A 54,621-nucleotide genomic window follows, 5' to 3' on the forward strand; every position below is an offset into this window, starting at 1 on the left:
CCGGATCGCCCAGCGCATCAGCCAGGCCGCCCTTGGCCTTGCGGTCGCGCGCTTTCGAGACGGCCTTCAGTTCGGCGCGCTCGACGGCGTTCAGTGCTGCCACTTCATCGTTTTCCGGCGTGAATTCGCTCGGTTTGCGGCCACGGCGGCCCGGCACCTTGACGGTCGGCAAGAAGTAATTCGAGGTATCGATAGCGGCCAGCGCGTCGGCGTCCGTGGTCTTGCTGACCACTTGCGCGCCGGTGATGATGGTCACGGGCGCCGCTTCTGGCTTGGCGCGCACGACTTTCGAACGGGCTGCCGTCACCACCTTGTTCGTGGCGGCGCTTTCGCTGACCTTGCGCGGCGCAGGCGCCGCCTTGGCGCTTGGCGCCACTTTGACGCTCGGCGTCTTGACGGGCGCCGCTTCCACGGCTTCGGCGGCGTCGGCCACGGGCGCGGCAACCGCCGCTTCCGCTACCGTTTCGGCCGGCGGCACGGCAGCCAGGCGCGAGCGGCTTTTCTTCACCACGGTGACGACGGTCGGCGCCGTCGTGACGGTGGCTTCCGGATTCGCTTGCGCATTATCGATGAAGTAAGATAAAGTCGTTTTGGGTACGGCAAGCGGCGCCGCGGCTGGGCGTGGCGCCTTGGCGGACAACGTTAAAGTTTTTGGCGTATTCTTCATGAGATATCTCTTAATGCGAGACCAGATGGTGTCGGCGCGAAGTGAATGATTCCACCTAAGCCTGCGAAACCGGACTCGATGGAGCGTATTGTTGCGGCTGCCGTCAAGGGCAGCGGCGCCTGTCTATCGTGACGTTCATAGCCCGCGCATCCGGCATGAGGAGCGCGGGGCCGAAGCCGGGTCAGATAAATAAGCGATGTACATTGCGGAATGAAAAAAAGCCCGTACCAGAACGGGCTTGAATCTATTGTTGTTCAGTGAAGACACAGCGGAGAGCAAGATTATGCACGAAGGCCCGTTATCTGAATAATTGATAAGTGGAATAACCGATATCAAAAATATCAATAATGGTGGCCCTGCGCCGCACTGCTCCTATCCCCTGCACACCTGAGCCAGACCTTCAAAAACAGGGTCCAGTCATCAGCGCAAGCCGACATTATACACATTTCCCGTATTTCGCGCTGTGCCGGCTGTAGTGCGAACCCGCTTATCGCAGGTCAAGTTGCCAAAAAAGACAATGCACTTGCCTGTGGCGCGTGCTATGCTCCCCTTTTATAGCCCAACCAATGATGTCGATGACCAGCTCCACGCCAGACCAGCAAGCCACCACTCCTGACACGCCAGTCGATGCAGCCCCAGCGGCGGCACCGGCCGCAGCGACCACGCCGGCGCCTGCCGGCCTGACCGCGCGCGCGCTGCTGAAACAGTTCCAGGAGCAATTCCCGCCATTCCGCGATTGCCTGCCCTTGTCGATCGGTATCGACAAGCAGATCCTCGCGCGCCTGCCGGACCTGGACCGCAAGCTGATGCGCACGGCGCTGGGCATCCACACGGGTTCGCTGCGCTACCTGCGCGTGATGGAAAAAGCCAAGGTACGCTACGACCTCGACGGCACCGCCGGCGCGGAAGTGACGCAAACCCACCGCGACCACGCCACGCAAGTATTGCAGCAACGCTTCAAGAAGGAAGCCGAGCGCAAGAAAGCCGAGCGCGATGCCGCGGCCGCCGAAGAAGCGAACCGTTTGCGCCTGGAAAAACTGAATCAGCTGACCGCGAAATTCTCGCGCAAAGGCTGATCCGGTTTCATGGACACAGCTGCCGCACCGCCACTGCCCCCCTATCAAGGCATTGCACTCGACCACGTCAAGCTGGTACGCACCAGCGATGATGCGCAGGCGGCCATGGCCGCCTTGCTGGCAGCGGACGCCATCGGCTTCGATACGGAATCGAAGCCGACTTTTGTGAAGGGCGAATCCTCCACGGGACCGCACCTGATCCAGCTGGCCACCGACGACATCGCCTACCTGTTCCAGGTGGGCAGCACGCCGGCGCCGGCCCTGGCCGAACTCAAGGCCATCCTCGAATCGACCACCACCCTGAAGGTGGGCTTCGGCCTGTCCGACGACGTCAAGCGCCTGCGCAACAAGCTGGGCATCGCCCCGGCCCAGGTGCTCGACCTGTCCGTCGCCCTGCGCGGCGGCCAGCGCAACGACCTGGGCGCGAAGACGGCCGTGGCCAAGTTCTTCGGCCTGCACCTGCAGAAATCGAAAAAGATTTCCACCACCAACTGGGCCACGTCGCGCCTGACGGAAAAGCAGATCCTGTATGCGGCCGACGATGCACAAGTGGCCCTGCGCGTGTACCGCCGCTGGATCGCCGACGGCGGCAAGGTCGCGCCGCAAAAAGCCCCGCGCGCCAGCACGCCGCCAGCCCCGCCGCCTATCGCCGCCTGAGCCGGTGCGCCTTCCTGCAGCATGAGCAAGAGCAAGTCCATCGGCACCACGCGTGACGCGATCGCCGCCGCCGAACAGGCGCTGGGGCGGCAGCTGCCCGCATCCCATGTGCAATGGTTATTGGAGAACAATGGCCGCACGCTGGGCGCCTTGAGCGTGTTTCCCGTCTACGACGCGGCCCATGCGCGCAAGACGTGGGAATCGATAGCACGCCATTACCGCGAAGGCTGGCAGGAATGGCTGGAGAATGCGGGGACAGGCGACGAGGCCGGCAGCCTGCTGCCCTTCGCCCAGTTCGGCACGGGCGATTACTACTGTTTTGACTATGCGCAAACGGGGCCATCGGGCGAGCCCGTGGTCGTGCTGTGGCCGCACGAAACAGGCGCCACCACCGCGGTGGCGCCCGGCTTTGCCGCATTCCTCGCGCTGCCCGGCCGTCCGGGCTGACACCCGGCGGCCGGCACAGCCCTATTTGACGAGGCGCAAGGTCAAGGGATAGCGGTAAGTGACGCCATTGCTGGCCTTGACGGCCGCGACGATCGAGCACACCAGGTTGGCCAGCGCCACGATCCAGAACAGGAACAGGCCGATCAGCACGAACGACAGGATGAAACAGGCGAAATACCAGATGATCAGGGTGATCTGGAAATTCAGCGCTTCGCGGGCGTTCTCGGCCGAGAATTTATCCGCATCATCTTTCTTGATCAAATAAATGATCAGCGGCGCCACCCAGCTGGTGAACAGGCCGCCAACGTGGGACAGAATGGCGATCGTCGTATCTTGTGTACGACCCACTTCCGGCTGCGTGTTATCCATTATGATTCCCATCATTAGTTATAGATACATCAATATAACAGTAATATTTCTTTTTGGAATGGAACACTTGCTGCCGCAAGGGACTTTTTTTTCGCCGCTATGCCGCCGCCAGCGCCAGCCGCCCCAGGGTGGCGATGGCTTCTTCCAGTTGCGCGTTCCACGGGTGGCCGTAATTGAGGCGGATGCAGTGGCGAAACGCGCGCGTGGCGGAAAAAATGGGGCCGGGCGCGATGCTGATGCCGGCCGCCAGCGCGCTGCGGTGCAAGGCCAGCGCGTCGATACCGGCAGGCATCTCCACCCAGACGAAATACCCGCCCTGCGGCCGCGTGACCCGCGTGCCGGGTGGAAAATGCACGGCGATGGCTTGCAGCATGGTATTTTGCTGCGCCGCCAGGGTCAGGCGCAGCTGGCGCAAATGGCGGTCGTAGCCGCCTGCCGCCAGGTAATCGGCCAGCGCCATCTGCAGCGGGATGGGCGCCGACAGGCTCGTCGTCAGCTTCAGGCGCTCGACCTGGCGCGCGTAGCGGCCCGCCACGGCCCAGCCCAGGCGAAAGCCGGGCGCCAGAGTCTTGGAAAACGAGCTGCAATGCATCACCAGACCCGCGCTGTCATGGCTTTTCGTCAAGCTGGGGCGCTGCTTGCCGAAATACAACTCGCCATACACGTCATCCTCGATCAGCGGCACGCCATGGCGCGCCAGCAGTTCGACCAGCGCGCGCTTCTTTTCCGGCGACATCAGGCTGCCCAGGGGATTCTGGAAATTCGTCATCAGCCAGCACGCCTTGGGCTGGTGGCGCAGCAGCAATTCCTCGAGCGCCGCCAGGTCGACGCCGTCGCGGGGGCTGGTGGCGATCTCCACGGCCTTGAGTTCCAGCCGCTCCAGCGCCTGCAAACACGCATAGAAGCTGGGCGACTCGATCAACACCGTGTCGCCGGGCCGCGTGACGGCTTGCAGGCACAGGTTCAGCGCTTCCAGCGCGCCATTCGTGATGACGATGTCGTCGCTGGAAACGAGCACCCCGTCGAGCTGGTAGCGCAGGGCGATCTGGCGGCGCAGTTCGGCATTGCCCAGCGATAGATCCGTGACCGTACTCCACGGGTCGAGGCGGCGCATGCTGGCCGACACGGCCCGCGCCAGCTTTTCCATCGGGAATAGATGCGGGCTGGGAAACGCCGAGCCGAAGGGCACGATATCGCGCGCGCCCACGGCGCCCAGCACTTCGAACACGAGATCGCTGACATCGACCGTGGTGCTGGCGTCGAGCGGGCGGGAACTGTCCGGCTCGGGGGCCAGCGCGGCGCGCTGCGGCGCCACGTAGTAGCCGGAGCGGGGCCGCGAGACGATCATGCCGCGCGCTTCGAGCAAATAATAGGCCTGGAACACCGTTGACGGGCTCACGCCCCTGCGCGCATGCTGCTGGCGCACGGAAGGCAACTTATCACCAGGCAACAACAGCTGCGTGCTGATCATGGCGGCGACTTCTTCCGCCAATTCCTCATATCGTTTCAACCCTGCTCCTCAAACTGATCCGTAGTTTTATTGCACAACTGATCCTGTCACAGTGACAGCACCCGTTATATGCTAGGGTAACAACATCCGGGCAGCAACACCGGCACGCCATAATCGACCGACGAGACAGGTTACTTTTCCATGCAACTCTCCATGCTACTGCATTCCCCCCTCGTGCTGTTGCTGTCCATTGCCTTGCCCGCCACGGCGCTGGCCGCGCCCGCCAGCATTTCCGCCAGCCACGACAGCCTGGAACAGCGCATCAAGGCGTGCACGGCCTGTCATGCGCAAAAGGAACGCCACGACGCCTTCTTTCCCCGCATCGCGGGCAAGCCGGCCGGCTACCTGTACAACCAGTTGCTGAACTTTCGCGAGGGACGGCGCCAGTATCCGATGATGAACTATATGGTGGAACACTTGCCTGACGATTACCTGCGCGAAATTGCCGACTTTTTTGCGGCACAGCACCCTGCCCCGCCGCCGGCCCAGCCCAGCGGCGCCGGCACGACGGCCCTGGCGCGGGGCAAGCAGCTGGTGCTGCATGGCGATGCCGGCAAGAAAATTCCCGCCTGTATCGCCTGCCACGGCCAGCAGCTGGCCGGCGTGGCGCCCGCCATCCCCGGCTTGCTGGGCTTGCCGCGCGACTATATCAACGCCCAGCTCGGTGCGTGGAAGAACGGCATCCGCCGCGCCCATGCGCCCGACTGCATGGCGCAAGTGGCGCAGCGCCTGTCCGACGCGGACGTGGGCGCCGTCTCGGCCTGGCTGGGCACGCAAGTGGCCAGCGCCGACGCGCGTCCCGCGGAAAACATCGCCCTGCCCTTGCCGCTGCATTGCGGCGGCGTGCCCGGCTCCGGCGCGCAGGTGGCGCCATGAAAAAATGGATACTCGCGGCCGCCATCGTCGCCATCGGCGCAGCCGGCGCCAAATTCCTGCTGTGGCCGGCGGACGACGTGGGACCGCCAGCCACCGCCAGCACCCTGAGCCAGGAACAGCTGGTCGCGCGCGGCGCCTACCTGGCCAAGGCGGGCGACTGCATGGCTTGCCACACGACGCGCGGCGGCGTGCCCTACGCGGGCGGCCGGGCCTTGCAGACGCCGTTCGGCAAGGTGCTCTCGCCCAACATCATGGCCGACAGGGAAACGGGCATCGGCAGCTGGACGGCCGACGATTTCTGGCGCGCCATCCACAACGGCAAGTCGAAGGATGGCCGGCTGCTGTATCCGGCCTTTCCCTACACCAGCTACACCAAGGTGCGGCGCGAGGATAGCGACGCCCTGTACGCCTATTTCCAGAGCCTGCCGCCGCACCGGCAAGCCAACCAGCCGCACGCGCTGCGCTTCCCCTATAACCAGCAGATCGCGCTGGCCGCCTGGCGCGTCCTGTATTTCAAACCGGGCGTGTACCAGCCGCTGACGGGCAAAAGCATGGAATGGAACCGCGGCGCCTACCTGGTGCAGGGCCTGGGCCACTGCAGCGCCTGCCATAGCAGCCGCACGACCCTGGGCGGCAGCGACGACGGCCTGTCGGGCGGCCTGATTCCCGTGCTGGGCTGGTATGCGCCGTCGCTGACGTCGGATGCGGAAGCGGGCCTGGGCGACTGGGACACGGCGCATATCGTGGAATTGCTGCAAACGGGCGTGTCGCCGCGCGCCACCGTCTTCGGCCCCATGGCGGAAGTCGTGCGGCAAAGCCTGCAGCACATGAGCAATGCCGACGTGCAAGCGATGGCCGTCTACCTGAAAAGCCTGCCCGGTCCTGCGCAGCCCGCGCAACGGGCGCCGCGCGACACGTCCGAGCAAGCCCGGCAGCAACTGGCGCTGGGCGCGAAACTGTATGAGGCGCAATGCGCAAGCTGCCACCAGGCCGACGGCAAGGGCGTGCCGCCCGGCTACCCGCCGCTGGCCGGCAACCGCGCGCTGACGACGGAGTCGGCCGTCAACGCCATCCGGCTCGTCCTCAACGGCGGCTTCGCGCCCGGGACAAAAGGCAACCCGCGCCCCTACGGCATGCCGCCGTTCGGCCCCGTAATGGATGACGCGGAAGTGGCGGCCGTGGTCACGTACCTGCGCGCGTCGTGGGGCAATGACGCGCCGGCCGTGTCGGCCCTGGAAGTCAATAAATACCGCAGTGTGCCGCTGGAGTAGCGCGCCTGAAAAACGTCCATGGCGGCGTTGCATCTCCTTGCCCTGAACGTTTTGCAGGCGCGCCGCATGCGAAAATAAAAAAACCGGCCAGCGCCGGTTTTTTCACGTCAAGCAGCCGTTCTCAGCGGAACTTGCTCTTGTGCCCAGTCTTCAGGTCCAGCGCATAACGCACGCCGTTGTCCGTCAGCATGACTTCATCGGGCGGCTCTTCGCCGGCCAGGGCGCCGTCGATCAGGGGCAAGCCTTCGCCCTTGCGCATCAGGTCGTCGCAGCGCTCGTACACGTTGGCGCACCCCGTGGAAGCCATCAGCGATTGCACGATGGCCACTTTCCACGCATCGACACCGCCCGCGTTGAATTCGCAGATCAGGTAGCCTTGCACGCCGCCGAACAGTTGCACCACCAGGCCGGGCAAGCCCTCGTCTTCGCCCTTGATCAGGGTCAACAGCTGGTTTTCGCCCGCCTTCTTGATGACAGATAATTTTTTCTCGATGGCGGCCTTGACGCGGCGCTTGATCAGCGCGTGGTCGACCGGTTCGTCTTCCTTGAAGCTCCAGATGCGCGCGCGGATCTGCGACTTCGAATTGTAGGCGGCGCGGGCGATGAATTGCTTCGATGAGCTTTGCACGATGGCCGTCGAGCCGGGCTTCATTTTTTCCTGCGGCTTGCCTTCGACTTTTTCAATCGCGGACGCGTAAATCCACGATTGGCCCAGCAAGCTCTTTTCCTTGCCCTGTTTGATGGTGATGATCAGCATGTAATTCCAGTAGTGTGACCGGCGCGTACCGGTCGTCGTATATCCAATACCGGCATGATACCTCATGCCATCCTGTCGCATCCTCCTGCATTCCATGCCGCTGCTGGCGCAGTCTGTCGCAGCGCGCTACGCAGGCGCGGCCGGCTGGCATACCATGCAAGTATACCAATTCCAAACAGGGAGCAAGAATGACACCGACACTTTTCCACCCCCGCCGTGCCCGCGCCGCCACCGTCCTGCTGCTGGCCGCCTGCGCGCTGGCCCTCCCGGCCGCGCCGGCGCTGGCCTCGCCGCTCGACTGGATTTCCGGCAACAGTATCCAGGGCAGCGGCAAGCTGCAAAAGCAGACGCGCGAAGTCGGCAATTTCCATGCCGTGGCGCTGAACGTGCCGGGCACGGTCGAATTGCGTATCGGCAACACGGACAGCATCACCATCGAGGCCGACGACAATATCCTGCCGCTGATCGAGACGGCGGTGGAAAACGGCACCTTGCGCATCCGCCCCGCCAAGCGCAACGCCAACTTCCGCCAGAGCAGCCTGAACATCGTCATCCAGGCGCGCCAGGTGGAACGCATCAGCGTGGGCGGCTCGGGCAACATCACGGCCACGGGTTTGCGCGCCGAGAATCTGCGCTTCGACGTGGGCGGTTCCGGCTCCATCCACGCGCGCGACCTCGACAGCCGCCAAGTCTCCATCGCCATCGGCGGCAGCGGCAACTTCAAGGCCAGCGGCAAGACGGAGCAACTGACGGCCTCGATCGGCGGCTCGGGCAATATCCAGGCGGGCAAGCTGGCCGCGCGCGACGTGCAGGTGAGCATCGGCGGCTCGGGCGAGGCGCAGGTGTGGGCCAAGGATGACTTGACCATCAGCATCGGCGGCTCTGGCGAAGTGAGCTACTACGGCGACCCGCGCATCAGCCGCAGCATGCAGCGTTCGAGCAGCATCAAGCGGCTGGGCGCGGCGCCGAATTAAGCCCCCGCAATGACAAAAGCCCGGAGCGATCCGGGCTTTTTGCGTTTCAGACAGGCTATATCAGCGGGCCGGCTTCACCGGTTCGCGGTCGATCAGGACCGTGTTGACGCTGTCCGTCAGCCAGATCTGGCCATCCTGGATCGTGCATTGCAGCTGCATCGTGCGCTGCGCCAGCTTGCTCATGTCTTGCGCCGCTTCCGATGGCAAGTTGATCACGGTCAAGTTCTTCGCCCGTTCCAGCTTGTTCGCGATCTGCTTCCACCAGATGTGGCTGGTTGCGCCATAGCTGTAGACGATGACCTGTTCCGAACGGCCGCACGCCTTCAGGATGCGCTTTTCATCCGGCTGGCCCACTTCGATCCACAGCTGGATGGCGCCCGTCAAGTCTTTCTGCCACAGATCGGGCTCTTCCGTGTCGAACAAGCCCTTGGTAAACGTCAGCGCCTCGTCGGCGTGGATGGCGAACGCCAGCAGGCGCACCATCATGCGCTCGTCCGTTTCGGACGGGTGGCGCGCCAGGGTCAGCGCGTGATCCTGGTAGTAATTGCGGTCCATGTCGGCGATCTGCAGATCGGCTTTGAAAATTGTTGCTTTGAGGGCCATCGTGTTTCTGTCTCGGTAAAGTAAATAGTGAAGTCGGTATCAGCGGAAAACCACGGTCTTGTCGCCATTTTTCAGGATGCGGTGCTCGACGAACCATTTCACGGCGCGCGCCAGCACCACGCACTCGACGTCGCGGCCGATGGCCGTCAGGGTTTCCGCATCCATCGCATGGTCGACGCGCTCGACGTCCTGCTCGATGATCGGGCCTTCATCCAGGTCGCCCGTGACGAAATGGGCCGTCGCGCCGATCAGCTTGACGCCGCGGTGATGCGCCTGCGCATACGGCTTGGCGCCCTTGAAGCTGGGCAGGAAGGAATGGTGGATATTGATGGCGCGGCCGTCGAGCGCCTGGCACAGGCCGGGCGACAGGATCTGCATGTAGCGCGCCAGCACCACCAGGTCGATCTTGTGCGTGTCCATCAAGTCGATGATCTTCGCTTCCTGCGCCAGCTTGGCCGCTTCCGGCGCGCCGGTGGCCAGCGGCAGGTGGTGGAACGGAATATTGTAGCTGGCCGCCAGCTGGTAGAACTCCATGTGGTTCGACACGATGGCGGGAATTTCCACGTTCAGCAAGCCGCTCTTGTAGCGGAACAGCAAATCGTTCAGGCAATGGCCGATCTTCGACACCATCAGCATGACGCGCGGCTTGACGCGCGCATCGTGCAGCTGGCCGTGGAAGGGGCCGTTCAACTGCATGGCTTGCGACAGGTCGGCGAAGTCGCTGCGCAACTGGGCGTCGCTGACGGCGCCGTCTTCCAGCGCGAAATGCACGCGCATGAAGAACAGCTGGGATTCCTGGTCGCCGAACTGGGCGGAATCGAGGATGTTGCAGCCGCGTTCGGCCAGGAAGCCGGACACGCGGTGCACGATGCCGCGCTGGTCCAGGCAGGACAGGGTCAGGATGTATTCGGGATGCGTCATGGTCGCGGAATAAAGCAAAAAAAGTGGGCTATGCTCGGCTCAGCCACGCGCGCCGGCCATCGGCTGCGCTGCCGCGAGCCGGCTATTGTCGCACGGCCGGGCCAGTCAACCCGCATTTTCCACACAAGCAGCATGGCTGCCGGCGGCGGCAAGCCGATTCACGTTCATTTGATCTAACACAAAGTCATCGCATTTTTCCGTCTGCCAGGCGCCATTCCCCCGCCAAACGGGCAGCTGGCGTGGAACCTGGCACGCCATCCGGCGTCTATCCCTTTGCTTGTTTCACCATACGCCGCATCCGGTGCACCGGGTGTTTCCTGGATCCGTTTTTCATTGAGGTAGAACATGTTCACAAACAGTATTTCCCCCAGTTTCAGCCCCGCCCTGAAGTCCCACCTGGAGGCCCAGTGCAATTTCGCCACGGAACTATCGCGCAAGCTGGTCGATACGGCGCAGCAACTGAGCGAGCTGCATCTGCGGCTGGCGCAAGACTTGCTGCAGGAATGGAGCAGCGCCAGCCAGCAACTGCTGTGCGCGCGCGACACGGGCGAGTTCATGTCGCTGGCCGCGGCCCAGTTGCAGCCGAGCAGCAACAAGCTGCAGCAGTACCAGCAGCAGCTCGGCAACCTCGTCGCCAACGCCAATGTCGAAATGAACCGCACGGCAGAGAACCACCTGCCCGAAGCGAGGCGCACGGCCGTGGCCTTCGCTGACGAAGTGGTGCGCAAGACGGCCGAGGAAACGGAAAAAGCCACGCAGCGCCAGCGTGAAATGATCGAAAAGATGCACGCCACGGCCCCCAGCAATGGCGCCGGCCGCAGCCGCGATACCGGCAGGCAATCCGATCAGGCGCATTGAGCACTTGAATTGACCACTTGACCCCACTCGACAGCAAGGAGAGCGACATGGCTAGCAATCAAGGTAATGAACAGGGCAAAGGCGCTGGCAGCAGCCAGAAAGCCGGCGAATCGGGCAGCGGCAAAGGCCCGAGCAAGCGCGGTTTCGCCGCCATGAACGAGGAACAGCAACGCGAAATCGCCAGCAAGGGCGGCCAGGCAGCCCATCAAAAGGGCACGGCGCATGAATTCGACTCGGAAGAAGCGCGCCGGGCCGGACAGAAAGGCGGCGAAGCCGTCAGCCGCAACCGCGAACACATGGCGGAAATCGGCCGCAAAGGCGGCGAAAGCCGGCAATCGGCCCAGCGCGCCAATGAAAGCCGCAGCGGCACGGCCACGCGCAGCGGCGGCACCGAGCAGGGCCGCCCCGGCCGGCAAGGCGGCAAGGACGAGGACGACAAGGGCGGAGCAGGCGGAGCGGGCTGAGCGGGACAGGCCGCCGGGCTGCCCCTGCGGCGCGCGGCCTGATGCAGGTAGGCAGGGGCGGCCCTGGCAGCCCTGGCAGCCCCGTGCAAGGGCTGGTGCAGCGCGGGGGGCGGCGGTATGGTACATTCTCGCCTTACCGACACCTCCGCGCCACGCCCCGCCCTTCCCCGCATGCAGCCATCCCTGAAATACCTGAGCGCCTATTCCGAACAAACGCAAGCGCAAGTGCAGCAACTGATCGCGCAAGACAAGCTGGGCGACGTCCTGTTGAAACGCTATCCGAACGCGCACGATGTACGCAACGACAAGGCTTTATACCAGTATGTGCAGGACTTGAAGAATGAGTTCCTGCGCAATGCCGAGCCCATCAACAAGGTGGCGTTCGACAGCAAGATCCATGTGATCCAGCACGCGCTGGGCTTGCATACCTCGATCTCGCGCGTGCAAGGTGGCAAGCTCAAGGCCAAGCATGAAATCCGCGTGGCCACCATGTTCAAGGAAGTGCCGCTGGAATTCCTGCGCATGATCGCCGTGCACGAACTGGCGCACGTGAAGGAAAAGCAGCATGACAAGGCGTTCTACAAGCTGTGCACGTATATGGAACCGCAATACCACCAGTACGAATTCGACGTGCGCCTGTACCTGACCCAGCTCGACCTGTCCGGCCAGCGCCTGTGGTCATGACATCCACATAACAACAATGCCGCCCCGGACATCCATTGGGCGGCATTGTTGGTGTGGGTCAGAGTAGCCGCCCGGCAAGACGGGCGGCTCATGACGCATGTGCTGGCGGGACCGGCAGCGTGCTCAAGCTCAGGCGGCGTTCTTGCGGCGGCGCAGGAAGGCCAGCAAGCCCAGTCCGCCCAGCATCATGCCGTAGGTGGCCGGCTCCGGCACGGCACTCACGCTGGCGGCGATATTGTCGACCTGGAAGGTGTGCAAGGCACCCTCCTGCCACGTTGCCGACAGCAGGTTGTTGAAACCCGTGAACGTGTAATCGCTGAAGTTATGGCTGCCATCGAGGCTGAAGGTCTGGGTCACCGTGCCGCCGCCCACCTGATGGCCGAAGAACGTCACGTCGTAAGGGCCAGGCAAGCTCACGAAATCAGCCAGGCGGATCGAGCTCAGCGAGAAAGCGGCGCCATCGGTACGGCTCAAGGTTGTCGTCGTCAGCACGGTGGCGCCAAGACCGGCCGAGCCGGCATAGGCAAAGTTGCTTTGATGTGCGGAACTCAACAGGCCCAGGAAGCTGCTGTCGAAATTGTAGCCGCCTTCGGAATAGGAATCGAAGACGGAGCCGAGAATGCCGGGTTGCTCCAGCGCATCGAAGCCGATGACGGTGGTTTGTGCGTGGGCGCCGCCGGCGGCGAGAATGGCGGCGACGGCAGTCGCGCGCAAGAGAGTCATTGGTTTCACAATAGTATCCTTTCAAGATGATGAAGTAGCGAGGTTGTGGCAACTTGCAATATCTAGGCGTCGTAGCGGGAAACGGGAGGCGCCTCGCTGGGTGTCCGACATGCCTGTCTTTTGAACAATTGCAGTAGAACACATTCATGCATAAAAAGCATCTTCATTTTCAAAAAAACATGCCTGCGTGGAAATATTCTAGCTATATTTATATTAATTAATTAATTGATCTTGATCAATTTTCCCGTACAGAAATAAAAAAGCCATGCATTTCACAATGCATGGCTCTGGATGAGACTTCACAAAGAAGATTTACGGCGCACTATCCTTCAACCGCTGCACCAGGGCCGCAGGATCGGCATCGGCGTTCAGGAACGCCGCGTGCTGCGGGCGGATGAAGCCCTGTTCCTTGCCGTTTTGCACGAAAGCGATCAAGCCGTCATAAAAACGGTCGACATTGAGCAAGCCGATGGGCTTGGCGTGCAAGCCCAGCTGGGCCCAGGTGAGCATCTCGAACAGCTCTTCCAGGGTGCCATAGCCGCCGGGCATGGCAATGAAGGCGTCGGACAGGCTGGCCATCATCGCCTTGCGCTCATGCATGTCCTTCACGATGAACTGCCGCGTCAAGCCCGTGTGGCCCACTTCGCGCTCGACCAGCTGGGTGGGAATCACGCCCGTCACCTCGCCGCCCAGGCGCAGCACTTCATCGGCGATCACGCCCATCAGTCCCACCTTGCCGCCGCCATACACGAGCGAGATATTTTCCGCCACCAGCACGCGCGCCAGCTCGCGCGCCGCCACGGCATAGTCCGGCGAGACGCCCGCGTTGGCGCCGCAATACACACATAAAGCCTTGATCACAATATTCCCTACCCTTTCAATTCATCGATCGCCGCCTCGACCTCGAGGCGCTCCTTGGCGTCCAGTGCCACGCACTCGGCCGCCTTTTCATACAGGGCCAGCGCTTCCGCCAGCTTTTTCTTTCCGTCCAGCATATTCAAGGCGCGCGCATATTCGCTGTGCGCCAGCGCCGAATACGGCGTCAGGGCCAGCGCCGTCTTGAAGTGCTGGTAGCCATCTTCCTTGTTGGCGCCGTAGGTCAGGCCGCCTATCATGGCGCCGACCTTGTCGATAATTTCCGTATGATAAATCCCAAACGCGATATGCGCTTCCGCATGCATGGGCGCCACCGTCATCGTGCGGTCCAGGCTATTGCGCACGCGCGCGCCCATGCCCTGCGCCAGGGCCTTGACGACGGACGTGCCCAGCGCATAGCGGCCCAGGCTGTAGGCGTGCCAGTAGTAGCCGGCCGGATTGTCCGGCTGCTCGCTCTGCTGGCGTTCGCAGCGCTCCGCCACTTCCTCGTACATGTCGAGTTTCCGGCTGTCGTCCACTTCCAGGTGCGTGGCATAGATGCAAGTCGCCTTGTGCGCCACCGCATAGCCGGGCACGCCGACAGCCAGGCCCAGTTTCACGGCCCGCTCGAAGTCGCCCGCATGGAAGGCCAGCCACGCCTGCACCAGCGCCGGGTGCGTGGGAAAGGGTTCCACATCGCCCGCATGCAGGCGCGCCCAGGCCGCTTCCAGGGTTTGCGGGGTGTAGACATATGCTTCGTCCGGATAAGGAAATTGTTTCCAAGCCATATATCTCTCCTGTAAATGACGACGTGGCGCCAGCAGTCGCGTCAGTCGTTCTTGAGTTTTGTCACATACTCTTCCGACAGTTTGCGAAACAGCAAATGCGTTTCATTGCGTAAATACGGCCCGATCAGGGACAGCACCTGGTAACAGCCGCGCGCCAGCGCGTCGGACATCGATTGCTGCTCGCTGTACTTGCGCGGGTTGCGCACATATTCGTACGACAGCCAGTAGGTGGCGACGACCACCATATTCGTCGCCATCGCGGCCACTTCCATGTCCGACGCTTCCAGCGACTGTTCGCTGCGCAAGTCTTCGCACAGCTGCGTGGCCACCTTGATCTTGTGCGCCAGGATCAGCTTGAAGTGCAATTCCAGCTTGCGGTTGCGCGACAGCAAATCGTTGAGGTCGCGATAGAAGAAGCGGTAGCGCCAGATCAGTTCGAACATCAGGTGCAAATACAGCCAGACATCCTCGATATTCGAGCGGCGCCCGTCGGGTACGGTCAGGATGCGTTCGATTTCCGCCTCGAACTGGACGAAGATGGAATTGACGATGTCGTCCTTGTTACGGAAGTGGTAATACAGGTTGCCGGGCGAAATGTTCATCTCTTCCGCAATCACGGTCGTCGTGATATTCGGCTCACCAAACTCATTGAACAGGCGCAGCGACAACTCCAGGATGCGTTCGCGGGTACGGCGTGGTGCTTTTTGTAGCATGGCGGGCAATCTCTCTGTGTTCTGCCTCAAGCATACCACCTAAGATAGCTGTAATGAAACACTCCGCCCCCGGGCGCCGGCGAAAAGCCCGGGCAAGAAAAAGCCTGCTCGCGCAGGCTGGAGGGATGCGGCGCCGGCTCAGGCGGGCGGCGCTTTTTTCTTCGCGGCCGGTCTCGCCGCCGGCTTGCTTGCCGGCTTGCTCGCCGCTTTGCTGACCGGCTTGGCCGCGGGGCGCGGCGCGCTCCGGGCTGCCGGCTTGGCCGGGGCCTTGGCGACGACCGCTTTCGGCGCGGTTTTCGGTGCAACTTTCGGCGCCGCCTTCACGGCGGGCTTGGCCGCGGCCTTCGGCTTGGTCGCCGGCGCGGCCTGGGCCGACAGCGCCGCCACTTGCCGGCTCAAGGCCTCGATCTGCGCGTGCAGTGCGGAAATATCCTGTTGCGTGGGCACGCCGATGGTGGCCAGGGCGCGCGCGACACGCTCTTCAAACACCTGTTCCAGCTTGTCCCAGGAGCCGCTGGCCTGCTTGCCCACGCCATCGGCCAGCTTGCTGACACTGTCGCTCACGCCGGAAACCTTGTCTTCGGCGCGCTTCTGGAATTCCGTGCCTTCCTTCACCAGCCGGGAAAACACGCGTCCCCCCTCTTCCTGCGCCTTGGCGAAGGCGCCCAGGCCCGCTTGCCAGATCTGCTGCGCCGACGAGCGCACGGCGTTCGCCAATTCCTTGTCTTCCGCCAATTCCTTCAATTTCTTCACCATCGCCAGCTCCCGTCATATGAAAGGCCATGCCACTTCATGGATACTTTTTATTCTAGTGAGCAAAACTAGAGACGGGAGTCTAATCCGATAGAAAGCTGCCTCGGAAGGTGCGCCAGCGCACGCAGCGGCCAGCGCCTAGGCCGCCGCCTTCACCTGGCCATGCAGCAGCTTGTGCAGGCGGAAGCCTTCGCGGATATTCTCGCGCAGCACGGCGCCTTTCCACGGTTTCGTGTAGAAGCGGTCGACGGCGCCGCGGTTGATGGCCGCCATGATGGGCGTCAGGTCGGCAAAAGCCGACAGCATGATGCGGAAAGTGTCGGGACACAGGTGCTTGACCCGTTCCATGAATTCGGTGCCGCTCATGAGCGGCATGCACTGGTCGCACAGGATCACCTGCACCTTGTGGCGCGCCAGAATGTCGAAGCCTTCGGCGGCCGTCTGCGCCGTGAGGATGCGGTAGCCGTCCTGCGCCAGGAAGTCGCTGAGCACGTCGAGCATGAAGACATCGTCGTCGACGATCAGCAAAGTTTGCTGCTCTTCGCCGGCGGCATCCTCAGGCGCCTGCAGCAACTTGCCGCCCATCAACATCTGCTCGAATTCCTCGTGCGGCACGGGGCGGCTGAAATAATACCCCTGCATCTCGTCGCAGCCGTGGCGCCGCAAATAGGCCAGCTGCGCATCGTTTTCCACGCCTTCGGCGATCACTTCCAGCTTCATGCTGTGCGCCATGCTGATGATGGCCAGCACGATGGCCGCGTCGTCCGGATTGCTGGTGACTTCGCGCACGAAGGCGATGTCGATCTTCAGCTTGTCGATGGGGAAGCGCTTCAGGTAGGCCAGGCTGGAATAGCCGGTGCCGAAATCGTCGATGGAAATCTGGATGCCCAGCGCCTTCAGGTTGCGCAGCACGGCGATGGTTTCCTCGGCGTTCGACATCAGCGAGCTTTCCGTCAGCTCCAGTTCCAGCAGTTCGGGCGCGATCTCGTATTTGCGGATGGCCTTGAGCACCTCCTCTTCCAGGCCGCCGACGAAAAACTGGATGCCCGAGACGTTCACCGACAAGTGCACGGGCCCGATGCTGCTGGCGCCCCACTCGCTGATCTTCTTGCACGCTTCGTCGAGCACCCAGTTACCGACGCGCACGATGAGTCCCGTTTCTTCCAGCAGGGGGATGAACAGGGCCGGCGAAACCATGCCGTGGCCGGGACGGCGCCAGCGTATCAGCGCTTCGGCGCCGCTGATGCGCCCCGAGATGATATTCACCTTGGGCTGGAAGAACAGCACGAATTCCTCGTTGTCGATGGCGCGCCGCAGGGCGTTTTCCATGTCCAGCCGCGCCATCGACTGCGCATTCATTTCCGCCGTGAAGAAGCGGAAGGCGTCGCGGCCCGCCTCCTTGGCGCGGTACATGGCCGTGTCGGCATATTGAATCAAGGTGTCCGCATCGACGCCATCGTCGGGGTACACGGAAATGCCGATGCTGACCGTCACCGTCACTTCATGGCCCTGCAAGTCGAAGGGCTTGCGCATCGCCTCGCGCACCTTGTGGACCACGCCCACGGCGTGCTGGGCGCCGTCGGGCAGCACCAGGATGGTGGCAAATTCGTCGCCGCCAAAGCGGCCGATGGTATCGCGCACGCGCAGGCAATCGACGAGGCGGCTGGAAAACTGGCGCAACAGGTCGTCGCCGATGGTGTGGCCCAGGGTGTCGTTGATATTCTTGAAGCGGTCGATATCCATGAACAGGACGGCCACGGCCCACTGGTGTTCGGCCGCCTGGGCCAGGGAATGGGTCAGCGAGACGTAGAACTGGCTGCGGTTCGGCAAGCCCGTCAAGGTGTCGAAATGGGCCAGCTTCATCAGGCGCTGCTCGGCATCCTTGCGCTCGGTGATGTCGCGCGCCACGGCCACCAGGATCCAGCTCTGCCCCGAGCGCAGGGTGCGCCGCTGCACTTCCACCGACAGCGGCGAGCCGTCCTTGCGCTGCAACTGCAATTCCGTCATCGGCCCGCCCTGGTCGCCGGCCAGCAGCTTGTTGTACAGCTCTTCCAGCTGGGATTCGCCGTCGTGCGCGCGGCCAGGCCCCACGCGCAGGAAATCCTCGCGCTCGAAACCGAGCATGCGGCAAGCCGTCTGGTTGACGTCGACGAAGCACATGCCGGCGCGGTCGACGAGGAAAATCGCGTCGGCCGTGGCGTCCATCGCCAGGCGGAAGCGGCGCAAGTCTTCATCGAGGCGGATGCGCGCCGCCATGTCCAGGGTCAGCTGCTCGTGATGGCGCTTGATCTCGTCGTACAGCAGCAGGTTGTCGTAGGCGACGGCGATCTGCGCCGCCACCGTGGCGGCGACCCGCTCGTCGACTTCGGAAAATTCAGTCGCCCCCAGCTTGTCGACTAGGTACAGCCAGCCGTGGCTGCGTTCGCGCGAGGCGATGGCCACGCCCAGGAAGGAGTGCACGGGCGGGTGCGTGTCGGGCAGGCCCAGCGCGCCGGGGTCGCCCTTCAAGCCATTGACCCGGTAGGGCTGGCGCTGCTCCAGCAAGCGGTTCAGGATGCCCGTGCGCGGCGCGCTGGCGATGCGCTCGAGGTTTTTCTCGGCGCCGCACGAGGAAAAATAGCTGAGCTTTTCGGCGCCCTCTTCCAGCACGCCGATGCAGGCGTACTTCGAGACGCAGATATTCTGCGCCACCTTGCAGCCCGCCTCGATCAGGGCGCGCGGATCGCGTTCGGCGCCCAGCTCGATGCCCAGCTCGATCAAGGCCGTCAGGCGCAGGCTGACCGCCTGCAGGCTCGACAGCGAACGCGACAGGCGCTCCGTCATGACGCCCAGGTCTTCGGGGATGGCCGCCTGGCCCTCGCGCTGGCTGGCCAGCTGCGAAATCTGCTGGCTGCTCGATTCCAGTTCATCGAGGTAGCCGCTGACCTGGTGCTCGATGCCCGCCAGCTTGCCCGCGGCGGGAAGCGCCGCGCCGCCGGCGTCCGGCGCCCCCGGCACCTGTGCCGCCGCCGGCATCAGCCCCAGCGCCTCGTTGACGGTGCGCACGATGACCTCGGGGTCGGACGGCTTGGGCAGCACCCAGCGCACGCCGCAGGCCTGCGCCAGCAAGATCGCTTCCTGCTCCCGGTAGGTGGCCGTATAGAAGATGATGGGCACGTCGGTCAGCGCGGGGTCGGCATGCACGCGCGTGACGAATTCGTAGCCGTCCATGTTCGGCATAAGGATGTCGGAAATGATCAGGTCGGGCCGCTCGGTGCGCAGGATTTCCAGCGCGTCGGCGCCATTCGCCGCTTCCAGCAGGCGGTGGCCGCCGTAACCCAGCAGCGCGGTCAGGAACTCGCGGTTCAGCACATGATCATCGACGATCAGGATGGTGGCTATGTCGTTTTTAACTGGCGTCGACGGCGCCCCGGGTAAAAAAGACTCCAGCTCCGCAACGAAAAGGTCGGGCTCGATCGGCTTGCCGATATAGCCATTGAAGCCCGCCTCGAGCAGGCGTTCGCGGTCGCCCACCATGGCCAGCGCCGTCACGGCCAGGGCCGGGATCGCGCGCAGCCGCGGGTCTTTCTTCAGCTCCGCCACCACGCCGTAGCCGTCGAGCTTGGGCAAATGCACGTCGCAAATGATCAAGTCCGGCAATTCGCTGCGCGCCATGCGCACGCCCTCTTCGCCGTCATAGGCTGCCAGCGGCGTGTACCCGAAGGCGCGCAGCAAATACACCATCAATTCCATATTGGTGGCGTTATCTTCAATAATCAGGATACGTGCGGACAATTAGCGCCCCCAATAAAAACTGCATGGACTCATTTTCCGCCTGCGTTCAACTTTCCGCATGCGCAGCTAACATAACAATCCTATAACATCTTGCCATACATCCAGAAAAATATCTGTGCGCAGGGTACCTGCAGAGCTTCGCAAGCGGCCTCGGGAAGAAATTTCCGCCAGCCGTCTTCTGACGTTAGCTTAATACAGTACGCCAGTGGAAAACAGCATTTTCTGCCCGTGGCGCTGTTAAACACGGGCAACAGCAGAGTCAAAAGAGACAGTCTTGCCATGCAGATAAAACACAACAGGATTCAGGCAAAACGGGGGGAAGATGGGGGCTGGGCGACTTCGGTCTTGATAGTGATTTCTTCCAACAGCTGACGCAGCACGCGTGCATCGCTGGCCAGCGCCACGTGGCCGATGCCGCCGAAGGCGAGATTGCGCGCGCCGGGCAAATGCGCGGAAGATTGCGGCGCGACAATATTATCGTGGTGCGAGTAAATCGAGGTGATCAGGGCGCGCGTTTCCGGCGTCTCGCTTGCGGCCAGCTGCGCCAGCCAGCCGCTGGGCGCGCCATGGATACGGCTCATCTGGCGCGCATTAGCGCCCGCCGCCACATTGGCCAGCGCCGTGCCGTGGTGCGGCGTGCCGATGGTGATGATGCGCGCCACGCGGGCCGCGCCGTAATGGCGCAGCCAGGCGCGCGCCACCAGGCCGCCCATGCTGTGGGCGACGATGATGGCGCGGTCGCTGCCCGTGCGGGCGCACAGCGCCGCGATGGCTTGCTCGACCTGCGGCACGAATTCCTCGATATCGGCGCCTATCGGTTCCAGGTCGACGCCGTCGTGCGCGATGCCGGCCCGCGCCAGCTGCCGGCTCAGCTGCGCCCAGTAGCCGCGGTTGCACACATAGCCGTGGATCAGCAGCACCGGCAAGCCCTGGCCAGCGACGGTGTCGGCCGCATGCAAACGCGGGCGCAGCATGCCCCACGACGAGGTCCACAGCGTGGCGCGCAACTCGCCCAGGAACAGCCGCGCGGCGCCCCGCATACCCAACTGATGCTCCGGCGGCACGGGGCTGCCAAGATGCCGGCTTTCCCGGAAATTGCGCGCCACGACCAGCGCGCGCACGGCCAGCAGCATGGCGCCCGCCAGCAGCAGGGCCAGCACCGGCGACGCGACGCCCCAGACATGCATGGCCAGGTACGCCACCGCCAGCACGGCCAGCACCTGCAGCAGCATCAGCCACTTGAGGATGCGCGCGATCATGCCGTGCCTGCGACGGGAACGGGCGCGGGCTTGCCCGTCAGTTCCCGCGCCAGGCCGCTGGCCAGGCGCGCGGCCAGCGCATACAGCGTCAATTGCGGATTGGCGCCTGTCGAGGTGGGGAACAGCGAGCCGTCGTGCACGGACAGGTTGCGCACGCCGTGGTAGCGGCCGTCGGCGCCCGTCACGCCCAGGCGCGCATCGTCCGACATGGCGCAGCCGCCCATCACGTGGGCCGACACCACGCGCGCCAGCAGCGCCTTCATCGGCAAATCGCCGATGGCCTGTTTCGCCTGCGTCCAGCTGGTGTAGTGGCTGGCCAGCTCGTGCACGGGATACACGCTCCGCGCGCCGGCCGCGAACTGGATTTCCGCCATCGACAGCAGCGCGCGCCGCACGCCATCCCAGATGAAGGGCGTGAGCGGATAGTCGAGCACGGGCGCGCCGAAGCTGTCGATCGATACGCTGCCGCCCGCCGCTTCATGGTGAAAGCCGTCGCGCAGCAGCGCCAGCAAGGCGTGCGCATGGGGGAAGTCGCGCATGGTGCGCGCATGCTCGTCGCCGAAGCCGCCCATGGTGGTGGCCATCAGCAGCGGATGCAGGGGCGGCGCTTCGAGCTTGTAGCCGATGGGGCCATCGATGGGCGCCGTGTGCAGGAAATGGTCGGAATAAATCGTCTGCGGCGCGCCCGCATAGGCGTCGACGCGCTGCTTGAACAAACCCGCCGAAATCACCGTCGGATGCAAGAAGGTGCGCCGCCCCAGCAAGCCGTGCGGATCGGGCGCCTGCGAGCGCAGCAGCAGCGCGGGCGAGTTGATGGCGCCGCCGGCCAGCACAAAGTGCCTGGCGCGCAGCGTCAGGCGCACGCCCGTGGGCGCCTGCCCGGCGGCATCGAGCGCCGTCACCTGCAGGCTGTCGATGCGCTCGCCCTTGAAGCTGAAACGCTCGGCGCGCGCGTGCACGAGCAGGCCCGCGCCCAGCGCCAGCGCCGAGGGGATCGTCGTCACCAGCATCGATTGCTTGGCGTTGGTGGGGCAGCCCATGCCGCAGTAGCCGAGGTTCCAGCAGCCGTTCACGTTGCGCCGGATGGCGGCCGTGGGAATGCGCAGCGCTGCGGCGCCACGCCGCAACAAGTCGTTGTTTTCATTCGGCGGCGCGGCCCAGTCGCTCACGTGCAGGCGTTTTTCCATCATGGCGAACCACGGCGCCATGGCGTCCACGGAATAGCCGGACAAGCCAAAATGCGTGCGCCAGTAATCGAGGGTGCCGGGCGGCGTGCGGAAGCTCGAGGTCCAGTTAACGGTGGTCGAACCGCCGACGGTGCGCCCCTGCAAAATGTTGATGGCCTTGTCGCGCGTCTTGCGCGCGGCCGATTCCTGGTACAGCGCGGGATAGGCGTCCGCTTCGCGCATCTTGAAGTCGCGCGAAGACTTCAAGCCGCCCTCTTCGACGATCAAGACCTTCAGGCCGGCCAGCGCGAGGATTTCCGCCGTCACGCCGCCGCCGGCGCCGCTGCCGATGACGACGACATCCGCCTCCAGGGTGCGGTCGGCATTCAGGGTGCTGGCGTCGGTGACGCTCCAGCCGCTAGCCACGCCGATGGCGATGGGGTCAGGAATGGGGGATGTGCTCATGGATGCCTTATGCGCTCAGTTCGGGCAGCGGTCCCGGATAGCCGATGGCGGCCCAGTGGGCGGCATCGGCATACCAGGCGCCGAGGATCAGGTCGTGCAGGGCCAGGTAGGCCGTCTGCAGGGTGGCCAGGCGGTGCGTGCGCCACGATTGCAGGAAGGCGGTCACCTGGGCGGGGTCGGCTTCGCGCCAGCCATCTTTGACGCCGGCGACGAAGCGCCGCGCGGGCGCCAGCGCCAGCAAACCGAACAAATCCTGCACTTCCTGCTGCGCCGCCAGGGGCAAGCCGCGGATGGCCGTGTCCACGCCGGCGATGGCGCCATCGAGCGCCGCGGCCCGCGCGGGGGTTTCCCGCGGCAGCGCGCTGCCCAGCATGGCCGGCACGATGGCGGCCAGCGCCGCACGCGCCGCGCCATCGAGCACGAAGCGGCCAGGCGGCGACGGTCCGCGCACGAGCCGGTACGCGGCGCCGCCGGCGGCCAGCGCGCAGGCGCCGAGCACACCCAGTTTCAGAAACGATCTGCGTTGCATTGCCATGTCTCCCCTTGTTTTATACCGCCTTTTGCAAGCCAGTGTACGCCAAAGGCAGTGGGCGTTTGAACGCAAAAACTAGAGCGGAGAGTCTAGTTTTTGCGACTGAAACCACAGCAGCAGCATGGCTAGCAGCGCCGCCAGCGCGCCGCCGATGGCGATGCTGGGCAAGCCGCAGGCGACGATCAGCGCGCCGCCCAGTGCGCCGCCAAGCGCCGTGCCCGCATTGAAGGCGGCGATATTCAAGCCCGCCGCCACGGCGTCGCTGCCCGGGCAATGCCGCCGCGCCAGGCGCAGCAAACCCATGGTCGACAGGGTGACGAGAGCAAAGAACAGCAAGCCCAAAGTGCCGCACAGGGCCAGCATGGCCAGGGGATGGGCGCGCAGCAGATAAAAGGCCAGCAGATTGAGCGCCAGCGCGGCCAGGGCCAGCATGGTGGCGCGCAGCGCGTGGGGACGGTCCGCGCACCAGCCGCCCAGCAGGTTGCCGCCGATGGCGCACGCGCCAAAGCACAGCATGGCGGCGCCCAGCCAGCCCGCATCGAGCCCGCCCAGCTGCAGCAGGAAGGGCGAGACATACGTGAAAAAACTGAAGGTGGCCACGCTGACCAGCGCCGCCACGCCGGCCGCCAGCAGCAGGGGCGGTTGCAGGATGGCGCGCAGGCTGGCCAGGGCCGATGTGGCGCCGGTCTGCTGGCGCGCGGCCGGCATGGCGAGGCGCAAGCCCGCGCCGCCGCACAGGGCCAGCACGCCGATCACCGCAAATACCCAGCGCCACGACGCGACGGCGCCCAGCCACGTCCCCAGCGGCACGCCGCCCGCCAGCGCCAGGGTCAGGCCCAGCCAGACGATGGACAGCGCCCGGCCCGCGCGCGACGGGTCGACCAGGCTGGTGGCCGCATGCGAGGCGATGGCCATGAACACGCCATGCGCGAGGCCGACGGCAAAGCGCACCCCCAGCAGCGCGCCCAGCGCCGGCGCGGCCGCCATGGCCACGCTGCCGGCCGCCAGCACGAGCATGGTGGCCACCAGCACCTGGCGCACGGGCCGGCGCGCCAGCAGGGCCGTCAGCACGGGCGCGCCGATGGCCGCGCCCAGCGCATACGCGGCGATGGCGCCGCCGGCCGCCGCCACGCTGGCGTGCAGGTCGCGCGCCATGGGCGTCAACAGGCCGGCGGCGATGAATTCGCACAAGCCGAAGGCAAAGCTGCACAGGGAAAGCAGATAAATGGAGAGTGGCAGCGCGGCGGACGGCAGCGCAGTGCGCGAGGACATGGTGGACATGGCAGTTCCTGACAATCAAAACGCCATGCTGGCCCCGCGATCACCATCTGTAAAATATCTTATTTATATTGAAACGAGACGTTCAAAGTCTCAATGCGGGGAAAAGTGCCGCAATTGCGCCAGCAGCCGCTCGCGCACGGGGGATGTGCGCCGCGGGTCCCACGCCATGTACAGGTCGAGCTGGCGCAGCGGCGCGGGCGCGCTGCTTGCCAGCGGCAGCATGACGACGCCGGCCGGCATGGACGCCGCCAGGCTGGCCGGCAGCAGGGCCGCACCAAAACCGGCCGCCACCAGTCCCAGCACCGTCTGCAAACGGCGCGCCTGCTGCGCCACCTGCGGCACGAAGCCCGCATGCAGGCACAGGCTGGCCAGCTGGTCGTGGAAACCCTGGCCCAGTTCGCGCGGCGAGGCGACGAAATCGTCACCGGCCAGATCCGCCAGGTCCACCCGCGCCTGCCCCGCGCAGCGGTGGTTCAACGGCAGCGCAACGACGATGTCTTCGCCAGACAGGCGCTCGAAGCGCAGGCCCGGCGTGCTGCGCCCCGGCGCGCGCAGCAGGGCGACATCGACCTCGCCTTTTTCCAGCCACTCGACCTGCTGCTGCGTCGACGCTTCGCGCAAGGTGAATTGCACGGCGGGCGAGGCGGCGCGGAAGGCGCGCAAGGCCGTCAATACGTGGGCATACGGGGTGATGTGGATGAAACTGAGGCGCAAGTGGCCCTCGATGCCCTGCGCCACGCGGCGCGTGGCGGCCACGCCCTCTTCCAGGCTGGCCAGCACCTGGCGGGCCGTGGCCAGGAAAGCCGTGCCGGCCGGCGTCAGGCTGACCTTGCGGTTGGTGCGTTCGAAGACGGGATAGCCGAGCGCTTCTTCCAGCCGCAATATCGCCTGCGACAACGGCGGCTGCGCCATGTACAGCCGTTCGGCCGCGCGGCGGAAATTGAGTTCCTCGGCGACGGCGATGAACTGGCGCAGCAGCCGGGTTTCTATCATGGGCCTTTTTTCGCCACCGCCAGGATATGCCGCGCGATGCCGCGCAGGATATTGACTTCTTCCGTTTCCAGCCCCGTACGCGAAAACAGGCGTTTCAGCCTTGGCATGAGTTTTTTCGGGTTGTCGGCGTCGAGGAAATCGATGGCCACCAGCGCCTGTTCCAGGTGTGCATACATGCCGTCGACCTGCGCCAGGCTGGCCGCGTCGCCGTGAAAACCGACGGGACAGGCGATTTGCCCGTCGCCGAGGGCCGCCACGCGGCATTCGTAGGCCACGACCTGCGCCGCCTGCGACAGGTTCAGCGAGGAATACTCGGGATTGGCGGGGATGTTGATCAGCACATTGCACTGCTCGACGATCTCGTTGGGCAAGCCGAAGCGCTCGTTGCCGAAGATGACGGCCGCGTGCAAGTCGTCGCTGGCCGCCAGCTGCGCGGCGATGGCGCGCGGCGCCGTGACGGGCGGCGAAAATTCGCGCAGCCGGGCCGAGACGGCCGCCGCGTAATTGCAGCCTTCGAGCGCCTCGGCGATGGAGCCGACGATGCGCGCGCCGGACAGGATATCCTGCGCGCCGCTGGCGAAAGCCACCGCTTCCGCGTCCGTCAAGGCGTCGGGAAAGCGGGGGTTGACCAGCACCAGATCGGAAAAACCCATCGTTTTCATGGCCCGCGCGACGGCGCCAATGTTGCCGGATCGACTAGTTTCGACAAGAATAAATCGCAGGCGTTTGAAAAGAGACGTGTTGATTTCGGGCAGATTCATTTAAAATAGCGCTATTGCGCGGTATCGATACAGGAAATTTCGGGAAACGGAGTCACAAAACGCTGACTCCAGGCCGGGATTTTAACCACTTCGGCACCGCTCCGCTCTTTAATTCATTCTTGCACTCTATCGTACCGGCGCCGAAAGGCGACGCTGGGCGGTCGCGTGCTTTTAACGGAAGCTCACATGCACCCAATGCTCAACACGGCGATCAAAGCCGCCCGCCGCGGCGCCGCCGTCATCAATCGCGCCTCTTTTGACCTCGACCGCGTCGTCGTCACGGAAAAACAACATAACGATTTCGTCACCGACGTCGACCAGGCGGCCGAACAAGCCATCATCGAGGTGCTGTCCAAAGCCTACCCGGACCACGCGTTCCTGGCTGAGGAATCGGGAGCTTCCGCCAACTCGCACGACGAGAATGAATATCAGTGGATCATCGACCCGATCGATGGCACCACCAACTTCATCCACGGTTTCCCGCAATACTGCATTTCGATCGCCCTCGCGCATCGCGGCGTCGTCACGCAAGCCGTCATCTACGATCCGGTCCGCAACGACCTGTTCACGGCCACCAAGGGTGCCGGCGCCTACCTGAACGAAAAACGCATCCGCGTCACCAAGCTGGACCGCATCTCGAACGCCCTGCTGGGCACCGGCTACGTGGCCGGCAGCGCCCGCGCGCTGGACGAATACCTGAAGATGTACGCGATCATGGGCGAACGCAGCCAAGGCGTGCGCCGCGCCGGCTCGGCCGCGCTGGACCTGGCTTACGTCGCTTGCGGCCGCCTGGACGGCTTCTACGAAAAAGGCTTGAAGCCTTGGGATATCGCCGCCGGCGCCCTGATGATCACGGAATCGGGCGGCATCGTCGGTGAATTTTCCGGCGAATCGGACTACCTGTACAAGGGCGACGTCATCGCCGCCAGCCCGAAGATCTTTGGCCAGATGATCACCCTGCTGACGCCATTCGCCTGATTGCCGGGCCCGCGCTGACGTAACAAAAGCTGCCGGAGTCGCCTCCGGCAGCTTTTTTTTCGCCCCGGCCAGTCCTCAGCTGCCCCGCATGGCCGGCAGCAGCACGCGGTAAATCTGCAGGAACGCCGGCCCCATCAGCACGACCATCAGCGAGGGGAAGATGAAAAAGATCAACGGAAACAGCAGCTTGAGGGCGATCCTTGCCGCCGTTTCCTCGGCCCGCTGGCGCCGCTTGGTGCGCAGCTGGTCGGACTGCACGCGCAGCGACGCGGCGATGCTCGTGCCGAAGCGCTCGGCCTGGATCAGCAGGGTCACCAGCGCGTCCACGTCCTCCACTCCCGTGCGCAGGGCCAGGTTGCGCAAGGCCTTGTCCTTGGCGCTGCCGGCGCGCAATTCCAGCGTCACCAGTTGCAGCTCTTCGGCCAGGACGGCGCTTTTCAGGCCGATTTCCTGCGCCACGCGCGCCAGCGCCGCATCCATCGCCAGCCCCGCTTCGACACACACCGTCATCAGGTCCAGCGCATCGGGAAAGGTTTCGAACACTTCGCGCTGACGCTGTTTCAGGCAGTGCGACAGCCAGGCATTGGGCAGGTAGTAACCGAGGGCGGCCGCCGCGACCAGCCACAACAGCATATTGTGTCCGCCCTGGCGCAGCAGAAAATACGCCAGCAGCGGCAAGCCCACGAACAAGCCTGTCTTGGCCGCATAAAACAGCGCGGGCGCGGCCTGGCTGCGCCAGCCCGCATGGACGAAACGGCTGCGGATGGGCGAACTTTCCCAGCCCTCGTCCGGCAGCGACAGCCTGGCCAGCGGGCGCGTCAGGCTGACGGCGTGCGCCAGCCAGCGCCGCCTCGCATGGCGCCCGCTGTCGCCGGCGGCGCCCGCATCGCCCAGCGCCTGCAGCCGCTCCTGCACGGCACTGCCCGTGCACAGGCGCAACACCAGCAAGGCCAGCGCGAAAACAATCAGGAACAGCAGGCCCAGCAAGGCCAGCTGCGCCGTACTCATCGTGCTCATCGTGTCTGTTCTTTCATCTTACACCCGGATATTGATAATTCTTCTGATGCAGATCACGCCCAGCATCAGCAAGCCCAGCGATACTCCAACCATCTTGCGCCCGCCCCCATCCGTGTACAGCACGGCAATAAACTGCGGATTCATCAAATGCATCATCAGCGCCGCGCCGAACGGCAACAAACCCAGGACCCAGGCCGACATGCGCCCTTCGGCCGACAGCACGCGCACCTGGCCCAGCAATTTCAGGCGGTCGCGGATGATGGCGCTGATGCTGCTCAGCAATTCAGTCAGGTTGCCGCCCGTTTCGCGCTGGATCAGCACGGCGATGACGAAATAGCGCAAGTCCGTGCTGGGCACGCGCGCGGCCAGGTTGCCCAGCGCATCGGCCATCGCGACGCCGAAACTGACTTCGTCGAACACGGCGCGGAATTCGTCGGCCAGCGGCCCCGTCATTTCCTCGCCCACCATTTTCAGCGCGGTGGGAAAGGCATGGCCGGCGCGCATGGCGCGGCTCATCAGGTCGAGCGCGTCCGGCAGTTGCTGCTCGATGCGCACCAGCCGCTTGCTCCTGGCGCGGCGCACCAGCAGATACGGCAGCGCGGCGCCGCCCGCGGCCAGGCCCAGGCGCACATACCATGGCAGCGGCAGCGCGCCGGCCAGCAGCAGGCCGGCCGTCCCGCCCAGCAGGCAATAGCCCAGAAAAGTGGCCACGAACCAGCGCATGCCCGCCTGCAGCAGCAGCTGGTCGAGGCGCCGCGCGCCGGGCAAGCCTTCCAGCACGCCGTGCAGCAAGGGATGGACGCTCAGCGGGCGCTGCTTGGTGATCGACAGCGCCTGTTCGCCATCGCTGGCCGTGTACATGGCTTGCAGGCGCCGCGCCACCCGCGCCGCGCCCGCTCCCCGCGCCGCTTGCCACGCCAGCCAGGCGCCAGCCACCAGCAGCAGCACGGCCAGGAAAAGGAACAGATAGACAAGGTAGGAAAGCATGGCCGGTCAGCGCCCCGCCACGGTGGGTTCGAACAGGGCGGCCGACACGCCGATGCCAAAGCTGTTCAGGCGATCGAGGAAGCGCGGGCGGATGCCGCTGGCCGAGAAATGCCCGACCACCGCGCCGCCCTCGGCCACGCCCGTCTGCCGGAAACTGAAGATTTCCTGCATCGTGATGACTTCCCCTTCCATGCCCGTGATTTCCTGGATCGACGTGACCTTGCGCTTGCCGTCGATCAGGCGCGACACTTGCACCACCACCGACACGGCCGAGCTGATCTGCTGCCGGATGGCCTTGCTGGGCAGGTTGGCCGCCGCCATGCTGATCATGTTTTCCAGCCGCGTGATGGCGTCGCGCGGCGTATTGGCGTGGATGGTGGCCATCGAGCCTTCATGGCCCGTGTTCATGGCCCCCAGCATGTCGAGCGCCTCGGCGCCGCGCACCTCGCCCAGGATGATGCGGTCCGGGCGCATGCGCAGCGCATTGCGCACCAGCGCGCGCTGGCTCACCTCCCCCTTGCCTTCGATGTTCGCGGGCCGCGTTTCCAGGCGCACCACGTGCGGCTGCTGCAATTGCAGCTCGGCCGCGTCTTCCACCGTGACGATGCGTTCCGTCTGGCCGATAAAGCCGGAAATCACATTGAGCATGGTGGTCTTGCCGCTGCCCGTGCCGCCGGAAATGAGGATATTCATCTTCGCCTTGCCCAGGCCCTGCAGCACCTCGGCCATCTCGGCCGTCATGCTGTGGTAGGCGACCAGGTCGGCCAGGCGCAGCGGATCGACGGAAAACCGCCGGATCGACATCACGGGGCCGTCGATGGCCAGCGGCGGGATGATGGCGTTGACGCGCGAACCGTCGGGCAGGCGTGCATCGACCATGGGGCTCGATTCGTCGATGCGGCGGCCCACGCGCGAGACGATCTTGTCGATGATCTTCATCAGATGGGCGTCGTCGTCGAAGCTGACGTCGGTCAGCTCCAGGCGGCCGCCCCGCTCCACATACACCTGCTTGTGGCCGTTGACGAGGATGTCCGACACGCTGGCATCGGCGAGCAGCGTTTCGAGCGGCCCGAAGCCCAGCATCTCGTGCTGGATGTCGCGCGTCAGGCTACGGCGCTCGGCGTCGTTGATGACCACCGCCTCTTCGTCCAGCAGGCGCTCGACCAGGCCGCGCAATTCTTCGCGGATGCGCTCCTGCGACAGGCGCTGCATGCTTTCCAGGTCGACCCGTTCAAGCAGCAGCCCATGGATGCGCAGCTTGAGGTCGCGGTAGCCGTGGTTGTCGATGACGGTCATGCGTTGCGGCGCGAGCGCGGCGATCTTGGCGCTGCCGAGCCGTTCGCGGATGGACAAGGCGGCGATGGGGGAAGTAGCCATGAAATGCTCCTGTTCTGGGATGGGGATCAAGCGCGTGGATCAGGCGCGCCGCAGGACGCGGCCGAGCCAGCCCTGGCGCGCCGTGCTGGCCGCGCCGCCGGCCAGGCTGGCGGCGAACTCCTGCAGCGAGCGGGTGATCGGGCTGGCCTTGTCGAGCTGCAGGATAGGCACGCCCTGGTTGACCGAGGCGGCGGCCGAGGCGTAGTGATTCGGCACCGTGCGGTAGACCGCCGTGCCGTACGCCGCTTCCAGGTCGCGCAGGCGGATTTCGCCGCCCTTGTCGTGGCGGTTGACGATGATATGCACCTTGTCCTTCGCGTATTCGAGCGAGCGGAACATGCCCAGCAGGCGCTTGCCGTCGCGGATGTACGGCAAGGTCGCCTGCAGGACGGGGAAGATCATGTCGGCGTGGTCCAGCGCGCGCACGCTGACGGCGTCGAGGTTGCGGCCCACGTCGAGCACGATGAAATCGTACTGGCGCCTGGCTTGCCGGATGACTGCGTCGATGTGCTCGGGCGCCACTTCGCTGGCGTGCGCCGGATCCTCGGGCGCGGCCAGCACGCTGTAGTTGGGCAGGATGTGCAGCATGCTCGATGCCAGGAACGAGGCGTCGAGCCGGTGGATGTCGCGCGTGACGTCGGACAGCGTGGCCAGCGGCTTGTTCTCGGACACGAAGAGCGAGGCGTCGCCAAAATGCAGGTTCATGTCGATCAGGGCAACGCGCTGCTGGCCGCCGGCGGCCAGCGCATAACCGAGGTTGCTGGCGATGAAGGTGGCGCCGCTGCCGCCCTTGCAGGAGATGAAGGCCAGCACCTTGCCGTTGCCATGCTCGCGCCGCTCCAGCTTTTCCTCGATGCGTTCGAGCGCCGCATACAGGCTGGCCGGCGCGGCGGGAAACGGCAGCACGTCGCGCACGCCCGCGCGCATGGCCTGCAGCAGGAATTCAGGCGCCTGCTGGTGGCACAGCACGATGAAGGCCATGCGCGGATGCTGGTTGCTGAGGCGTTCGATGGCGGCCAGGTCGGCGCCGTCGTTCGACGGGCGGTCGAAGATCAGCACGTCGGGCAGCGATTGCGCCGCCTGCAGCGGTTCCAGCGTTTCGCCGCCCGCGTTGATCTCGTCGAGCCGGTTGCGGCTGCGCAGCAGCCGCCCCAGTTCGGACAGCGTTTTTTGATCCGTGGAATGGATGGCGATTTTCACGATATGCCTTGCGGGTTCTGTGGTGACGGTGCCAGCTTCACTGGCGCCCCCCGACGCCGATGGTGAAGGCGGCCCCTTGCGGCGCGGGCGCGGCAAAGCTTTTCTGGTACGCCGCGTAGGCGGCCTGGGCGGCCTTGCCGTCCATGCCGGCCACGGGATCGCGGTTCGCGCCCGCCTGCGGCGACAGCACTTGCCGCAGGCGCAGCTGCTCGACGCTGTGGCCGAACTGGCGGTCCAGGTTCGGCGTGGCGGCGCAGCCGCTGGCGGCCAGGGCGGCCAGCAGCACAGAGAGGGAAAGGGAATGCTGCATGATGTGCTCCTAGTGAGTGTCCGGGCCGGCGGGCGCCGTCTGCGTGGCCGCTTCCTGCCGTGGCCGTGGCGCGCCAGCGCCTTCCATTTTTCCTTGCAAGAAGAACTCGCTGCGGCTGGGCGCCACATAGGCGTCGGTCGGCAAGACGATATCGCCGTCAAGCGTGCCGTCGAGCGGCTTGACCAGGTGCGGCGTGATGATGAACACCAGCTCGGTACGGTCGGTCTGGAAATCGCTGCTGCGGAACAGCGCGCCCAGCACGGGGATCTCGCCCAAGAAGGGCAAGGCCTTGATATTGGTCGTCACATTGTTCTTGATCAAACCACCCACGGCAAAACTCTGGCCGTCGAACAGCTGCACCGTGGTGGTGGTGCGCCGCGTGGTAAAGGCCGGCAACACGGCATTGGCGGTGGCGCCACCACCGGTGGTGATGCCGATGCCTTCGCGGTTCAACTCCGATACTTCCGGCGCCACCTTCAGGTTGATGCGCCCGCCTTCCAGCACGGTGGGCGTGAACTTGACGGCAATGCCGAATTCCTTTTCCTCCAGCGTGATCTTGTTGGTGGTGCTGTCTTGCGCGACCGGAATGAAAATCTTGCCGCCCGCCAGGAAACTGGCTTCCTGGCCACTGATGGCCATGATGTTCGGTTCGGCCAGCACCTTCACCAGGCCGTCGCGCTTTTGCGCGTCGAGCGTCAGCCCGTTGCCATTCTTGCCGTGCACGGCGCCCAGCTGGCTGGGGTTGCCGCTGAGCAGGTTCGACAGCAAGCCGTAGCTCCAGTTGCCGCGCGTGCCGCTGATGCCCACGCTGGCGCCCAGCTGGTCGACCAGGGTCTTCGACACTTCGGCGATTTTCACTTCCAGCATGACCTGTTGCGGCGCCGCGATCGTCAGCATGTTGATGACCTTGACGCCGCCGGCCGCGCTGGCGGCGCCGTCGGCCGCGCTGGCGGCGCCGTCGGCCGGCGCGGCCGCTTCGCCGGCGCCGCGCTGCGCATAGGCTTGCGCCATGTCCAGGATCTGGCTGGCCTTGACGCTGTCGCTCACCTGCCCCGACAGCACAATGCTGCCGCCGGCCGCGCCAGCCTTGACGGCGCGCTCGCCGGGGAAGACATAGGCCAGCTGCGCCTGCAAGCCCTCGACATCGATCTCGACTTCGATATCGACGATCACGGGGCGCTGCTGCCGGTCCCACAGGATCAGGTTGGTGCTGCCCGGGGCCAGGCCCCAGACGAACAGCTGGCTGGACGAGCCCAGCATCCTGGCGCCGGCCACCCGCGGATCGTTGACGGCGATCTGCGACACCGGCAGGCTCAGGCTGCGCAAGGTGGACTTGCCCACGGCGATGCGCACGGGCGCGCCCAGGCGGGCGATATCGGCGCCCAGCGACATGGCCGGCGCCGCGACGGGCGACATGACGGCCTGCCGGGCCGGCGCCGCCGCGCTGGCGCCGCTTGGCCAGGCCAGGCTTGCCGCCGCGCCGCCCAGCGTCAGGGCCAGGCGCATGCCCGCACTCGCGGCGTGCTTACGAAATTTATTCATCGATCATCCTTGCTCGCTTGCCTGCTGATTTTTAAAATTGCTGGACGCTCGTATCCATGCCCTTGATGACGGTGATGCTGTCGCGCGCGGGAGCGCGTGGGGGGGCCGCCTGGCGCCGCGCCGCGCGCACCGGTGCGGCCGCCGGCGCCTTCAGTTCCAGCAGCGACTCCTTGGTGGCGCCGCCCGTGGTGACGGGCGCCGGATCGACCTGGTTGCGCAGCACCAGCGACAGACTGCCCACGCTGCGCGCCAGGTCCAGCTTTTCCACCTGCTCCGGCGTCAGCTCCAGGGTCACGGCATTGACCACCTTGGGCTTGTTGTCGTCGCGGCCGGACTCTTGCGCCACGGCCAGCACCAGGATGCGTTCCAGCACGATCTTGGAAATGGCCAGCGGCCCGCCGCCCGCCGGCCTGGCGCGGTCATCCTGCGTATGCACGAGAATGTCGACGAAATTGCCCGGCAGGGCGAAGCCGGCCACGCCCACCACGTCGTTGACGCGCACGGTCATGGCGCGCTTGCCGGCAGCCACGATGGCCGACAGGCCGCCCGTGGCGCCGGGCGGCGCGAGCTTGCTTTCCAGCACAGGCTCGCCCTTGCTGACGGCCGTGCGCGTGATGCGCCCGTCCAGCGCGCCGGCCTCGCCAAACGCCCCCGGCGGCATGGCGCCCGCCGGCCAGTCCATGCCGCGCAGCATGGCCGGCGTCACCTTCGCGCCCACGCCGATATCGACCAGCGCGACCATCACCGTCTGGCTGGCCGGCGCGCCTTGTCCCGACATCCAGCGGGCCGCCGCCAGCACGGCGCCCCCCGCCATCAGCAACGCCAGCAGCAGCACGATCGCAACGCGGCTATTTCTCATGATTTTTCCTCTTGGTAAAACTTGGGTTTCCGGGCGGGCACATCATGCATAGCCGCCGGCCGCCAGGGCCAGCCAGATGGCGGTGCCGGCGGCAATGGCGATCGCGTACGGCAGTTTGCCGCCCGGCACGGCGGGCGCATCGACCCGCGGCACTTCGCCTGCGGCGGCGCGCAGCCAGCCTTGCAGCAGCAATTGCCGGGCATTGCTCATCGCCTGGCGCAGCGTGCCCTGGCACAGGGCGACGGCCAGCGCCAGCACGCCGCCCGCCAGCAGGCTGCACAGCACGGCAAACACGGCGGGGCGCGGGCCAAGAAAAGCCCCCACCATCGCCATCAGCTTGACGTCGCCCGCGCCCAGCGCCTTCATCGCGTACATAGGCAGCAGCAAGCCCAGGCCGACGGCCAGGCCGCCCAGCGCCAGCCACGGCCCGGCCGGCGTCACCCCGGGCCAGACCACGCTGTTGAGCAGCACGCCAAGCAAGGCGCCGGAGAACACCAGCCGGTTGGGAATGCGCCGGCGGCGCATGTCATGCCAGACAGCCGCGGCAAGCAGCCCCCACAAGACCGTGGCGGGGCTGAACGTCCAGAAAGAATGAGGGTCCATCGTGTACCTGATGCAAGCCGATGGCATGACGGCATGCGCATCGTTGGGCGGGAAGTCGGCAGGCCGGTGCGCAGGGGCAGCCGGCCTGTCGGGGTGCAGCGCGGTGGGCAGGCGCCTTAGATCGCCGCGCCCGTCAGCTTGGTGCCGATCGCCTTGAAGGCGCCATCGAGGCCGGTGGTGAAATAGCCGACGGCCGTGACCAGCGCCGCAGCCACCAGCGCAGCGATCAGCGCATATTCGATGGCCGTCACGCCATCTTCTTCGGCGATAAAGTTTTTAATGAAATTCATATTATTCCCTTTCAGGTCAAGTTTTAAACATGATAAAAACTGAAAATACAGTCTGAAAATAAAAACATTCTCTTTGTTTTTATTTGCCAATTTCTGATGCGTGTATTTTATATAAACAAACATTAAATCGAATCAGAGAAAAGTCATTTTATGCGCAGTACAAACCATCTTAATTTTTTGTCTATAATCAGGACATATGTACTGTCACTCCGCATGGACGGGTTCGGCCAGCCGGTTGCGGGTGGCGTACACATATAATTCCAGGCGGTTGGTGACATCGAGCTTGCTGTAGATCGATGTCAAATGATTACGCAAGGTTTGCTCCGAGATAAAAGCGCGCTGGGCGATCGCACGGTTCAGCGCGCCATTTCCTTCCACCATCATGGCCACGATCTTGCGCTCCTTCAGCGTCAGCCTGGCGATGCGCTGCTCTTCCGGGTCGGGCGCCGCTTCCGGCTTGTTCAGCACGCCCAGCATGCTGTCGAGCAGCGCCGGGTCCAGGCACAATTCGCCTTGATGCAGGCGGGCGATGGCGTCGACCATTTGCTTGACGGGCGTTTCCTTGCCCACCACGGCGCGCGCGCCGCTGCGCACGGCGCGCCCGCAGGCGGCCTGGTCCTGCGTGCCGCTGAACAGCAATGCGCGCGACACGCCATTGCCCAGCAGCTGCGGCAGATAATCGATGGCGCAGGCGCCGCCGCAGCCCAGATCGGCGTCGAGCACGATGACGTCGGGACACAGGGTGCGCGCCAGCAGCAGCGCGCTGTCGATCTCGGTGGAGCTGGCCACCACCTGCATCGGCGGCTGGGCGCCGGCGAGCAACTGCTCCAGGCCCCACAGCCAGGTCTTGTGGTCCGACACCAGCATGACGCGTATGACATTGTTTGTTGACATGCTTTACCTCTTTACTTGTAGCCCACTCCCATCGGGGAATGCTGTTGATCCGAATCGGCTTGCCTGCCTCGTCCGCGCGCGCCTTCTGCTGCCGCACGCGGGGGAAAGAAGTCATGGGGGCACAAAGGAAGAGGCCTTGGGCCGGCACGCGCCAACGCGGTGCGTGCCCCAGGGCAGCGGTCGCCGCATGCCGGGCGTGAGCCGATGGATGGGCAGCGTGGCCGGGGCGGGTGCGCCACGGGCGCGCCATCGCTGCTGCCGCCGCTGCTGTTGCTTACATTGCAGCATTTTTGTTGCATCACCTTGCAAAACAAGTCCTTGCCTGCACGCAGGACAATCCTGACACCAGGCCTGTTTTCATACCCGCGCATATTACTCCCGGCCCTGTAGCGACGGGGCCGGCACGTTTGAAATAACGCAGTTAATTGCGATTATCTTGACCTGTAATAATTTAAATGGCGGACACGCCCTTGAAAATCGATATAGAATAATTGCCAGTCAAATGGCGCAATGCCATCCGCCCGACATTCGTCATCGCGGAACTTAACCGGATTATTCCCATGCGTTTAAAACAGGCCGATTCCCGCATATTCCGCAAGCACAGCGGACAGGGTGGCGCCACCCTGGTCGAATTGGCCCTGATAACACCGGTCTTTCTCATGCTGATAATCGGCATCATTGAATTGAGCATGGCTTATTTTGCCAATATGACCATGCAGCACGCGGTGCGCGAAGGCGCGCGCTATGCCGTCACGGGGGCCAAGGACCTCGACCCCGACAGCGCCAACCAGCAGCGCTACCACGCCGTCATGCAAAAAATACGCGACAGTTCCATGGGCATGTATGACAAGGTCAGCCCCGTGATCTCCGTCAACGGCAGCGATGCGGTAGGCGCCGCCATGTTCGGCCAGGCCGGCGATATCGTCGTCATTTCTGTCGATTGCCGCTGGGCGTTCGCCACACCCATGATCCGTGCCCTGTTCCGCGATGGCCAGGCGCATTTCGTGGTGGCGGCCACCATGCGCAATGAAAGCTTTGGCGGCCTGTGATGCGCGCACCCGCTCCCCGTTTTCCGCGCCGCGCCGCGCGCGGCATCGCCGCCATCGAATTTGCCATCGTGCTGCCCTTGCTGGCCTTGCTGCTGTTCATGCTGGCCGACCTGTCGCGCGCCATCCAGGCCAAGACCATCCTGCTCAATATCAGCCGCGAAGGCGCCAACCTGTCCGCGCGCGCCACGTCCGACCTGAGCGGCTCCAGCCAGGGCATCATGAATGCGCTGGCCGCCAGCACGCCGCCGCTGGACATGCACGGGCGCGGCATGATCTACATCACCAAGATCATGGGTTACACGGCGCAGAGCGGCTTGCGCAATATCGTGCTGGAACAGTACCGCTGGGACGCCGGCGCGAAGGCCAGCGGCTACCTGCCCGCCAGCCAGGTGTGGCAATGCGGCAGCTGGCGCGATGGCACGTGCACCGGCATCGCCAAGGACGAATACGCCCCCACGGTGTCATTGATGCAGAACCAGCTGGCCGACGGCGAACTGATTTACGCCGTGGAAACTTTCTACAATTTCGACATGCTGTTCGGCACATTGAAATTTGGCAACAGCACGACGCCCGTACTGGCGCCCAACCTGACTTCGATGACGGTATTCTGATGCGCATTCCACACAAGCGGCAAGGCGGGCAAGTCCTGGTCATGGTGGCGCTGTCGGCCGTCGTCCTGATCGCCTCCGTGGGCCTGGCCATCGATTCGGCCCTCGGCTACTTCGTCAAGGCCAAGCTCAACGCGGCCGTCGACTCGGCCAGCCTGGCGGCGGCGCGCGGCGTCACCGCGGGCAACTCGGAAGAGGAACAGCGGACCAGGGCGCGCCAGTCGGCAAAGGATTTTTTTGACGTCAATTATCCGGACCACTTCCTGCTGTCGACGCCGACCCTCCATCCCGTCGACGTCACGTTCGACAAGGGTACCGTCACTATCGACGTCTCGGCCAGCGCCTCGCTGCCCGTCTCGCTGATGGGCGTACTCGGCTTCAAGACCCTGGACGTGGCCGCCAGCGCGCAAACCATCCGCAAGGACCTGGACATGGTACTGGTGATGGATACGTCGCGTTCGCTGGAACACAATGCGGACGCCGTGCGGGCGGCGGGCAAGTCCTTCCTGAACAAGTTCAACGCCACGGTCGACCGGGTCGGCTTGCTGCACTTCGCCTCGGAAGCGCAAATCGACGTCCCGATCAGGCAGACCGACCGCGGTTTCGACCGCAGCGGCATGACCATGAAAGGTGGAAAGATCGATCAATTCGCCTTTGTCGGCGGCACCAACTCTTCCGCCGGCATGTTCCAGGCGCGCAAACAGCTGAACGACATCGAGCAGGTCAACCGCTCCAGCCTGCGCGTCATCGTGTTTTTCTCCGATGGCTCGCCGGCGGCGTTTTCCTCGTACTTTCCCAATGCCGGTGGCAAATGCCAGACGGCGGGCGGGCTCGCCACCTTTCCGAAACTGCAAAACCCGGCATTGGCAGGCCTGTACCGGATGAAAGTGAGCGACACGCTCCAGTACGGCGATTGCGCCGCCAGCCAGATCACCGCGCTTCCCGCATGGTATAACGCGACGAATGACGCAGCGCTGCGTGAGTTTCCCATCGTCACCAACTCGCCCCGCGTCGTGACCGCTTCCACCGCCACGGCGCAGGCGCAATGGACGAATGTGCACCGCGCCTCGCGCAACCTGGTCGAAGCGATGGCGGCCAAGGCGCGCCAGGAAGGCATTTTCGTCTTTACCCTGGGCATGGGCGCATCGCTGAAAACCAAGGAAGGGCCGGACAACGAGCTGGGCGAAGACTTGCTGCGCTGCCTGGCCAATACCACCGATGCGAAAGCGGCTTGCCGCAAGCCGGCCGAACCCGTGGGCCTGTATTGCTATGCGGCCAGCGACAGCGACCTGAGTCCCTGCTTCACCCGGCTCGCCTCGGCCATTTTGCGCCTGTCCAAATAAGCGCCTAACCCTGCCACTGCCCCGCCACGACAAAACCCAGGGTCATGGCCACCACCATCGCCGCGCCGGTCGGCGTGGGCGGCGTGGGCGAGGGCAGGTCGAACCAGCGGCATACGGCCCCCACCAGCAATCCCAGCACCGATCCTGCCAGCATGACGTTCATGGCGCCTCCCCTTGCGTTTCACGGCGCTGCAAATACAGGCCCGTCAGCCAATAGCCGCAGCTGGTCAGGAACACCAGCAGCGCGGCGCCCAGCACGGGCGGCGCCGGCACGGGGATGTGCGCCAGCTGGCAGACGAAGCCCACGACAAAGGCCAGCAGCAGGCCCAGGATGACTTTCTTGTAGTACATGCTCATTTCCTCTCCTAGAAAGCGAAGCAGCTGCAGCCCAGCGTGCCCCAGAAGCCGGAAAAATCGCTGATCGGCACGGCCGACTTGCGCGCCCGGTCGTGGGCGTGGGCGTGCACGCCGCAGGCGCCCGCGCACTGGTGCGGCATGGCCGCCTGCGCCGGCCTGGCCACGGGCCGGTAATGGCCCGGCACCGCGCGCACGGGCGACCACTCGGGCAGCACGGGAATCGGGGGCGGCGCCACGGTCGTGAATTCCGCCTGGCCGTAGACGACCTTGCCGCCCACCATGGTCAGCACGGATTCGATGGACTTGATCGCCTCTTCCGGCACCGTGAAATAATCGGCCGACAGCACGGACAGGTCGGCCAGCATGCCCTCGCGGATGCGCCCCTTCTTGCCTTGCTCGCTGGAAAACCAGGCGCTGCCCGCCGTCCACAGTTCCAGCGCCGTGTCGCGCGACAGGCGCCCCGCCGCATCCGTCAGGGCCAGGCCGCCCACGGTGCGCCCCGACACGAGCCAGTACAGCGCCGTCCACGGGTTGTAGCTGGCCACGCGCGTGGCGTCCGTGCCGCCGCCCACGGGCACGCCCGCGTCCAGCATGCGCTGCACGGGCGGCGTGGCTTTGGCCGCCTCGGCCCCGTAGCGCTCGACGAAGTACTCGCCCTGGAAAGCCATGCGGTGCTGGATGGCCAGGCCGCCGCCGAGCGCCTTGACCCGGTCGATATTTTTCGGGCTGATGGTTTCCGCGTGGTCGAACAGCCAGTGCAAGCCGCCGAACGGCGTGTCGCGGTTGACCTTTTCGAACACGTCGAGCATGCGGCCGATCGATTCGTCATAGGTGGCGTGCAGGCGGAACGGCCAGCGCTGCTCGACCAGGTGGCGCACGACCTTTTCCAGCTCGTCTTCCATGCCGGCCGCCAGCTCCGGGCGCGGTTCGAGGAAATCCTCGAAGTCGGCGGCGGAAAACACCAGCATTTCGCCGGCGCCGTTGTGACGGTAAAAGTCCGTGCCGTCGCCCGGCTTGACCATGCCCGTCCACTTCTGGAAGTCCTGCAATTCGGCGCCCTTGTTCTGCGTAAACAGGTTGTAGGCGATGCGGATGGTCAACTGCTCCTTTTGCGCCAGTTCGTCGACGACGGCGTAATCCTCGGGATAATTCTGGAAGCCGCCGCCCGCATCGATGGCGCTGGTGATGCCCAAACGGTTGAGTTCGCGCATGAACTGGCGCGTGGAGTTCACTTGCAATTCGCGCGGCAGGGTCGGGCCTTTCGCCAGGGTCGCATATAAAATCATGGCGTTCGGGCGGGCGATCAGCAGGCCCGTGGGGTTGCCGGCCGCGTCGCGCACGATCTCGCCGCCGGGCGGGTTCGGCGTGTTCTTGTCGTAGCCGACGGCGCGCAGGGCGGCGCGGTTCAGCAAGGCGCGGTCGTACAGGTGCAGGATGAAGACGGGCGTGTCGGGCGCGGCCGCGTTGATTTCGTCGAGGGTCGGCATGCGCTTTTCCGCGAACTGGAATTCCGTCCAGCCGCCCACCACGCGCACCCACTGCGGGTTCGGCGTGCGCAGCGCCTGTTCCTTGAGCATGCGCAAGGCATCGGCCAGCGAGGGTACCCCTTCCCAGCGCAATTCCAGGTTGTAGTTCAAGCCGCCGCGGATCAGGTGCAAATGCGAGTCGTTCAGGCCGGGAATGACGGTGCGGCCAGCCAGGTCGATCACCTGCGTGGCGGGGCCGCGATGACGCATCACGTCCTCGACGTCGCCCACGGCGAGAAATTTGCCATCGGCGATGGCGACGGCGGACGCCAGCGGCTGCGCCCTGTCGACCGTGTGGAAACGGCCATTGAGCAAGATCGTGTGTGCATGCATGGGAACTCCCGATTCAGGTGAAGGATACGCCCCCGCCGGCGGGCGGCGGTGGCGCGATATCAATAAAATCTCAATGGCCTTCGCTGGCATTGAACATGGATTTGGCGTAGATCAAGCCCAGGCCATAGCCGCCGCCATGCGCCACGGCCGTCGCCACCGTCTCGTTGTAGGTCTCGCCGCGGGCCCAGTCGCGCTGCAGTTCCAGCAAGTATTGCACGGACGTCATCGGCTGCGCGCCCGCCTGTATCATGCGCTGCATGGCCATCGCATGGGCTTCGTCGGAGACGTCGCCGCTGGCGTCGGCGATCACGTACACGTCAAAACCCTGTTCCAGCGCCGACAGCGCGGGGCCGACGATGCACACGGACGTCCACAGGCCGGCCAGCACGATCTTGCCCTTGCCGTAGCCATTCACCTTGTCGGCGATGCGCGCATCTTCCCAGGTATTCATGCTGGTGCGGTCGATGGGCGCCTGTTCCGGGAAGACGGACTGGATTTCGTCAAAAATAGGGCCGGAGAACGATTTGGCCGCCACCGTCGTCAGGATCGTCGGCACCTTGAATTCCGCCGCCGCCTTGGCGACCAGGGCCGCATTGTTGCGCAGCAAGGCCAGGTCGATGGAGCGCGTGGCGAACGCCATCTGCGACTGGTGGTCGATCATGATCAGGGTATGGTCGTTCGGGGTCAGCAGTTTTTGGGCGGCTTGGGCGGTAGCGATAGGCATGATCTTTTCCTCAGTGAAAATAATTGAATATCAAAGTAGTGGTATCCGGCCCGCACAATCTTGCGCTTTCCTTCTTGCGCTGCCATGTTGCGTGTCAGTGACAGGCAGTATGCACGCACAAAAAGGAAAACAAAAACGGAAAGAATGCCAAGCTATATTCGATTTTTTCGATGATATAAAATAAGCGCACCGCAACCAATCGCACGGAGGAAAACATGGGGTTTGAATTCAGGATCGCGGCCAGCCTGACGGCCGGCCAGCGCCAGCACATCGAACAACTGCTGGCGGCGCTGCCGCAGGCGGCCGACGGCATGCCCGGCACGGACGCCAGGCTGACGGAGGCCGGCCTGTATGTATGCCAGTACCTGCGCCCGGAGCCGTGGCACGGCCTGGACGCCGTGCGCGCCTGGCTCGATGCGCAGGGCGTGGACTACGCCGTCGCGGAGGTCGACGACTGACGCTACAGGGCGCCTTCCAGCATCACGCGCCAAGCGCGGTAGGTGCCCGTATCGACCGTGCGCAGCGCGCTGCCCCCGCCATCCGCGTACAGGCTGCGCGTGCGGTCCGCCTGCCGCAGCAGGTTGGCGCCCGACACGCGCAGGCGCAGCGTGCCGCTGACCTTCCACAGCGCATACATATCGAGTTCGCGCCGGGCGCCTTGCCAGGCCAGCAGCTGGGCTGACTCGCGCGACGGCCCTCCCGCCTGGTAATGCAGGTTGCCGCCCACGGTCAGCGGCCGGCTGGCCAGCTGGTAGTCCGCGCCCAGGTTGGCGCTCCACGGCGGCTGGCCATCGAGGCGGTTGTACGGGCCGGGAACGGCATCCACCGCCGACCAGTTGCGCGCCAGATTCGCCCGCAGGTCCAGCGCGGGGGCACGGGGGAACAGCGCCGCCAGCGGCAGCTTCGCTTCCAGTTCGATGCCGCGCACCTGCGCCCTGCCATTGTTGGCGGGCGTGGCCACCCAGCGCCCGTTGTCCTGGTACAGCCGGTCCAGCATCACGTCGCGGATGCGGCGCCAGGTGGCGCTGGCACTGAGCATGGCGCCCTCGCCCAGATAGTATTCATAGGCCGCGTCCAAGCCCCACGCCAGTTCCGGGCGCAGCGCAGGATTGCCCTGGTTGTCGGGATTCGTGGGGCTATTGCCGTTGTCGACCGCATACGGGCGCGGGATCAGCTGGAAAATCTGCGGCGCCTTGTACGTGCGCGTGACGGCCAGGCGCACCTGGTCCTTGCCGGCGAACTTCCACAGGCTTTGCAGCACGGGACTCCATACCTGCGCGCGCACGTCGACAGGGTCCGCGCCACCGGTGGCGCTGGCCGTGCGCCAGGTTTCCCAGCGCAGGCCCAGGTACAGCGACCAGCGCGCGGAGACATCCCACTCATCCTGCGCGAACAGGGCCAGGCGCCGCACCGTGACCGCGTAGTCCGCGTCCGGCAGGACGGGCGGCCCGCCCGGCTCCAGCTGGCGCTCGCGGCGATACTCCGCGCGCCGCCGGCGGCCCCCGTCCCAGCCCGCCGCCAGCGCGTGCCCCTCGCCCAGCGCCCGGCGGTAGGTGCCGCTGGCCTGCACGCCCACATCGTCCACGCCCGCGTCGACCAGGCGCACATTCGCCGGCCCAGGCAGAGCGCCCACGCCCCGGAACAGGTAATCGCTGCCGCGGTGGTTGATATCGACACCCAGCTTCACATCGAGGCTGGCGCCAGCTTCCAGCTTGCGCAGCCAGCGCAGGTCGCTGCGCACGGTGCTGCTGTCCTGGTCGAAGGCGGCGTCGTTGTCCGGATAGCCGGTATGGCCGCCCAGGTAAGCCGCTTCCACCACATGGCGGCGGCTGGCCAGGCGACGCACGTTGAGCAGGCTTTGCCAGGCCAGGCTGTCTTCGCCCGCCAGCGCCCATTGCAGGCGGGGCGCCAGCTCGAACGTGTCGCTGGTCACGCGCTCGGTCAGCGGCATGCGGCGCACCACGGTGGGCGTGCCGCCGGCCGCATACTCGCGGTTCCATTCATCGAGCAAACCCCGGCGCCCCGTGTGGCCAAGCGTGCCGGCCAGCGCGTACGACAGGCGCCCGTCCTGGCTGGACCATTGCACGGTGGCGCTGCCGGCGGGCATGCCGTTGCTGGCCGAGCCGCCCAGCTTGTAGGTGCGCTCGCGCCGCTTGGCTGATTTCTTCAGCACGATATTGATGGAGCCGGCGATCGCCTGGGCGGAAAATTCGGCCGTGGCGGCGCGCATGATTTCCACGCGCTCGACCAGTTCCGGGTCCAGCGCGTCCAGCGAAAAACCGGCCGGCACGGGGTCGCCGTCGAGCATGACGAGGGTGTAGCCCTGTCCCAGCCCCCGCAGCTGGAGCTGCCCGCCCTGCCCCGTGCCGGCCGGCGCACCGATGGTAATGCCGGGCAGGCGCTTCAAGGCGTCGGACAGGACGCGGTCGCCCTGGCGTATCAGCTCATCGTGGCCGACGACCATGCCGGCGACGGTATCGTTGCGGCGCTGCTCCAGCTTGCCCGCATTGACCGTCACGGAAGGAAGGGTGTCTTCGGCACGGACGTGCGCCGTCAACGGCAGCGCAAGGCTGCACAGGAAAATACTCAATCGCATGGGAATTCCAGAAAGGTGACGGTTGCCGGATGGTGCTTGCCGGATGAATGGTTGCCGGGCCAGGCGCGCCGCACCCGCCCGGCCTGCAGTCAAAAACAGGCGTCAGCGGCCGAACTGCTGCTTGCGCATGCGCAGGGCCCGCGCGCTGGCGTTGGCGTCGAGGCCCGCGAGCCACTGCTGCGGATCCTGCAGGCGCCCGTTGCGGGTGACCTGGAAATGCAGGTGCGGCCCCGTCGCCAGGCCCGTCGCGCCCACCGTGCCGATGGACTGCCCCGCCGTGACGGCCATGCCGGTAGTGAGCGTGACCCGGTCGAGATGGGCATACAGCGATTCGACGCCGCCGCCATGGTCGATGCGCACGGCCTTGCCGAGGCGCGCATCCTCGCTGACGCTGGCGATGCCGTCGGCCGCCGCATGCACGGGCGTGCCCCGCCTGGCGCCCAGATCGATGCCGCCATGGCCTTGCGGCGTGATCTCGCGCACCACGCCAAAGAAGCCCGTCACGCGCATGGTATCCAGGGGATTGCGCCAGGCGGTGGGCGCCGGGGCTGGCGCGGCGGGCATGACTGCCGGCGCGGCAGCCGCCGTCCACGCCAGTGCCGGCTGCAGCGCCAGGCTGGCCGCGCCGATAGCGCACAACAGCAGCACCGTCAGCACCCGCAAGGCGGGAGGCAGCCGCTCCTGCCCGTCGCGCATGCGCAGCAGGCGCTCGGCCATGCCGCCGCCGCCAAACGCCAGTCCCGGCAGCGGCTGGGCCTGCAAGCCCAGCTGCTTGACCAGCGCCGCCGCATATTGCTGGCGCTGGCGCGCGGGGCGGCCGGCCAGGACCTGGCGGTCGCAACCGAGCTCCTGCGCCCAGGCCAGCTTGCCGGCCAGCCAGCGCGCGGCCGGATGAAACCACAGCAACGCCTGCAGCATGGTGGCCAGCAGCAATAGCATGGGATCGCGGCGGCGTGCATGGGTCAGCTCATGGGCGATCACCATCTGCTGCTGTTCCGGCGTAAATTGCGCCAGGTGCGCCGGCAGCAGCAAACGCGGCCGCCACACGCCCACCAGCATCGGCGAGATCGGCGCATCCACTTCCAGCACATCCGTGCCATGCAGGCGGCGCCGCTGCGCCAGCTGCAGCAAGGTGCGCAACGTGGCGCGGCCGCGCTGCCAGCGCCATGCCGTGCAAGCGACGCCCAGCAGATAGACGAGGACCCAGGCCGCCGGCACCAGGGACAGCCAGGAAGCGCCGGATGGCAGCCCGGCCGCTGGCGCATCCACGGCCAGCGGCACGCCGGACGCTGCGCTGGCCAGGGAAACGGGCACGCTCAGCTCGGGCACCACGCTCAGTTGCCGCGCGTCAGGCAGCAGCGGCAGCACGAACGCGGCAGCCAGCACCAGCTGGGCGCCCAGCCACACGCTGCGCTGGGCCGCCAGCGCGGGCCAGCGCCGTTGCGCCAGGTACAGCAAGCCTTGCAGCAGCCAGCCGCTCAGCAGGCAGGCGGCCGTCGCCTGCAGCAAGGTCAGGGGAAACAAGCTCATCGCTTACTCCTTGCCGTCCAGAGGCCAGTCTTGCAGCAACTGCTCCAGCGCCGCCAGTTCCTGCTGGTCCACCAGCTTGCTGCCTGTAAACATACTGACCGGCAAGGGGCTGTCGATTTCCATCACGCGGCGGCCGAAGTCATGGGCGAACGCGGCCAGGGTGGCCACCTTGTCCGCGTTGGCTTCATACACGAGCACGCCATGCACGCTGCGCTGCAGCAACATGCCCTTGTCCAGCATGCGCTCCACGGTCTTGCGCGTGGACGAAAACGACCAGCCCAGCTCCTCTTCCACGCGGGCGTGCAATTCACGCGCGGACAGCGGCTGCTCTTTCCACAAGGCTTTCAGTAACGATAGTTCGGTGACGGAGGGCGTGCTCATGGCGATTCCTTCTAGTGACTGTTGACACAATTATGCGACAACAGTCACACGCACGCAAGCGCTATTTGCGACACCTGTCGCATGCACTGGCGCCCTAGAACTCGTCCCACGCATCGTCCGCCGGACGCTGTTTCTTGGTCGAAACTTGCCGCGCATGGGGCTGCGCCCCCTTGGCGGGCAGGCGGGCGGCGGCGCGCGCCGCCTTGAGCGGCACGGGACGGCGCGCGGCGGGCCGGGACGCCAGCGCCGGCGTGGCGGCCGCCTGCGCCGTCTTGAACACGGCCACGGCGTCGGCCAGGCGGGCCGCCTGCTCCTGCATGGCTTCGGCCGCCGCGGCCGCCTCTTCCACCAGCGCAGCGTTTTGCTGCGTCACCTGGTCCATCTGGCCGATGGCCCGGTTGACTTGCTCAATGCCGGAGCGCTGCTCGTCGCTGGCGGCCGAGATATGCCCGACGATGCTGCTGACCTTGTGCACGCTGTCGACGATCTCGTGCATCGTGCGGCCCGCCTCGTCGACCAGGCGCGCGCCGCTCTCCACCTGCGCCACGGAATCGTTGATGAGGGCCTTGATTTCCCTGGCGGCACTAGCCGAACGTTGTGCCAGGTTGCGCACTTCCGTGGCGACGACGGCAAAGCCGCGTCCCTGCTCGCCCGCCCTGGCCGCTTCCACGGCCGCGTTCAAGGCCAGGATATTCGTCTGGAAGGCGATGCCGTCGATCACGCCGATGATGTCGACGATCTTGCGCGAGGAATCGTTGATCGAGCCCATGGTGTCGACCACTTGCGCCACCACCGCGCCGCCCTTGCCCGCCACGGACTCGGCCGACGCGGCCAGGCCATTGGCTTCGTGGGCGTTCTGCGCATTCTGCTGGACCGTGCCCGTCAGTTCTTCCATCGACGACGCCGTCTCTTCCAGCGAACTGGCTTGCTGTTCCGTGCGCGCCGACAGGTCGAGGTTGCCCGAAGCGATCTGGCGCGAGGCCGTGGCGATGGTTTGCGTGCCGCTGCGCACCTCGGTGACGATGCGCAGCAGGCTGGCCGTCATGTCCTGCAAGGCCTGCATCAGCTCGCCCGTTTCATCCTTCGAGCCCACCGCCACCGGCACCGTCAAGTCGCCTTGCGCCACCTGCCTGGCCACCTCGATGGCCGAACGCAGGGGCCGGCTGATATTTCTGGCCAGCCACATGGCGATCATGCCGGCCAGCAACACGGCCACCGCGCCGCCGCCCAGCAAGACCCAGCGCGTCTGCGCCTGCAAGCCCGCCAGCGCCTGCGAACGCTGCGCCAGCAGCGCCGTTTCCGCGTCGCCCACTTCCTTCAGCAACGCGCGCATGGCGTCCATGCCCTGCTTGCCCCGGCCCTCTTTTTCCAGCGCCAGCACGGGTTCGATGGGGGCCGTGCCTTGCGCCACGGCGCGCCGCAGCGCGATCACGGGGTCGAGCGCGCCGGCCAGCCAGGCTTGCTGGGCGGCATCGAGTTTCGCCAGGCGTTGCTGCTGGACAGGATTGTCGCTGGTCAAGGCGCGCGTCTTGTCGAGGTGGCTGCGAAACGAAGTCTTGCCCACGGTGTAGGGTTCCAGCGACGCCTCCGCGCCCGTGATCACGTAGCCGCGCTGCCCCGTTTCCATATTGATCAGGCTTTCCAGGATGGCGTCATTTTCACCGAGCACCTGGTAGGTATGGGTATTGATGGCGTTGGCGTCGGCCAGTTTCGAGAAATTCAAGGTGGCTACTGCGACCAGGACGGCCAGCAGCAAGACAATGGCGCCGAAGCCGCCGTACAGGCGGGTGGCGATGCGAAGGTCGGCAATGCGCATGGTATTCCTCCAGGAACAAGAACCCCGGCAGCGCGGCGATCCCCCCGCGCAAGGGGGGCAGGCGGGAATTCTACCCAGATTTACGCCGGGGCAGCGCGCCCTTGCCGCATTTTTCTTTACTTGCGGCATTGCAAACCTGAAACAAAACAGGCGCGTTTTTGCCATGCTGTTATACTTCGCGTGTGCGGCACATATGACCAGTCCCCTTGCCGCTGTCTTTCGACCCCTAATCTGATTGCCTGCGACTGGCGCCCCACGATGGCGACAGGCCGATCTCACAATAAAGTTACCATGTCCTTTTCCTCCCTCGGATTGTCCGACGCTATCGTACGTGCCGTTACCGAACACGGCTACACCGTGCCGACCCCGATCCAGTCGCAGGCGATTCCCGCCGTGCTGGCTGGCGGCGACTTGCTGGCCGGCGCACAAACCGGTACCGGCAAGACGGCCGGCTTCACCCTGCCCGTGCTGCACCGCCTGTCGACCGACGCCAATGGCGCGGCCATCACCAGCAACACCTCGACGCGCCCGATCCGCGCCCTGATCCTAGCACCGACGCGCGAACTCGCCGCGCAGGTCGAGGAAAGCGTGCGCGCCTACAGCAAGTACACGAAATTGAACTCGGCCGTGATCTTCGGCGGCGTCGGCATCAACCCGCAGATCAAGCAACTGAAACATGGCGTCGACATCCTCGTCGCCACGCCGGGCCGCTTGCTGGACCACATGGGCCAGGGCACCGTCGACCTGTCGAAAGTGGAAATCCTGATCCTGGACGAAGCCGACCGCATGCTGGACATGGGTTTCATCCGCGACATCAAGAAAGTGCTGGCCGTGCTGCCGCCAAAACGCCAGAACCTGCTGTTCTCGGCCACGTTCTCGGAAGAGATCAAGGCCCTGGCCGACGGCTTGCTGAACAAGCCGGCCATGATCGAAGTGGCGCGCCGCAATTCGACCGTGGAAGTGATCAAGCAAAAGATCCATCCCGTCGACCGCGACAAGAAGCACCCGATGCTGTCCTACCTGATCAAATCGAACAACTGGACGCAAGTGCTGGTATTTACGCGCACCAAGCATGGCGCGAATAAACTGGTCGAGCAGCTGGGCGCGGACGGCATCGGCGCCCTGGCCATCCACGGCAACAAGAGCCAGTCGGCACGCACGCGCGCGCTGTCCGAGTTCAAGGATGGCACCCTGCAAGTGCTGGTCGCCACCGACATCGCCGCGCGCGGTATCGATATCGACCAGTTGCCGCACGTCGTCAACTACGACTTGCCGAACATTCCGGAAGACTATGTGCACCGTATCGGCCGCACGGGCCGTGCCGGCGCCAAGGGCGAAGCCGTGTCGCTGGTCTGCGTGGATGAGCACGAAATGTTGAAAGACATCGAAAAGCTGATCAAGCAAACCCTGCCGCGCGAAGTCATCGAAGGCTTCGAGCCGGACCTGAACGCCCGCGCCCAGCCTGTGCAATTGCGCAGCGGCACCGGTGGTCACCGCAACAACAGCCGCGCGCCAGCGGGCGCCGTGGTGCGCGTGAAAACGGGCGGCAGCGGCGCCAAGCCACGCAGCGCCGGCCCATCGGGCGGCGGTGGCGGCGGCAACCGTTCGGGCAATGCGCCGCGTTCGGCGGCGAACCATCGCTCCGGCGGCCGCGGCCGCTAAAACGCGGCATTAAAGCTACTGCGCGGGGCGCTATGGCGTTTGCGTTGCTCGCCGTACTCTTGTACGGCTGCGCGACTCGACGCAATATCACTCCCGCTCGCTACGCTTTCAGGCCCCGTTTACCTGTATTAAAAATACAATAAAACCGTTCCAGGACTTGCTCCTGGGACGGTTTTTTTATGCACGCCACCATTTGCCGATTTGGGCTAGGATAGTGCCCATCATCCTCACCTGCGTGCTGCCATGCCGAACTTCGCTGCCAACCTCAGCATGATGTTTACCGAACTGCCCTTCCTGGACCGCTTTGCCGCCGCCAGGGAAGCGGGCTTCGATGCCGTCGAATTTCTTTTCCCCTATGCCGTCGAGGCGCGGCAGATCGCCATGCGGCTGGAACGCCACCAGCTGCATCTGGCCCTCTTCAACTTCCCGCCCGGCGACTGGGAACACGGCGAGCGGGGCATCGCCTGCGATCCGCGCCGGGGCGAGGAATTTCGCGGCAACGTGCAACTGGCGCTCAATTACGCGCTGGCGCTGGGGGCGAAGCAGTTGCACTGCATGGCCGGCATCGTGCCGCCCGGCATGAGCCTGGAGCGGGCGCGGCAAAGCCTGATTGCCAACCTGCAATATGCGGCCGACGCCTGCCGTCCGCATGGCATCAACGTGCTGATCGAGCCGATCAACCGCTACGACATGCCCGGTTACTTCCTGAACCATAGCCAGCAGGCGGCCGACATCATCGCCGACTGCCAGCGCGGCAATGTCTTCCTGCAATACGACATTTATCACATGCAGCGCATGGAAGGTGAACTGAGCAACACCATCCGCGCCCTGCTGCCCCTGATCCGCCACATCCAGATCGCCGACACGCCGGGCCGCCACGAACCGGGCACGGGCGAGATCAACTACCGCCATCTGTTCAAACTGCTGGACCAGGTCGGCTACGCAGGCTGGGTCGGCTGCGAATACCGCCCCGCCAGCGATACCGTCGCGGGACTGGGCTGGCGCGAGCAATTGACGGGCACAGCGGGCACGCTGGGCGCCTGATCGCAGCGCGCTTGCGCCCGCACAAGGCGGCCGGCGCAAGCCGGCACGACAATACCTTTCCATACAGTATTTCCTGTCGAGAGGTGCCGTGTCCACCCTGCCCGCCCGCCATCGCCGCGCCCTTTGCCTGAAGCTGTACCTGAGCCTCTTCCTGGCTGCCGCGCTGTGCGGCTGCGCCACTGCGCGCCCCGAGCTGGCGCAAGTGCGCGCCCTGGCTGCCGGCGCCGATGCCTTGACCGCCTTCAACGAACTGGCGCAGCGCCACGTGGACACTTACCAGCGCGCCCGCCCCTATCTGTCGCCGGCCGAAGACGCGCGCGAGCGCCTGCTCGATGCGCAGCGCCGCGCCGCACAGGCGGACGTGGCGCGTTTGGCGCAAGCCGTGCGCCTGTACCTGCAGGCGCTGGGCCGGCTGGCCGATGCCGATGCGTATGACGTGCAGTCCGAACTGGCCGGCGCCGGCGCCGCCATCCGCGCCTGGCCGGGCAGCGGCATCGACGACCGCCATGTCAGCGCCTACACCTTGTTGCTGCAGCAACTATCGCGCCTGGGCGGCGCGGCCAGCCAGCAGGCGCACCTGGCGCAAGTGCTGCACGAGGGCGATGCGCCGCTGCAAGCCCTGCTGGCCGCGCTCGACAGCTTGCTGGCGCTGTACGACAAGAGCGGCGACAACGAGCGCGACATGGTGCTCGGCTTGCTCGACGTGGAAATCGCGTATGCGGACACGCCGCAGCAGCGCCTGCTGGCCGTGCTGGCGAAAAACATGCAACAAAGCAAGACCGAGGAATACCGCCTGGCTGGCCTGCGCCATACCCTGGCGCGCCGGCAACTGGCGGCACTGGGCCGCGAACACGCCCAGCTCGCCGCCGCCCTCACCACCACGGAGGCAAGATGGACGGATCGGTAGGCAGCGAACGCCGCGAAGCGGCTCTCAGCAGTGCCATGCGCGTCGAGCAATTGGCCGACAGCCTGTCGCAGGCGGCCGTCACCTTGCACGGCGCCGTCATGCGCGCCATCCGTAAGCGCGCCAGCCAGGGGGGAAACGGCATCAGCCTGAGCCAGGCGCAAGCCGTCTTCGCCCTGGAAGTGGCCTTGCGCCAGCAAGCCAACCAGCTGTATGCCGATGCGGCCGGGCACACGGTGGCGGGCCTGGAAACGGCGCAGCGCCAGCTCAGCGGCCTGCTCGACACGGTGCGCCTGCGCATCGCCCGCAACGACGACGTGCGGCACTGGATCAGCCTGGCGACGAGCTTGTTGCACCTGGGCAGCGCCGTTCTCGCCGGCAATCCCGAGCGCATCCTCGGCGCCCTGGGCAAGGTGCGTGAGCGGCTGCAAGAGATGGCGCCGGACTGATTGAAATCGGCTGGCAAGCGCCTATACTGGGACGTCCCCGCCTGGCAATCGTGCCTGCGGGGCGATGACCAGAGGAGACCAACATGCGTATCGAACCGTATTTGCAATTCGATGGAAACTGCGCGCAAGCGCTGGAATATTACCGCCAGCACCTGCATGGCAGCGACCTGTGCCTGATGCCGTATCGGGGCTCGCCGGCCCAGGAGCAAGTCAAGGAAGACTGGTACGACAAGATCATGCACGGCTCCGTGCAACTGGGGCCGACCATGCTGATGGGCTCGGACGGCGGCTGCGACGAGGGCGCCAAGGGCATGAGCGGCAGCGCGATCTGCCTGACCGTCGACACGCCGGAAGAGGCGGAACGGGCCTTCGACGCGCTGGCGCGCGACGGCACCATCCAGATGCCCCTGGCGGAAACATTCTGGGCCAAGCGCTTCGGCATGCTGAAAGACCAGTTCGGCGTCGCCTGGATGATCAACTGCCTGAAAGAACCAGCATAGAACGGCCGCTGCCAGCCTGCGCCGCGTCAAACGCGGCGCGGGTGGTAGCGCAAGCAGAGTCGCCCATCCTGGACTACCATATAGGACAGACTCTTAACGGGTGATGGCCATGAATGGATTGCCGCAAGACCAGCTGCAGCGCCTGCAGGGCGTGCTGGAGCAACGCAAGCTGGCGTTGCTGGAACAGATCGAGAATGAAGCGGCCGAAGCGGACGCGCGCGCCTCGCTGCTCAATGAAATCGAAGCCTCGCCGGCCGACAACGCCAGCGTGCGCACCTTGAATGCCCTCGTCAGCGAAGCGGCCGAACACAACGTGGCGCAGCTGGCCATCATCAAGCACGCGCTGGCCAAGTTTGCCGACGGCAGCTACGGCCTGTGCGACAACTGCGGCGAAGCCATCGGCCTGTCGCGCCTGAATGCGCGTCCCGAAGCGCGCCTGTGCATCGATTGCCAGACGCGGCTGGAAAAAGCCCAGCGCTAGGCCGGGCAGCGGCGCGGCATGTCACCAGCCGTTGCTGCATGACAAAGGGCAAGGCATCGCTGCCCTGCCCCCTGCTTTCCTTCCTTGCTGCTGCCTTGCGTCCCCCGCCAGCTTCTGTGCGCCGGCTGGGTGGACGGGTCTCCTCTACTGCCATTGCCCTGCTTCAAGTATCCGGCTGCATGCCGGATCAACTCATGTGCTGCCCGCCATTGATGGCGATATTCGCGCCCGTGACGAAGGCCGCCTCGTCGGACGCCAGGTAAGCGACCAGGGCCGCCACCTCGTCCGGCTCGCCCAGGCGGCCCAGGGGAATCTGCGGCAGGATCTTCGTTTCCAGGATATCGGCCGGCACGGCCGTCACCATCTGCGTGCGCAGGTAGCCGGGCGAGACCGTGTTGACGGTGATGCCGTGGCGCGCCACTTCCAGCGCCAGCGCCTTGCTGAAGCCGTGCACGCCCGCCTTGGCGGCCGCATAGTTGCACTGGCCAAACGCGCCCTTCTGGCCATTGACGGACGAGATATTGATGATCCGGCCCCAGCGGTTGGCCAGCATCGGTTCGAGCACTTGCTTGCTCATGTTGAACAGGCTGTCGAGATTGGTGCGCATGACCTCGGCCCAGTGCGGCAATTCCATCTTGCGCATGCTCTGGTCGCGCGTGATGCCGGCGTTGTTGACCAGCACGTCGATCCGACCGAACTTTGCCAGCACGCTTGCCACGGCCTCGCTGCAGGCATCGAAATCGCTCACGTCGACGGCCAGCGGGTGGAAATAATACTGCTGCGCCTGTTGCTCGTCGAGCCAGCTGCCCACCCGCGCATTGCCCGGCGTATGCGCCGCCACGACGGCAAAGCCCGCCCCATGCAAGCGCCGGCACAAGGCCGTGCCCAGGCCGCCCATGCCGCCCGTGACCAGTGCTACCTTTTGTTCCTTCATTGCTGTCTCTCCCCGCTTGTTATGGTTGTTCTGCGTGGGATCAAGTGTAGGTGGCACTTTTGAAGCGGGCATTGCGCCAGATCAAAGGCTGAGCCTGCGTATTGCAGCGTCCGTCTGCGCTGCATCCATG

Annotated in this window: 57 protein-coding genes (1 of these 57 only partly in view); 20 read left to right on the forward strand and 37 right to left on the reverse strand. The window is 65.2% G+C overall.

Features of this window, described 5'->3' with window-relative positions:
- Positions 1 to 667 carry the 5' portion of an RNA polymerase sigma factor RpoD gene (gene rpoD / locus VPH40_RS20510; protein ID WP_328574363.1) on the reverse strand. It extends 1,880 nt beyond the left edge of the window, so the window shows 667 of its 2,547 coding nt (coding positions 1-667); it begins with the start codon at positions 665 to 667; its stop codon lies off the left edge, out of view.
- A 566-nt stretch (positions 668 to 1,233) separates the two neighbouring features.
- Here rpoD and VPH40_RS20515 point away from each other — a divergent pair.
- The 3 genes from VPH40_RS20515 to VPH40_RS20525 are packed head-to-tail and all read left to right on the forward strand — an operon-like array spanning position 1,234 to position 2,847.
- Positions 1,234 to 1,743, forward strand: a complete 510-nt coding sequence (locus tag VPH40_RS20515) for a ProQ/FINO family protein (RefSeq protein WP_034758713.1) — start codon at positions 1,234 to 1,236, stop codon at positions 1,741 to 1,743.
- A gap of 9 nt (positions 1,744 to 1,752) precedes the next feature.
- On the forward strand, positions 1,753 to 2,400 hold the full coding sequence (locus VPH40_RS20520) for a 3'-5' exonuclease (RefSeq protein ID WP_077401767.1): 648 nt from the start codon (positions 1,753 to 1,755) through the stop codon (positions 2,398 to 2,400).
- A 21-nt stretch (positions 2,401 to 2,421) separates the two neighbouring features.
- Entirely contained in the window at positions 2,422 to 2,847 is a 426-nt protein-coding gene (locus VPH40_RS20525) for an SMI1/KNR4 family protein (RefSeq protein WP_328574364.1), read from the forward strand.
- A 21-nt stretch (positions 2,848 to 2,868) separates the two neighbouring features.
- On the opposite strand, the gene VPH40_RS20530 is transcribed toward VPH40_RS20525, so the two are convergent.
- Together VPH40_RS20530 and VPH40_RS20535 are read right to left on the reverse strand one after the other, a co-directional pair.
- The gene (locus VPH40_RS20530) at positions 2,869 to 3,216 is read right to left on the reverse strand and encodes a DUF4870 domain-containing protein (RefSeq protein ID WP_034786172.1); all 348 of its coding nucleotides are present in this window, start codon (positions 3,214 to 3,216) and stop codon (positions 2,869 to 2,871) included.
- Positions 3,217 to 3,313: 97 nt separating this feature from the next.
- Positions 3,314 to 4,726: an aminotransferase-like domain-containing protein gene (locus VPH40_RS20535; RefSeq protein WP_328574365.1), complete on the reverse strand. Its 1,413-nt coding sequence runs from the start codon at positions 4,724 to 4,726 to the stop codon at positions 3,314 to 3,316.
- A gap of 153 nt (positions 4,727 to 4,879) precedes the next feature.
- Between VPH40_RS20535 and VPH40_RS20540 the strand changes: the two genes are divergently transcribed.
- Together VPH40_RS20540 and VPH40_RS20545 are read left to right on the forward strand one after the other, a co-directional pair.
- Entirely contained in the window at positions 4,880 to 5,602 is a 723-nt protein-coding gene (locus VPH40_RS20540) for a c-type cytochrome (protein ID WP_328574366.1), read from the forward strand.
- Positions 5,599 to 6,873, forward strand: a complete 1,275-nt coding sequence (locus tag VPH40_RS20545) for a cytochrome c (protein ID WP_328574367.1) — start codon at positions 5,599 to 5,601, stop codon at positions 6,871 to 6,873. Before VPH40_RS20540 ends, VPH40_RS20545 begins: the two co-directional genes overlap by 4 nt.
- Before the next feature lie 121 nt (positions 6,874 to 6,994).
- Here VPH40_RS20545 and VPH40_RS20550 read toward each other — a convergent pair whose 3' ends face one another.
- Positions 6,995 to 7,630 (reverse strand): SAM-dependent methyltransferase, encoded by a 636-nt coding sequence (locus tag VPH40_RS20550; protein ID WP_328574368.1) that lies wholly within the window; start codon positions 7,628 to 7,630, stop codon positions 6,995 to 6,997.
- Positions 7,631 to 7,818: 188 nt separating this feature from the next.
- Between VPH40_RS20550 and VPH40_RS20555 the strand changes: the two genes are divergently transcribed.
- Complete coding sequence (locus VPH40_RS20555; RefSeq protein ID WP_305061331.1) at positions 7,819 to 8,604, forward strand: head GIN domain-containing protein; 786 nt, start codon at positions 7,819 to 7,821, stop codon at positions 8,602 to 8,604.
- A gap of 60 nt (positions 8,605 to 8,664) precedes the next feature.
- Here the strand turns inward: VPH40_RS20555 and VPH40_RS20560 are convergent, their stop codons facing one another.
- Together VPH40_RS20560 and purU are read right to left on the reverse strand one after the other, a co-directional pair.
- Positions 8,665 to 9,207: a YaeQ family protein gene (locus VPH40_RS20560; RefSeq protein ID WP_070291303.1), complete on the reverse strand. Its 543-nt coding sequence runs from the start codon at positions 9,205 to 9,207 to the stop codon at positions 8,665 to 8,667.
- 39 nt (positions 9,208 to 9,246) lie between these two features.
- Positions 9,247 to 10,128 carry a formyltetrahydrofolate deformylase gene (gene purU, locus VPH40_RS20565; RefSeq protein ID WP_077401742.1) on the reverse strand — a complete coding sequence of 294 codons (882 nt, stop codon included), beginning with the start codon at positions 10,126 to 10,128 and terminating at the stop codon, positions 9,247 to 9,249.
- A 345-nt stretch (positions 10,129 to 10,473) separates the two neighbouring features.
- Here purU and VPH40_RS20570 point away from each other — a divergent pair, with 345 nt between their 5' ends.
- The 3 genes from VPH40_RS20570 to VPH40_RS20580 all read left to right on the forward strand — a co-directional run bounded on the left by VPH40_RS20570 (position 10,474) and on the right by VPH40_RS20580 (position 12,134).
- The gene (locus VPH40_RS20570; protein WP_099664830.1) at positions 10,474 to 10,986 is read left to right on the forward strand and encodes a phasin family protein; all 513 of its coding nucleotides are present in this window, start codon (positions 10,474 to 10,476) and stop codon (positions 10,984 to 10,986) included.
- 47 nt (positions 10,987 to 11,033) lie between these two features.
- The gene (locus VPH40_RS20575) at positions 11,034 to 11,450 is read left to right on the forward strand and encodes a KGG domain-containing protein (RefSeq protein ID WP_305053453.1); all 417 of its coding nucleotides are present in this window, start codon (positions 11,034 to 11,036) and stop codon (positions 11,448 to 11,450) included.
- A gap of 171 nt (positions 11,451 to 11,621) precedes the next feature.
- Complete coding sequence (locus VPH40_RS20580) at positions 11,622 to 12,134, forward strand: YgjP-like metallopeptidase domain-containing protein (RefSeq protein ID WP_034758768.1); 513 nt, start codon at positions 11,622 to 11,624, stop codon at positions 12,132 to 12,134.
- A gap of 129 nt (positions 12,135 to 12,263) precedes the next feature.
- On the opposite strand, the gene VPH40_RS20585 is transcribed toward VPH40_RS20580, so the two are convergent.
- The 12 genes from VPH40_RS20585 to VPH40_RS20640 form a co-directional block, all read right to left on the reverse strand.
- Complete coding sequence (locus tag VPH40_RS20585; protein ID WP_099664832.1) at positions 12,264 to 12,857, reverse strand: PEP-CTERM sorting domain-containing protein; 594 nt, start codon at positions 12,855 to 12,857, stop codon at positions 12,264 to 12,266.
- Between the two features lie 312 nt (positions 12,858 to 13,169).
- A complete protein-coding gene (locus VPH40_RS20590) occupies positions 13,170 to 13,715 on the reverse strand; it encodes a TIGR00730 family Rossman fold protein (RefSeq protein ID WP_180278808.1) in 546 nt (181 codons plus the stop codon).
- Between the two features lie 11 nt (positions 13,716 to 13,726).
- Entirely contained in the window at positions 13,727 to 14,500 is a 774-nt protein-coding gene (locus tag VPH40_RS20595) for a hypothetical protein (RefSeq protein ID WP_099664834.1), read from the reverse strand.
- A 41-nt stretch (positions 14,501 to 14,541) separates the two neighbouring features.
- Positions 14,542 to 15,213, reverse strand: a complete 672-nt coding sequence (locus VPH40_RS20600) for a TetR/AcrR family transcriptional regulator (RefSeq protein WP_034758777.1) — start codon at positions 15,211 to 15,213, stop codon at positions 14,542 to 14,544.
- A 138-nt stretch (positions 15,214 to 15,351) separates the two neighbouring features.
- Complete coding sequence (locus tag VPH40_RS20605) at positions 15,352 to 15,969, reverse strand: phasin family protein (RefSeq protein WP_328574369.1); 618 nt, start codon at positions 15,967 to 15,969, stop codon at positions 15,352 to 15,354.
- Between the two features lie 135 nt (positions 15,970 to 16,104).
- A complete protein-coding gene (locus tag VPH40_RS20610; RefSeq protein ID WP_328574370.1) occupies positions 16,105 to 19,740 on the reverse strand; it encodes an EAL domain-containing protein in 3,636 nt (1,211 codons plus the stop codon).
- 302 nt (positions 19,741 to 20,042) lie between these two features.
- The gene (locus VPH40_RS20615; protein ID WP_328574371.1) at positions 20,043 to 20,999 is read right to left on the reverse strand and encodes an esterase/lipase family protein; all 957 of its coding nucleotides are present in this window, start codon (positions 20,997 to 20,999) and stop codon (positions 20,043 to 20,045) included.
- Positions 20,996 to 22,630 (reverse strand): GMC family oxidoreductase, encoded by a 1,635-nt coding sequence (locus VPH40_RS20620; RefSeq protein ID WP_328574372.1) that lies wholly within the window; start codon positions 22,628 to 22,630, stop codon positions 20,996 to 20,998. Before VPH40_RS20620 ends, VPH40_RS20615 begins: the two co-directional genes overlap by 4 nt.
- Positions 22,631 to 22,637: 7 nt before the next feature.
- The gene (locus VPH40_RS20625; protein WP_328574373.1) at positions 22,638 to 23,165 is read right to left on the reverse strand and encodes a hypothetical protein; all 528 of its coding nucleotides are present in this window, start codon (positions 23,163 to 23,165) and stop codon (positions 22,638 to 22,640) included.
- A gap of 72 nt (positions 23,166 to 23,237) precedes the next feature.
- Positions 23,238 to 24,443: an MFS transporter gene (locus VPH40_RS20630; protein WP_328574374.1), complete on the reverse strand. Its 1,206-nt coding sequence runs from the start codon at positions 24,441 to 24,443 to the stop codon at positions 23,238 to 23,240.
- Positions 24,444 to 24,533: 90 nt separating this feature from the next.
- Positions 24,534 to 25,436: a LysR substrate-binding domain-containing protein gene (locus VPH40_RS20635; RefSeq protein ID WP_328574375.1), complete on the reverse strand. Its 903-nt coding sequence runs from the start codon at positions 25,434 to 25,436 to the stop codon at positions 24,534 to 24,536.
- The gene (locus tag VPH40_RS20640) at positions 25,433 to 26,197 is read right to left on the reverse strand and encodes an RNA methyltransferase (RefSeq protein WP_328574376.1); all 765 of its coding nucleotides are present in this window, start codon (positions 26,195 to 26,197) and stop codon (positions 25,433 to 25,435) included. Before VPH40_RS20640 ends, VPH40_RS20635 begins: the two co-directional genes overlap by 4 nt.
- A gap of 195 nt (positions 26,198 to 26,392) precedes the next feature.
- Between VPH40_RS20640 and VPH40_RS20645 the strand changes: the two genes are divergently transcribed.
- A complete protein-coding gene (locus VPH40_RS20645; protein ID WP_035826389.1) occupies positions 26,393 to 27,175 on the forward strand; it encodes an inositol monophosphatase family protein in 783 nt (260 codons plus the stop codon).
- A 75-nt stretch (positions 27,176 to 27,250) separates the two neighbouring features.
- On the opposite strand, the gene VPH40_RS20650 is transcribed toward VPH40_RS20645, so the two are convergent.
- The 10 genes from VPH40_RS20650 to VPH40_RS20695 all read right to left on the reverse strand — a co-directional run bounded on the left by VPH40_RS20650 (position 27,251) and on the right by VPH40_RS20695 (position 36,254).
- On the reverse strand, positions 27,251 to 28,183 hold the full coding sequence (locus tag VPH40_RS20650; RefSeq protein ID WP_328574492.1) for a type II secretion system F family protein: 933 nt from the start codon (positions 28,181 to 28,183) through the stop codon (positions 27,251 to 27,253).
- 27 nt (positions 28,184 to 28,210) lie between these two features.
- On the reverse strand, positions 28,211 to 29,179 hold the full coding sequence (locus VPH40_RS20655; RefSeq protein ID WP_289919165.1) for a type II secretion system F family protein: 969 nt from the start codon (positions 29,177 to 29,179) through the stop codon (positions 28,211 to 28,213).
- 6 nt (positions 29,180 to 29,185) lie between these two features.
- Positions 29,186 to 30,532 (reverse strand): CpaF family protein, encoded by a 1,347-nt coding sequence (locus tag VPH40_RS20660; protein WP_442906674.1) that lies wholly within the window; start codon positions 30,530 to 30,532, stop codon positions 29,186 to 29,188.
- A 63-nt stretch (positions 30,533 to 30,595) separates the two neighbouring features.
- Complete coding sequence (locus tag VPH40_RS20665; protein WP_077401700.1) at positions 30,596 to 31,756, reverse strand: AAA family ATPase; 1,161 nt, start codon at positions 31,754 to 31,756, stop codon at positions 30,596 to 30,598.
- Between the two features lie 37 nt (positions 31,757 to 31,793).
- Positions 31,794 to 32,066, reverse strand: coding sequence for a hypothetical protein (locus VPH40_RS20670; protein ID WP_289911964.1), 273 nt, complete (start codon positions 32,064 to 32,066; stop codon positions 31,794 to 31,796).
- Between the two features lie 9 nt (positions 32,067 to 32,075).
- Entirely contained in the window at positions 32,076 to 33,608 is a 1,533-nt protein-coding gene (locus VPH40_RS20675; protein ID WP_328574377.1) for a type II and III secretion system protein family protein, read from the reverse strand.
- A gap of 31 nt (positions 33,609 to 33,639) precedes the next feature.
- Positions 33,640 to 34,467 carry a Flp pilus assembly protein CpaB gene (gene cpaB, locus VPH40_RS20680; protein ID WP_099664843.1) on the reverse strand — a complete coding sequence of 276 codons (828 nt, stop codon included), beginning with the start codon at positions 34,465 to 34,467 and terminating at the stop codon, positions 33,640 to 33,642.
- Between the two features lie 42 nt (positions 34,468 to 34,509).
- Entirely contained in the window at positions 34,510 to 35,070 is a 561-nt protein-coding gene (locus VPH40_RS20685) for an A24 family peptidase (RefSeq protein ID WP_328574378.1), read from the reverse strand.
- 116 nt (positions 35,071 to 35,186) lie between these two features.
- On the reverse strand, positions 35,187 to 35,360 hold the full coding sequence (locus VPH40_RS20690; RefSeq protein WP_071650303.1) for a Flp family type IVb pilin: 174 nt from the start codon (positions 35,358 to 35,360) through the stop codon (positions 35,187 to 35,189).
- A 204-nt stretch (positions 35,361 to 35,564) separates the two neighbouring features.
- Positions 35,565 to 36,254 carry a LuxR C-terminal-related transcriptional regulator gene (locus VPH40_RS20695; RefSeq protein ID WP_253192842.1) on the reverse strand — a complete coding sequence of 230 codons (690 nt, stop codon included), beginning with the start codon at positions 36,252 to 36,254 and terminating at the stop codon, positions 35,565 to 35,567.
- Between the two features lie 560 nt (positions 36,255 to 36,814).
- Between VPH40_RS20695 and VPH40_RS20700 the strand changes: the two genes are divergently transcribed.
- Genes VPH40_RS20700 through VPH40_RS20710 form a run of 3 tightly spaced genes read left to right on the forward strand, consistent with a single transcriptional unit; the run spans position 36,815 to position 39,254 of the window.
- Positions 36,815 to 37,303, forward strand: coding sequence for a TadE/TadG family type IV pilus assembly protein (locus VPH40_RS20700; protein ID WP_328574379.1), 489 nt, complete (start codon positions 36,815 to 36,817; stop codon positions 37,301 to 37,303).
- Positions 37,303 to 37,914, forward strand: coding sequence for a TadE/TadG family type IV pilus assembly protein (locus VPH40_RS20705; protein WP_289911969.1), 612 nt, complete (start codon positions 37,303 to 37,305; stop codon positions 37,912 to 37,914). Before VPH40_RS20700 ends, VPH40_RS20705 begins: the two co-directional genes overlap by 1 nt.
- Entirely contained in the window at positions 37,914 to 39,254 is a 1,341-nt protein-coding gene (locus VPH40_RS20710) for a TadE/TadG family type IV pilus assembly protein (protein WP_328574380.1), read from the forward strand. The genes VPH40_RS20705 and VPH40_RS20710 overlap by 1 nt, the downstream gene beginning before the upstream one ends.
- A 4-nt stretch (positions 39,255 to 39,258) precedes the next feature.
- On the opposite strand, the gene VPH40_RS20715 is transcribed toward VPH40_RS20710, so the two are convergent.
- The 4 genes from VPH40_RS20715 to VPH40_RS20730 form a co-directional block, all read right to left on the reverse strand.
- Entirely contained in the window at positions 39,259 to 39,417 is a 159-nt protein-coding gene (locus VPH40_RS20715; protein WP_077401676.1) for a XapX domain-containing protein, read from the reverse strand.
- Positions 39,414 to 39,611 (reverse strand): DUF1427 family protein, encoded by a 198-nt coding sequence (locus VPH40_RS20720; RefSeq protein WP_251351864.1) that lies wholly within the window; start codon positions 39,609 to 39,611, stop codon positions 39,414 to 39,416. The genes VPH40_RS20715 and VPH40_RS20720 overlap by 4 nt, the downstream gene beginning before the upstream one ends.
- A gap of 8 nt (positions 39,612 to 39,619) precedes the next feature.
- Complete coding sequence (locus VPH40_RS20725) at positions 39,620 to 41,470, reverse strand: amidohydrolase (protein ID WP_328574381.1); 1,851 nt, start codon at positions 41,468 to 41,470, stop codon at positions 39,620 to 39,622.
- A 70-nt stretch (positions 41,471 to 41,540) separates the two neighbouring features.
- Positions 41,541 to 42,194 carry a hydrolase gene (locus VPH40_RS20730; protein ID WP_251350751.1) on the reverse strand — a complete coding sequence of 218 codons (654 nt, stop codon included), beginning with the start codon at positions 42,192 to 42,194 and terminating at the stop codon, positions 41,541 to 41,543.
- A gap of 215 nt (positions 42,195 to 42,409) precedes the next feature.
- On the opposite strand from VPH40_RS20730, the gene VPH40_RS20735 reads away from it, so the two are divergent.
- The gene (locus tag VPH40_RS20735; RefSeq protein ID WP_251350752.1) at positions 42,410 to 42,652 is read left to right on the forward strand and encodes a hypothetical protein; all 243 of its coding nucleotides are present in this window, start codon (positions 42,410 to 42,412) and stop codon (positions 42,650 to 42,652) included.
- Positions 42,653 to 42,654: 2 nt separating this feature from the next.
- Here VPH40_RS20735 and VPH40_RS20740 read toward each other — a convergent pair whose 3' ends face one another.
- From VPH40_RS20740 to VPH40_RS20755, 4 genes are all read right to left on the reverse strand, one after another.
- The gene (locus VPH40_RS20740) at positions 42,655 to 44,790 is read right to left on the reverse strand and encodes a TonB-dependent receptor plug domain-containing protein (protein WP_328574382.1); all 2,136 of its coding nucleotides are present in this window, start codon (positions 44,788 to 44,790) and stop codon (positions 42,655 to 42,657) included.
- Between the two features lie 102 nt (positions 44,791 to 44,892).
- A complete protein-coding gene (locus tag VPH40_RS20745) occupies positions 44,893 to 46,320 on the reverse strand; it encodes a M23/M56 family metallopeptidase (protein ID WP_328574383.1) in 1,428 nt (475 codons plus the stop codon).
- Between the two features lie 3 nt (positions 46,321 to 46,323).
- Positions 46,324 to 46,701, reverse strand: coding sequence for a BlaI/MecI/CopY family transcriptional regulator (locus VPH40_RS20750; protein WP_099664854.1), 378 nt, complete (start codon positions 46,699 to 46,701; stop codon positions 46,324 to 46,326).
- Positions 46,702 to 46,795: 94 nt separating this feature from the next.
- A complete protein-coding gene (locus tag VPH40_RS20755) occupies positions 46,796 to 48,517 on the reverse strand; it encodes a methyl-accepting chemotaxis protein (protein ID WP_328574384.1) in 1,722 nt (573 codons plus the stop codon).
- A 291-nt stretch (positions 48,518 to 48,808) separates the two neighbouring features.
- Between VPH40_RS20755 and VPH40_RS20760 the strand changes: the two genes are divergently transcribed.
- The 6 genes from VPH40_RS20760 (at position 48,809) to VPH40_RS20785 (ending at position 53,557) form a co-directional block, all read left to right on the forward strand.
- Positions 48,809 to 50,179 carry a DEAD/DEAH box helicase gene (locus VPH40_RS20760; protein WP_099664857.1) on the forward strand — a complete coding sequence of 457 codons (1,371 nt, stop codon included), beginning with the start codon at positions 48,809 to 48,811 and terminating at the stop codon, positions 50,177 to 50,179.
- A gap of 243 nt (positions 50,180 to 50,422) precedes the next feature.
- Positions 50,423 to 51,223 carry a 2-oxo-tetronate isomerase gene (gene otnI, locus VPH40_RS20765; protein WP_251350756.1) on the forward strand — a complete coding sequence of 267 codons (801 nt, stop codon included), beginning with the start codon at positions 50,423 to 50,425 and terminating at the stop codon, positions 51,221 to 51,223.
- Positions 51,224 to 51,311: 88 nt separating this feature from the next.
- A complete protein-coding gene (locus tag VPH40_RS20770) occupies positions 51,312 to 52,130 on the forward strand; it encodes a hypothetical protein (protein WP_328574385.1) in 819 nt (272 codons plus the stop codon).
- Positions 52,115 to 52,576, forward strand: a complete 462-nt coding sequence (locus VPH40_RS20775; protein WP_099664860.1) for a hypothetical protein — start codon at positions 52,115 to 52,117, stop codon at positions 52,574 to 52,576. The genes VPH40_RS20770 and VPH40_RS20775 overlap by 16 nt, the downstream gene beginning before the upstream one ends.
- 83 nt (positions 52,577 to 52,659) lie before the next feature.
- On the forward strand, positions 52,660 to 53,076 hold the full coding sequence (locus VPH40_RS20780; protein ID WP_289899228.1) for a VOC family protein: 417 nt from the start codon (positions 52,660 to 52,662) through the stop codon (positions 53,074 to 53,076).
- 109 nt (positions 53,077 to 53,185) lie between these two features.
- Entirely contained in the window at positions 53,186 to 53,557 is a 372-nt protein-coding gene (locus VPH40_RS20785) for a TraR/DksA family transcriptional regulator (protein WP_251350759.1), read from the forward strand.
- Between the two features lie 187 nt (positions 53,558 to 53,744).
- Here the strand turns inward: VPH40_RS20785 and phbB are convergent, their stop codons facing one another.
- Positions 53,745 to 54,491, reverse strand: coding sequence for an acetoacetyl-CoA reductase (phbB, locus tag VPH40_RS20790; RefSeq protein WP_289899229.1), 747 nt, complete (start codon positions 54,489 to 54,491; stop codon positions 53,745 to 53,747).
- Positions 54,492 to 54,621: the final 130 nt, after the last annotated feature.

This window comes from Janthinobacterium sp. P210005, assembly GCF_036231865.1.
Classification (GTDB): Bacteria; Pseudomonadota; Gammaproteobacteria; order Burkholderiales; family Burkholderiaceae_D; genus Janthinobacterium; species Janthinobacterium kumbetense.

What these genes read in the sequence shown, in the direction of transcription:
- VPH40_RS20515 (WP_034758713.1), top strand. Translation starts at nt 1,234, where the DNA reads ATGATGTCGATGACCAGCTCCACGCCAGACCAGCAAGCCACCACTCCT.
- VPH40_RS20520 (WP_077401767.1), top strand. Translation starts at nt 1,753, where the DNA reads ATGGACACAGCTGCCGCACCGCCACTGCCCCCCTATCAAGGCATTGCA.
- VPH40_RS20525 (WP_328574364.1), top strand. Translation starts at nt 2,422, where the DNA reads ATGAGCAAGAGCAAGTCCATCGGCACCACGCGTGACGCGATCGCCGCC.
- VPH40_RS20530 (WP_034786172.1), bottom strand. Translation starts at nt 3,216, where the DNA reads ATGGATAACACGCAGCCGGAAGTGGGTCGTACACAAGATACGACGATC.
- VPH40_RS20540 (WP_328574366.1), top strand. Translation starts at nt 4,880, where the DNA reads ATGCTACTGCATTCCCCCCTCGTGCTGTTGCTGTCCATTGCCTTGCCC.
- VPH40_RS20545 (WP_328574367.1), top strand. Translation starts at nt 5,599, where the DNA reads ATGAAAAAATGGATACTCGCGGCCGCCATCGTCGCCATCGGCGCAGCC.
- VPH40_RS20550 (WP_328574368.1), bottom strand. Translation starts at nt 7,630, where the DNA reads ATGCTGATCATCACCATCAAACAGGGCAAGGAAAAGAGCTTGCTGGGC.
- VPH40_RS20555 (WP_305061331.1), top strand. Translation starts at nt 7,819, where the DNA reads ATGACACCGACACTTTTCCACCCCCGCCGTGCCCGCGCCGCCACCGTC.
- VPH40_RS20560 (WP_070291303.1), bottom strand. Translation starts at nt 9,207, where the DNA reads ATGGCCCTCAAAGCAACAATTTTCAAAGCCGATCTGCAGATCGCCGAC.
- purU (WP_077401742.1), bottom strand. Translation starts at nt 10,128, where the DNA reads ATGACGCATCCCGAATACATCCTGACCCTGTCCTGCCTGGACCAGCGC.
- VPH40_RS20570 (WP_099664830.1), top strand. Translation starts at nt 10,474, where the DNA reads ATGTTCACAAACAGTATTTCCCCCAGTTTCAGCCCCGCCCTGAAGTCC.
- VPH40_RS20575 (WP_305053453.1), top strand. Translation starts at nt 11,034, where the DNA reads ATGGCTAGCAATCAAGGTAATGAACAGGGCAAAGGCGCTGGCAGCAGC.
- VPH40_RS20580 (WP_034758768.1), top strand. Translation starts at nt 11,622, where the DNA reads ATGCAGCCATCCCTGAAATACCTGAGCGCCTATTCCGAACAAACGCAA.
- VPH40_RS20585 (WP_099664832.1), bottom strand. Translation starts at nt 12,857, where the DNA reads ATGACTCTCTTGCGCGCGACTGCCGTCGCCGCCATTCTCGCCGCCGGC.
- VPH40_RS20595 (WP_099664834.1), bottom strand. Translation starts at nt 14,500, where the DNA reads ATGGCTTGGAAACAATTTCCTTATCCGGACGAAGCATATGTCTACACC.
- VPH40_RS20600 (WP_034758777.1), bottom strand. Translation starts at nt 15,213, where the DNA reads ATGCTACAAAAAGCACCACGCCGTACCCGCGAACGCATCCTGGAGTTG.
- VPH40_RS20605 (WP_328574369.1), bottom strand. Translation starts at nt 15,969, where the DNA reads ATGGTGAAGAAATTGAAGGAATTGGCGGAAGACAAGGAATTGGCGAAC.
- VPH40_RS20615 (WP_328574371.1), bottom strand. Translation starts at nt 20,999, where the DNA reads ATGATCGCGCGCATCCTCAAGTGGCTGATGCTGCTGCAGGTGCTGGCC.
- VPH40_RS20620 (WP_328574372.1), bottom strand. Translation starts at nt 22,630, where the DNA reads ATGAGCACATCCCCCATTCCTGACCCCATCGCCATCGGCGTGGCTAGC.
- VPH40_RS20625 (WP_328574373.1), bottom strand. Translation starts at nt 23,165, where the DNA reads ATGGCAATGCAACGCAGATCGTTTCTGAAACTGGGTGTGCTCGGCGCC.
- VPH40_RS20630 (WP_328574374.1), bottom strand. Translation starts at nt 24,443, where the DNA reads ATGTCCACCATGTCCTCGCGCACTGCGCTGCCGTCCGCCGCGCTGCCA.
- VPH40_RS20635 (WP_328574375.1), bottom strand. Translation starts at nt 25,436, where the DNA reads ATGATAGAAACCCGGCTGCTGCGCCAGTTCATCGCCGTCGCCGAGGAA.
- VPH40_RS20640 (WP_328574376.1), bottom strand. Translation starts at nt 26,197, where the DNA reads ATGAATCTGCCCGAAATCAACACGTCTCTTTTCAAACGCCTGCGATTT.
- VPH40_RS20645 (WP_035826389.1), top strand. Translation starts at nt 26,393, where the DNA reads ATGCTCAACACGGCGATCAAAGCCGCCCGCCGCGGCGCCGCCGTCATC.
- VPH40_RS20650 (WP_328574492.1), bottom strand. Translation starts at nt 28,183, where the DNA reads ATGAGTACGGCGCAGCTGGCCTTGCTGGGCCTGCTGTTCCTGATTGTT.
- VPH40_RS20655 (WP_289919165.1), bottom strand. Translation starts at nt 29,179, where the DNA reads ATGCTTTCCTACCTTGTCTATCTGTTCCTTTTCCTGGCCGTGCTGCTG.
- VPH40_RS20670 (WP_289911964.1), bottom strand. Translation starts at nt 32,066, where the DNA reads ATGCAGCATTCCCTTTCCCTCTCTGTGCTGCTGGCCGCCCTGGCCGCC.
- VPH40_RS20675 (WP_328574377.1), bottom strand. Translation starts at nt 33,608, where the DNA reads ATGAATAAATTTCGTAAGCACGCCGCGAGTGCGGGCATGCGCCTGGCC.
- cpaB (WP_099664843.1), bottom strand. Translation starts at nt 34,467, where the DNA reads ATGAGAAATAGCCGCGTTGCGATCGTGCTGCTGCTGGCGTTGCTGATG.
- VPH40_RS20685 (WP_328574378.1), bottom strand. Translation starts at nt 35,070, where the DNA reads ATGGACCCTCATTCTTTCTGGACGTTCAGCCCCGCCACGGTCTTGTGG.
- VPH40_RS20690 (WP_071650303.1), bottom strand. Translation starts at nt 35,360, where the DNA reads ATGAATTTCATTAAAAACTTTATCGCCGAAGAAGATGGCGTGACGGCC.
- VPH40_RS20695 (WP_253192842.1), bottom strand. Translation starts at nt 36,254, where the DNA reads ATGTCAACAAACAATGTCATACGCGTCATGCTGGTGTCGGACCACAAG.
- VPH40_RS20700 (WP_328574379.1), top strand. Translation starts at nt 36,815, where the DNA reads ATGCGTTTAAAACAGGCCGATTCCCGCATATTCCGCAAGCACAGCGGA.
- VPH40_RS20705 (WP_289911969.1), top strand. Translation starts at nt 37,303, where the DNA reads ATGCGCGCACCCGCTCCCCGTTTTCCGCGCCGCGCCGCGCGCGGCATC.
- VPH40_RS20710 (WP_328574380.1), top strand. Translation starts at nt 37,914, where the DNA reads ATGCGCATTCCACACAAGCGGCAAGGCGGGCAAGTCCTGGTCATGGTG.
- VPH40_RS20715 (WP_077401676.1), bottom strand. Translation starts at nt 39,417, where the DNA reads ATGAACGTCATGCTGGCAGGATCGGTGCTGGGATTGCTGGTGGGGGCC.
- VPH40_RS20720 (WP_251351864.1), bottom strand. Translation starts at nt 39,611, where the DNA reads ATGAGCATGTACTACAAGAAAGTCATCCTGGGCCTGCTGCTGGCCTTT.
- VPH40_RS20725 (WP_328574381.1), bottom strand. Translation starts at nt 41,470, where the DNA reads ATGCATGCACACACGATCTTGCTCAATGGCCGTTTCCACACGGTCGAC.
- VPH40_RS20730 (WP_251350751.1), bottom strand. Translation starts at nt 42,194, where the DNA reads ATGCCTATCGCTACCGCCCAAGCCGCCCAAAAACTGCTGACCCCGAAC.
- VPH40_RS20735 (WP_251350752.1), top strand. Translation starts at nt 42,410, where the DNA reads ATGGGGTTTGAATTCAGGATCGCGGCCAGCCTGACGGCCGGCCAGCGC.
- VPH40_RS20740 (WP_328574382.1), bottom strand. Translation starts at nt 44,790, where the DNA reads ATGCGATTGAGTATTTTCCTGTGCAGCCTTGCGCTGCCGTTGACGGCG.
- VPH40_RS20745 (WP_328574383.1), bottom strand. Translation starts at nt 46,320, where the DNA reads ATGAGCTTGTTTCCCCTGACCTTGCTGCAGGCGACGGCCGCCTGCCTG.
- VPH40_RS20750 (WP_099664854.1), bottom strand. Translation starts at nt 46,701, where the DNA reads ATGAGCACGCCCTCCGTCACCGAACTATCGTTACTGAAAGCCTTGTGG.
- VPH40_RS20755 (WP_328574384.1), bottom strand. Translation starts at nt 48,517, where the DNA reads ATGCGCATTGCCGACCTTCGCATCGCCACCCGCCTGTACGGCGGCTTC.
- VPH40_RS20760 (WP_099664857.1), top strand. Translation starts at nt 48,809, where the DNA reads ATGTCCTTTTCCTCCCTCGGATTGTCCGACGCTATCGTACGTGCCGTT.
- otnI (WP_251350756.1), top strand. Translation starts at nt 50,423, where the DNA reads ATGCCGAACTTCGCTGCCAACCTCAGCATGATGTTTACCGAACTGCCC.
- VPH40_RS20775 (WP_099664860.1), top strand. Translation starts at nt 52,115, where the DNA reads ATGGACGGATCGGTAGGCAGCGAACGCCGCGAAGCGGCTCTCAGCAGT.
- VPH40_RS20780 (WP_289899228.1), top strand. Translation starts at nt 52,660, where the DNA reads ATGCGTATCGAACCGTATTTGCAATTCGATGGAAACTGCGCGCAAGCG.
- VPH40_RS20785 (WP_251350759.1), top strand. Translation starts at nt 53,186, where the DNA reads ATGAATGGATTGCCGCAAGACCAGCTGCAGCGCCTGCAGGGCGTGCTG.
- phbB (WP_289899229.1), bottom strand. Translation starts at nt 54,491, where the DNA reads ATGAAGGAACAAAAGGTAGCACTGGTCACGGGCGGCATGGGCGGCCTG.